General features: G+C 65.4%; 55 protein-coding genes (1 of these 55 cut by a window edge). 43 read left to right on the forward strand and 12 right to left on the reverse strand.

Features of this window, described 5'->3' with window-relative positions:
• Positions 1-164: 164 nt before the first annotated feature.
• On the reverse strand, positions 165-794 hold the full coding sequence (locus tag AC1DJB_RS15370) for an SACE_7040 family transcriptional regulator (protein ID WP_059387833.1): 630 nt from the start codon (positions 792-794) through the stop codon (positions 165-167).
• 150 nt (positions 795-944) lie between these two features.
• Here AC1DJB_RS15370 and AC1DJB_RS15375 point away from each other — a divergent pair, with 150 nt between their 5' ends.
• The 7 genes from AC1DJB_RS15375 to AC1DJB_RS15405 are packed head-to-tail and all read left to right on the forward strand — an operon-like array spanning position 945 to position 8,706.
• Positions 945-2,552, forward strand: coding sequence for a carboxyl transferase domain-containing protein (locus tag AC1DJB_RS15375; RefSeq protein ID WP_441433200.1), 1,608 nt, complete (start codon positions 945-947; stop codon positions 2,550-2,552).
• 4 nt (positions 2,553-2,556) lie between these two features.
• A complete protein-coding gene (locus AC1DJB_RS15380; RefSeq protein WP_476910562.1) occupies positions 2,557-4,650 on the forward strand; it encodes an acetyl/propionyl/methylcrotonyl-CoA carboxylase subunit alpha in 2,094 nt (697 codons plus the stop codon).
• Positions 4,651-4,652: 2 nt separating this feature from the next.
• Positions 4,653-5,816 carry an acyl-CoA dehydrogenase family protein gene (locus AC1DJB_RS15385; protein ID WP_441433202.1) on the forward strand — a complete coding sequence of 388 codons (1,164 nt, stop codon included), beginning with the start codon at positions 4,653-4,655 and terminating at the stop codon, positions 5,814-5,816.
• A gap of 19 nt (positions 5,817-5,835) precedes the next feature.
• A complete protein-coding gene (locus tag AC1DJB_RS15390; RefSeq protein WP_441433203.1) occupies positions 5,836-6,603 on the forward strand; it encodes a CoA transferase subunit A in 768 nt (255 codons plus the stop codon).
• Between the two features lie 2 nt (positions 6,604-6,605).
• Positions 6,606-7,358, forward strand: coding sequence for a CoA transferase subunit B (locus AC1DJB_RS15395; RefSeq protein ID WP_284989369.1), 753 nt, complete (start codon positions 6,606-6,608; stop codon positions 7,356-7,358).
• Positions 7,355-7,873, forward strand: a complete 519-nt coding sequence (locus AC1DJB_RS15400; RefSeq protein ID WP_059387831.1) for a MaoC family dehydratase — start codon at positions 7,355-7,357, stop codon at positions 7,871-7,873. The genes AC1DJB_RS15395 and AC1DJB_RS15400 overlap by 4 nt, the downstream gene beginning before the upstream one ends.
• Positions 7,870-8,706, forward strand: a complete 837-nt coding sequence (locus AC1DJB_RS15405; protein ID WP_307053518.1) for an HpcH/HpaI aldolase/citrate lyase family protein — start codon at positions 7,870-7,872, stop codon at positions 8,704-8,706. Before AC1DJB_RS15400 ends, AC1DJB_RS15405 begins: the two co-directional genes overlap by 4 nt.
• A 15-nt stretch (positions 8,707-8,721) precedes the next feature.
• On the opposite strand, the gene AC1DJB_RS15410 is transcribed toward AC1DJB_RS15405, so the two are convergent.
• Positions 8,722-10,188, reverse strand: coding sequence for a lipase maturation factor family protein (locus AC1DJB_RS15410; protein WP_441433204.1), 1,467 nt, complete (start codon positions 10,186-10,188; stop codon positions 8,722-8,724).
• Positions 10,189-10,226: 38 nt separating this feature from the next.
• On the opposite strand from AC1DJB_RS15410, the gene dxr reads away from it, so the two are divergent.
• Genes dxr through AC1DJB_RS15435 form a run of 5 tightly spaced genes read left to right on the forward strand, consistent with a single transcriptional unit; the run spans position 10,227 to position 15,163 of the window.
• Entirely contained in the window at positions 10,227-11,411 is a 1,185-nt protein-coding gene (gene dxr, locus AC1DJB_RS15415) for a 1-deoxy-D-xylulose-5-phosphate reductoisomerase (protein WP_332603275.1), read from the forward strand.
• Between the two features lie 17 nt (positions 11,412-11,428).
• Positions 11,429-12,760, forward strand: a complete 1,332-nt coding sequence (locus AC1DJB_RS15420) for a M50 family metallopeptidase (RefSeq protein ID WP_059387828.1) — start codon at positions 11,429-11,431, stop codon at positions 12,758-12,760.
• Between the two features lie 32 nt (positions 12,761-12,792).
• Complete coding sequence (locus AC1DJB_RS15425; RefSeq protein WP_284989364.1) at positions 12,793-13,086, forward strand: YciI family protein; 294 nt, start codon at positions 12,793-12,795, stop codon at positions 13,084-13,086.
• A 60-nt stretch (positions 13,087-13,146) separates the two neighbouring features.
• Positions 13,147-14,313, forward strand: a complete 1,167-nt coding sequence (ispG, locus tag AC1DJB_RS15430) for a flavodoxin-dependent (E)-4-hydroxy-3-methylbut-2-enyl-diphosphate synthase (protein WP_013600504.1) — start codon at positions 13,147-13,149, stop codon at positions 14,311-14,313.
• Entirely contained in the window at positions 14,276-15,163 is an 888-nt protein-coding gene (locus tag AC1DJB_RS15435; protein WP_284989397.1) for a GNAT family N-acetyltransferase, read from the forward strand. Before ispG ends, AC1DJB_RS15435 begins: the two co-directional genes overlap by 38 nt.
• Before the next feature lie 66 nt (positions 15,164-15,229).
• On the opposite strand, the gene AC1DJB_RS15440 is transcribed toward AC1DJB_RS15435, so the two are convergent.
• From AC1DJB_RS15440 to AC1DJB_RS15450, 3 genes are read right to left on the reverse strand one after another with little or no spacing between them, the layout of a single operon-like run.
• Complete coding sequence (locus AC1DJB_RS15440) at positions 15,230-15,853, reverse strand: TetR/AcrR family transcriptional regulator (protein WP_441433205.1); 624 nt, start codon at positions 15,851-15,853, stop codon at positions 15,230-15,232.
• Positions 15,850-16,593, reverse strand: coding sequence for an ABC transporter permease (locus tag AC1DJB_RS15445; protein ID WP_307053541.1), 744 nt, complete (start codon positions 16,591-16,593; stop codon positions 15,850-15,852). Before AC1DJB_RS15445 ends, AC1DJB_RS15440 begins: the two co-directional genes overlap by 4 nt.
• 11 nt (positions 16,594-16,604) lie before the next feature.
• A complete protein-coding gene (locus tag AC1DJB_RS15450; RefSeq protein ID WP_441433244.1) occupies positions 16,605-17,357 on the reverse strand; it encodes an ABC transporter ATP-binding protein in 753 nt (250 codons plus the stop codon).
• 601 nt (positions 17,358-17,958) lie between these two features.
• Between AC1DJB_RS15450 and AC1DJB_RS15455 the strand changes: the two genes are divergently transcribed.
• From AC1DJB_RS15455 to AC1DJB_RS15465, 3 genes are read left to right on the forward strand one after another with little or no spacing between them, the layout of a single operon-like run.
• On the forward strand, positions 17,959-19,770 hold the full coding sequence (locus AC1DJB_RS15455; RefSeq protein ID WP_441433206.1) for a proline--tRNA ligase: 1,812 nt from the start codon (positions 17,959-17,961) through the stop codon (positions 19,768-19,770).
• Entirely contained in the window at positions 19,767-20,564 is a 798-nt protein-coding gene (locus AC1DJB_RS15460; protein WP_441433207.1) for a sulfite exporter TauE/SafE family protein, read from the forward strand. Before AC1DJB_RS15455 ends, AC1DJB_RS15460 begins: the two co-directional genes overlap by 4 nt.
• Positions 20,565-20,620: 56 nt before the next feature.
• Positions 20,621-22,006 carry a pyridoxal phosphate-dependent decarboxylase family protein gene (locus AC1DJB_RS15465; RefSeq protein ID WP_476910563.1) on the forward strand — a complete coding sequence of 462 codons (1,386 nt, stop codon included), beginning with the start codon at positions 20,621-20,623 and terminating at the stop codon, positions 22,004-22,006.
• Positions 22,007-22,045: 39 nt separating this feature from the next.
• Here AC1DJB_RS15465 and AC1DJB_RS15470 read toward each other — a convergent pair whose 3' ends face one another.
• From AC1DJB_RS15470 to AC1DJB_RS15480, 3 genes are read right to left on the reverse strand one after another with little or no spacing between them, the layout of a single operon-like run.
• On the reverse strand, positions 22,046-23,068 hold the full coding sequence (locus tag AC1DJB_RS15470) for an aminoglycoside phosphotransferase family protein (RefSeq protein ID WP_284989359.1): 1,023 nt from the start codon (positions 23,066-23,068) through the stop codon (positions 22,046-22,048).
• Positions 23,069-23,103: 35 nt separating this feature from the next.
• Positions 23,104-23,832 (reverse strand): VIT1/CCC1 transporter family protein, encoded by a 729-nt coding sequence (locus AC1DJB_RS15475; protein WP_234753091.1) that lies wholly within the window; start codon positions 23,830-23,832, stop codon positions 23,104-23,106.
• Positions 23,833-23,883: 51 nt separating this feature from the next.
• Positions 23,884-24,888, reverse strand: a complete 1,005-nt coding sequence (locus AC1DJB_RS15480; RefSeq protein ID WP_441433209.1) for a DUF4439 domain-containing protein — start codon at positions 24,886-24,888, stop codon at positions 23,884-23,886.
• Between the two features lie 166 nt (positions 24,889-25,054).
• On the opposite strand from AC1DJB_RS15480, the gene rimP reads away from it, so the two are divergent.
• The 6 genes from rimP to AC1DJB_RS15510 all read left to right on the forward strand — a co-directional run bounded on the left by rimP (position 25,055) and on the right by AC1DJB_RS15510 (position 31,572).
• Complete coding sequence (gene rimP, locus AC1DJB_RS15485; RefSeq protein WP_059387824.1) at positions 25,055-25,678, forward strand: ribosome maturation factor RimP; 624 nt, start codon at positions 25,055-25,057, stop codon at positions 25,676-25,678.
• Positions 25,678-26,658, forward strand: a complete 981-nt coding sequence (gene nusA / locus AC1DJB_RS15490) for a transcription termination factor NusA (protein WP_059387823.1) — start codon at positions 25,678-25,680, stop codon at positions 26,656-26,658. Before rimP ends, nusA begins: the two co-directional genes overlap by 1 nt.
• Positions 26,659-26,881: 223 nt before the next feature.
• Entirely contained in the window at positions 26,882-27,223 is a 342-nt protein-coding gene (locus AC1DJB_RS15495; protein WP_059387822.1) for a YlxR family protein, read from the forward strand.
• Between the two features lie 152 nt (positions 27,224-27,375).
• A complete protein-coding gene (gene infB, locus AC1DJB_RS15500; protein WP_284989357.1) occupies positions 27,376-30,225 on the forward strand; it encodes a translation initiation factor IF-2 in 2,850 nt (949 codons plus the stop codon).
• A gap of 235 nt (positions 30,226-30,460) precedes the next feature.
• Positions 30,461-30,970, forward strand: coding sequence for a 30S ribosome-binding factor RbfA (rbfA, locus tag AC1DJB_RS15505; RefSeq protein ID WP_236816645.1), 510 nt, complete (start codon positions 30,461-30,463; stop codon positions 30,968-30,970).
• Between the two features lie 116 nt (positions 30,971-31,086).
• The gene (locus tag AC1DJB_RS15510) at positions 31,087-31,572 is read left to right on the forward strand and encodes a nucleoside deaminase (RefSeq protein WP_284989356.1); all 486 of its coding nucleotides are present in this window, start codon (positions 31,087-31,089) and stop codon (positions 31,570-31,572) included.
• A gap of 3 nt (positions 31,573-31,575) precedes the next feature.
• Here the strand turns inward: AC1DJB_RS15510 and AC1DJB_RS15515 are convergent, their stop codons facing one another.
• Positions 31,576-32,730, reverse strand: a complete 1,155-nt coding sequence (locus AC1DJB_RS15515; protein ID WP_441433211.1) for a pyridoxal phosphate-dependent aminotransferase — start codon at positions 32,728-32,730, stop codon at positions 31,576-31,578.
• 86 nt (positions 32,731-32,816) lie between these two features.
• On the opposite strand from AC1DJB_RS15515, the gene truB reads away from it, so the two are divergent.
• The 9 genes from truB to AC1DJB_RS15560 all read left to right on the forward strand — a co-directional run bounded on the left by truB (position 32,817) and on the right by AC1DJB_RS15560 (position 41,532).
• Complete coding sequence (gene truB / locus AC1DJB_RS15520; RefSeq protein ID WP_284989354.1) at positions 32,817-33,737, forward strand: tRNA pseudouridine(55) synthase TruB; 921 nt, start codon at positions 32,817-32,819, stop codon at positions 33,735-33,737.
• 2 nt (positions 33,738-33,739) lie between these two features.
• Complete coding sequence (locus AC1DJB_RS15525) at positions 33,740-34,093, forward strand: hypothetical protein (protein WP_284989353.1); 354 nt, start codon at positions 33,740-33,742, stop codon at positions 34,091-34,093.
• Positions 34,094-34,095: 2 nt separating this feature from the next.
• The gene (locus AC1DJB_RS15530; protein WP_441433213.1) at positions 34,096-34,545 is read left to right on the forward strand and encodes a hypothetical protein; all 450 of its coding nucleotides are present in this window, start codon (positions 34,096-34,098) and stop codon (positions 34,543-34,545) included.
• Between the two features lie 116 nt (positions 34,546-34,661).
• Entirely contained in the window at positions 34,662-35,645 is a 984-nt protein-coding gene (locus AC1DJB_RS15535; RefSeq protein ID WP_284989351.1) for a bifunctional riboflavin kinase/FAD synthetase, read from the forward strand.
• A gap of 9 nt (positions 35,646-35,654) precedes the next feature.
• Complete coding sequence (kynA, locus tag AC1DJB_RS15540) at positions 35,655-36,509, forward strand: tryptophan 2,3-dioxygenase (RefSeq protein WP_441433214.1); 855 nt, start codon at positions 35,655-35,657, stop codon at positions 36,507-36,509.
• A 199-nt stretch (positions 36,510-36,708) separates the two neighbouring features.
• A complete protein-coding gene (rpsO, locus tag AC1DJB_RS15545; RefSeq protein WP_028266602.1) occupies positions 36,709-36,978 on the forward strand; it encodes a 30S ribosomal protein S15 in 270 nt (89 codons plus the stop codon).
• A 254-nt stretch (positions 36,979-37,232) separates the two neighbouring features.
• A complete protein-coding gene (locus tag AC1DJB_RS15550) occupies positions 37,233-39,485 on the forward strand; it encodes a polyribonucleotide nucleotidyltransferase (RefSeq protein ID WP_284989349.1) in 2,253 nt (750 codons plus the stop codon).
• 154 nt (positions 39,486-39,639) lie between these two features.
• Positions 39,640-40,983, forward strand: coding sequence for a M16 family metallopeptidase (locus tag AC1DJB_RS15555; RefSeq protein ID WP_441433215.1), 1,344 nt, complete (start codon positions 39,640-39,642; stop codon positions 40,981-40,983).
• 87 nt (positions 40,984-41,070) lie between these two features.
• On the forward strand, positions 41,071-41,532 hold the full coding sequence (locus tag AC1DJB_RS15560) for a DUF1579 family protein (RefSeq protein ID WP_284989347.1): 462 nt from the start codon (positions 41,071-41,073) through the stop codon (positions 41,530-41,532).
• A 25-nt stretch (positions 41,533-41,557) separates the two neighbouring features.
• On the opposite strand, the gene AC1DJB_RS15565 is transcribed toward AC1DJB_RS15560, so the two are convergent.
• The 3 genes from AC1DJB_RS15565 to moaA all read right to left on the reverse strand — a co-directional run bounded on the left by AC1DJB_RS15565 (position 41,558) and on the right by moaA (position 43,333).
• Positions 41,558-41,851 (reverse strand): hypothetical protein, encoded by a 294-nt coding sequence (locus AC1DJB_RS15565; RefSeq protein ID WP_306962826.1) that lies wholly within the window; start codon positions 41,849-41,851, stop codon positions 41,558-41,560.
• 80 nt (positions 41,852-41,931) lie between these two features.
• Positions 41,932-42,198 (reverse strand): MoaD/ThiS family protein, encoded by a 267-nt coding sequence (locus tag AC1DJB_RS15570; RefSeq protein WP_284989345.1) that lies wholly within the window; start codon positions 42,196-42,198, stop codon positions 41,932-41,934.
• Between the two features lie 4 nt (positions 42,199-42,202).
• Positions 42,203-43,333: a GTP 3',8-cyclase MoaA gene (gene moaA, locus AC1DJB_RS15575; protein ID WP_476910564.1), complete on the reverse strand. Its 1,131-nt coding sequence runs from the start codon at positions 43,331-43,333 to the stop codon at positions 42,203-42,205.
• A 172-nt stretch (positions 43,334-43,505) separates the two neighbouring features.
• On the opposite strand from moaA, the gene AC1DJB_RS15580 reads away from it, so the two are divergent.
• From AC1DJB_RS15580 to AC1DJB_RS15640, 13 genes are all read left to right on the forward strand, one after another.
• A complete protein-coding gene (locus AC1DJB_RS15580) occupies positions 43,506-44,243 on the forward strand; it encodes a response regulator transcription factor (protein WP_284989343.1) in 738 nt (245 codons plus the stop codon).
• Positions 44,230-45,498: a sensor histidine kinase gene (locus AC1DJB_RS15585; protein ID WP_476910565.1), complete on the forward strand. Its 1,269-nt coding sequence runs from the start codon at positions 44,230-44,232 to the stop codon at positions 45,496-45,498. The genes AC1DJB_RS15580 and AC1DJB_RS15585 overlap by 14 nt, the downstream gene beginning before the upstream one ends.
• Positions 45,495-47,054, forward strand: a complete 1,560-nt coding sequence (locus AC1DJB_RS15590; RefSeq protein ID WP_476910566.1) for a molybdopterin-dependent oxidoreductase — start codon at positions 45,495-45,497, stop codon at positions 47,052-47,054. Before AC1DJB_RS15585 ends, AC1DJB_RS15590 begins: the two co-directional genes overlap by 4 nt.
• Before the next feature lie 46 nt (positions 47,055-47,100).
• The gene (locus AC1DJB_RS15595) at positions 47,101-48,321 is read left to right on the forward strand and encodes a molybdopterin molybdotransferase MoeA (protein WP_476910567.1); all 1,221 of its coding nucleotides are present in this window, start codon (positions 47,101-47,103) and stop codon (positions 48,319-48,321) included.
• On the forward strand, positions 48,309-48,857 hold the full coding sequence (gene moaC, locus AC1DJB_RS15600) for a cyclic pyranopterin monophosphate synthase MoaC (RefSeq protein WP_307053501.1): 549 nt from the start codon (positions 48,309-48,311) through the stop codon (positions 48,855-48,857). The genes AC1DJB_RS15595 and moaC overlap by 13 nt, the downstream gene beginning before the upstream one ends.
• On the forward strand, positions 48,854-49,354 hold the full coding sequence (locus tag AC1DJB_RS15605; protein ID WP_306962839.1) for a MogA/MoaB family molybdenum cofactor biosynthesis protein: 501 nt from the start codon (positions 48,854-48,856) through the stop codon (positions 49,352-49,354). Before moaC ends, AC1DJB_RS15605 begins: the two co-directional genes overlap by 4 nt.
• Positions 49,344-49,799, forward strand: coding sequence for a molybdenum cofactor biosynthesis protein MoaE (locus tag AC1DJB_RS15610; protein ID WP_236816685.1), 456 nt, complete (start codon positions 49,344-49,346; stop codon positions 49,797-49,799). Before AC1DJB_RS15605 ends, AC1DJB_RS15610 begins: the two co-directional genes overlap by 11 nt.
• 61 nt (positions 49,800-49,860) lie before the next feature.
• Positions 49,861-50,619, forward strand: a complete 759-nt coding sequence (gene dapB, locus AC1DJB_RS15615; protein WP_332603260.1) for a 4-hydroxy-tetrahydrodipicolinate reductase — start codon at positions 49,861-49,863, stop codon at positions 50,617-50,619.
• Positions 50,620-50,623: 4 nt separating this feature from the next.
• Positions 50,624-51,112 (forward strand): hypothetical protein, encoded by a 489-nt coding sequence (locus AC1DJB_RS15620; protein ID WP_306962844.1) that lies wholly within the window; start codon positions 50,624-50,626, stop codon positions 51,110-51,112.
• Positions 51,113-51,172: 60 nt separating this feature from the next.
• Positions 51,173-51,535 (forward strand): hypothetical protein, encoded by a 363-nt coding sequence (locus AC1DJB_RS15625; protein ID WP_306962846.1) that lies wholly within the window; start codon positions 51,173-51,175, stop codon positions 51,533-51,535.
• 86 nt (positions 51,536-51,621) lie between these two features.
• The gene (dapA, locus tag AC1DJB_RS15630) at positions 51,622-52,533 is read left to right on the forward strand and encodes a 4-hydroxy-tetrahydrodipicolinate synthase (RefSeq protein WP_059387812.1); all 912 of its coding nucleotides are present in this window, start codon (positions 51,622-51,624) and stop codon (positions 52,531-52,533) included.
• 27 nt (positions 52,534-52,560) lie between these two features.
• The gene (locus tag AC1DJB_RS15635; protein ID WP_059387811.1) at positions 52,561-54,252 is read left to right on the forward strand and encodes a ribonuclease J; all 1,692 of its coding nucleotides are present in this window, start codon (positions 52,561-52,563) and stop codon (positions 54,250-54,252) included.
• A 171-nt stretch (positions 54,253-54,423) separates the two neighbouring features.
• Positions 54,424-56,398, forward strand: the 5' portion of a protein-coding gene (locus AC1DJB_RS15640) for an FtsK/SpoIIIE family DNA translocase (RefSeq protein WP_476910568.1). 878 nt of this gene lie beyond the right edge of the window; 1,975 of the gene's 2,853 nt are visible here — the first part of the coding sequence; its start codon is at positions 54,424-54,426; the stop codon falls past the right edge of the window.

A 56,398-nucleotide genomic window follows, 5' to 3' on the forward strand; every position in this document is an offset into this window, starting at 1 on the left:
ATATCAGTCTGACACTGCAGTCGAACACAAGACCCGCCAGCACACCCACCACACCCGGACAGCACCCCAACGGAAAGCGGCCCCCGACACCAAAACCGGGAGCCGCTCACCACTGCCTCTTGACAACAGCTTCTACATATCAGTTGGGCCTTGCTAGCGGAAGGCTAGCGCACCGTCAGGGCGGCCAGGGCCATGCGTTCAAGGATGGGCCGGGCACTCTTGACGGCCATGCGTCGACCATGGTGCCGGACCGAGTGCGGCGTCGAGTTGATGAGGCCGAAGGCTGCGTGCGCGCGGACCCGGAGCTCGGCAGGATCCGTGTCCGGATGCAGTTCGCCGAGCACCCCCACCCACAGTTCCACATAGTTGCGCTGCAGTGTGCGGACTTCGGCCTGGTCGGCGTCGCTGAGGTTGCTGAAGTCGCGGTCCTGGACCCGGATGACATCGGGATTGCTGAGGGCGAAGTCCACGTGGAACTCCACCAGTCCGCGCAACGCAGCTTCAGCGTCGGCGGCTTCGGACACCACGGTGCGGCCGCCGTCGAGAAGATTCCGGCTCACACTCAACAGCAGCTCGGCGAGCACGGCTTGTTTTCCTGGGAAGTGCCGGTACACCGCAGGTCCGCTGACTCCTGCCGCGGCCCCCAGGTCCTCAAGGGACACGCGGTTGAAACCATCGGCGGCGAACAACCCGGCTGCGGCGGTCAGGAGGGCCTTGCGCCGTGTTTCCTTGGCTTGGCTCCGCTGGGTCGGTGCTGGGCCGTCCTGCTGGGAGCTCCGCTGGAAAGTGACCACAATTCCTCCTTTTGCACGCGTCCACTTCAGCGCCGGTACCGGGCGGGCCCCGTGTCGGGGTGATGGACAACACAGTTAATAGAGACTAACCTAAATTCCAGTTATGCGGTACTAACTGAGATGGCCATTGGCCGGGATGGGACACAGTCGATGGAGACACTCGCCAGCCAGCTGGATACCAGCAGCGATCAGTTCGCGGCCAACGCGGAAGCGCAGCTGTCCCTGGTTTACGAGCTGAAGAAGCGCCTAGCGGTGGCCGCCCTGGGTGGCCCGGAGAAGTCGCGCGAGCGGCACATCTCCCGGGGCAAGCTGTTGCCGCGCGAGCGCATCAACTACTTGCTGGACGAGGGAAGCCCGTTCCTGGAGATCGCCCCGCTGGCGGCCAACGGGATGTACAACGACGACTCCCCGGGTGCCGGAGTGATCGCGGGGATCGGCTTGGTCCATGGCCGCCAGGTGATGGTGGTGTCCAACGACGCCACGGTCAAGGGCGGAACGTATTACCCGATGACGGTGAAGAAGCATCTCCGGGCGCAGGAAATCGCGCTGGAGAACAGGCTGCCGTGCGTCTACCTCGTGGATTCCGGGGGAGCGTTCCTGCCCAAGCAGGACGAGGTGTTCCCGGACAAGGAGCACTTTGGCCGGATCTTCTTCAACCAGGCCAGGATGTCAGCGGCGAAGATCCCGCAGATCGCCTCGGTCATGGGGTCCTGCACGGCCGGTGGCGCTTACGTTCCCGCCATGAGCGACGAAACCGTCATTGTCCGCAACCAGGGCACCATTTTCCTTGGCGGCCCGCCGCTGGTGAAGGCCGCCATCGGTGAAATCGTCACCGCGGAGGAACTCGGCGGCGGCGACGTGCACTCGCGGATTTCCGGTGTGACGGACCACCTCGCCGAAAACGACGAGCACGCCCTGCAGATCGTCCGCGACATCGTCTCCACCCTGCCCAAGCCTGAGGCCCCTGCCTGGGACGTGGACACCGCCGTCGAGCCCGTGGTGGACCCGGGCGAGATCTATGGTGCCGTTCCAACGGACGTCAACGCCAAGTACGATGTCCGGGAAGTCATCGCCCGGCTCGTGGACGGCTCGAGGTTCCACGAGTTCAAGAAGAACTACGGCACCACCTTGGTGACGGGGTTCGCGAAGCTGCACGGCCACCCTGTGGGCATCGTGGCGAACAACGGTGTGTTGTTCAGCGAGTCCTCCCTCAAGGGCGCGCACTTTATCGAGTTGTGCCACCAGCGCGGCATCCCCTTGGTTTTCCTGCAGAACCTCTCCGGCTTCATGGTCGGCAAGGACGTCGAGCAGGGCGGCATCGCCAAGAACGGCGCCAAGATGGTCACCGCCGTCGCCACCGCCCGCGTGCCCAAGCTGACGGTGGTGATCGGCGGTTCCTTCGGTGCCGGAAACTACTCGATGTGCGGCCGCGCCTACTCGCCGCGCTTCCTCTGGATGTGGCCGGCGTCCCGGATCTCGGTGATGGGCGGGAACCAGGCCTCGAGCGTGCTGGCAACCGTCAAGCGTGACCAGTACGAGGCCCGCGGCGAGGAATGGTCCGCCGAGGACGAGGAAGCCTTCAAGGCCCCCATCAGGCAGCAATACGAGGACCAAGGCAGTCCCTACTACTCCACCGCCCGGCTCTGGGACGACGGCATCATCGACCCCGCTGACACCCGGCGCGTCCTGGGCATGGCCTTGGATACCGTCTCCCGCCAACCCCTGCCGGAAACCTCCTTCGGCCTCTTCCGGATGTGACCCCATGACCATCAACTCCTTCGAAACCGTCCTTGTCGCCAACCGCGGCGAGATCGCCTGCCGCGTCATCCGCACCCTCAAGGCCATGGGCATCCGTTCCGTTGCGGTCTATTCAGACGCCGACGCCGGGGCCCGCCACGTGCGCGAAGCAGACACGGCCGTCCGGATCGGCACAGCCGCGGCGGCGGACAGCTACCTGCGGATCGACGCCATCATCGAGGCCTGCCTGCAAAGCGGTGCCCAGGCGGTCCACCCGGGGTATGGATTCCTGGCCGAAAACGTTGAGTTTGCCAAGGCCCTGGACGCGGCAGGCATCGCGTTCATCGGCCCCGGCATTGACGCCATCGAGATCATGGGCGACAAGATCCGCTCCAAGAACCATGTCATGTCGTACGGCGTCCCCTGCGTCCCGGGTATCGCCGAACCGGGATTGAGCGACGAGGCGCTCATCGAGGCGGCGCCCGGCGTCGGCTTCCCCCTGCTCATCAAGCCCTCGGCTGGTGGCGGTGGCAAGGGCATGCACATCGTGGAGCGGCTCGAGGATATGGCGGCAACGCTGCTCACGGCCCGACGGGTGGCGGCGAGCGCCTTCGGCGACGACACCCTGTTCCTGGAACGTCTTATCCAGTCGCCCCGGCACATCGAAGTCCAGGTCCTCGCCGACAACCACGGCAACGTGATCCACCTCGGCGAGCGCGAATGTTCCCTGCAGCGCCGCCACCAGAAGGTCATCGAGGAAGCACCGTCCCCCCTGCTGGAGTCCCTCGCGAATGGGGCCGAGGTCCGGGCGCGGATCGGTGAGGCCGCCTGCCAGGCTGCCCGAAGCGTCAGGTACAGCGGTGCCGGTACGGTGGAGTTCCTCGTCTCGGACCAGGATCCGGAGCACTTCTTCTTCATGGAGATGAACACCCGCCTCCAGGTGGAGCACCCTGTCACGGAAATGGTGACAGGCGTCGACCTTGTCGAATGGCAAGTGCGCATCGCCGCAGGTGAGGTCCTCACGGTGGCGCAGTCCGACGTCGTGCTTGAGGGCCACGCGGTAGAGGCGCGAGTCTACGCGGAGGTACCCGAACGCGGGTTCATGCCATCCATCGGCGAGATCGTGATGCTCCGGGAACGGGCAAGCAACGATCCGCACGTCCGCGTCGATTCGGCCATGCTGACGGGCCTGTCCGTCAGCGGGGACTACGACCCCATGCTCGCCAAGGTCATTGCCTGGGGTCCGGACCGCAAAGCGGCGCTGGACACCCTTGACCACGCGCTGGGGGACTACACGCTGCTGGGCGTGCACACGAACGTCGAGTACTTGCGGCTCCTGGTCAACGACGACGATGTCCGCGCCGGCCGCCTCGACACCGGCTTGATCGAGCGCAAACTTGACGGGATGGAATTCCGCCAAGTGTCCGACGTCGAGTTGGTTGCCGCCGCGATGCTGGACCGTCAGGTCTTGGCTCCTGCCGGAACGGCAGGACCCTGGAACGCCGCCGACGGCTGGCGCGTCGGCGCGCCCGCACCGTGGAAGACCACAGTCGGACGTCCCGACGGCGGACTGGCCACCGTGGGGCTGACGGTGGACGCGCAGGGCTTCACCTCCCGCGTGGACAGCGGCGTCGAGCACTCTGCCGTCATGCGGCCGGGACCCTCGGGACATGCGGTGCTGGTGCTCGACGGCGTCGAGCACCCTTTCGCGCACGGCTCACCATCTTCGGAGCTTGGGACACGCGAACTCTGGCTGGGCAGCGACGGCTGGTCCTGCCGGCTGGAGATCCTGGACCGCGAAGCCCGGCTCCAACGAATCCTCGCGGGCATCCAGCGCGAAGAAGGCGCCGCGGATCCCGAAGTCCGGTCTCCCATGCCGGGAACCGTCGTCTCCGTTTCGGTGCACAACGGCGACCACGTGGAAGCGGGCGACGTCCTCCTCGCAGTAGAGGCCATGAAGATGGAACACCAGCTCGTGGCCTCTGTGTCCGGCACCGTGCACCTCAGCAGCAAGACCGGGGACCTCGTCAAGGCTGACCAAGTCCTCGCCACCATCCACGTGGCGGCGGAGCCCGCCCCAGAAGCCTCAGCAGAAAACCAGAAAGACGAGGAAGTCTAGCCATGGCAAGTTTTGAACTCACCGAGGAATACCAGGACCTGAGCGACTCCGTCCGGGAATTCGCCGACGAGGTAGTGGCGCCGGTGTCCACGAAGCACGACGAGGAACACAGCTTCCCGTACGAGGTAGTCAAGCAGATGGGTGAGATGGGTCTTTTCGGCCTGCCCTTCCCTGAAGAGTTCGGCGGAATGGGCGGGGACTACTTCGCCCTGGCGCTCGCGCTGGAACAGCTGGGCCGGGTGGACCAGTCCGTGGCCATCACCCTCGAGGCGGGTGTCTCGCTTGGCGCCATGCCCGTGTACCGCTTCGGCACCCAGGAGCAGAAGGAACAATGGCTGCCCCAGCTGACCTCGGCCGAAGCGCTCGCAGGCTTCGGTCTGACCGAGCCGGAAGCCGGCTCGGACGCCGGTGGCACCAAGACGAACGCGCACCTCGAGGACGGCCGCTGGGTCATCAACGGCAACAAGGAATTCATCACCAACTCCGGGACCGACATCACCCGGCTCGTCACCGTCACCGCCGTCACCGGGCAGCACGAACGCAAGGACGGGAGCATCAAGAAGGAAATCTCCACCATCCTGGTCCCCACGGACACACCCGGTTTCACCGCCGAAAAGGCCTACAACAAGGTGGGCTGGAACGCCTCCGACACCCACCCGCTGACACTGAACAACGTGCGGGTTCCCGAAGAGAACCTGCTCGGTGTCCGAGGACGGGGCTACGCCAACTTCCTGTCCATCCTGGACGAAGGCCGCATCGCCATCGCCGCGCTTGCCACCGGCGCGGCCCAGGGCTGCGTCGACTTGTCCGTGAAATATGCCAAGGAACGCGTGGCCTTCGGACAGAACATCGGCAAGTACCAGGCCATCCAGTTCAAGATTGCCCGCATGCAGGCACGGGCCCACACAGCCCGCCTGGCCTACTACGATGCGGCCGCGAGGATGCTGGCCGGCAAGCCGTTCAAGACCGAAGCGGCCATCGCTAAGATGGTCGCAGGCGAGGCAGCCATGGACAACGCACGGGACGCCACCCAGGTGTTCGGTGGCTATGGCTTCATCAACGAATTCACGGTGGCACGGCACTACCGCGACTCCAAGATCCTGGAAGTCGGGGAAGGCACTACCGAGGTCCAGTTGATGCTCATCGCCCGCGAGCTGGGCCTTTAACCGTCAGGGAAGGTAAACGATGATCGACAAAGTTGTTGCCAGCGCCGCGGAAGCGGTGAAGGACATCCACGACGGTGCCTCTCTCGCCGTCGGCGGGTTCGGCCTGTGCGGTATCCCGGTGGCGCTGATCGATGCGCTCCACCATCAAGGCACCAAGGACCTTGAAACAGTCAGCAACAACTGCGGCGTGGACGACTGGGGCCTGGGCATCCTGCTGAAGGACGGACGGATCCGCCGGACCATCAGTTCCTATGTTGGTGAGAACAAGGAGTTCGCGCGGCAGTACCTCGCCGGTGAACTGGAGGTGGTCCTCACCCCGCAAGGTACCCTCGCCGAGAAACTGCGCGCCGGCGGGGCCGGAATCCCCGCGTTCTTCACGGCGGCCGGCGTCGGGACGCAGGTTTCGGAAGGCGGTCTGCCGCAAAAGTACGACGCCGACGGCAACGTGGCGATCGCATCCTCACCTAAGGAAGTGCGCACCTTCAACGGGGCGGACTATGTCCTGGAGGAATCCCTGACACCCGATTTCGGACTGGTCCACGCCTGGAAGGGGGACCGTCACGGGAACCTCGTCTTCCACGCGACGGCTATGAACTTCAATCCACTGTGTGCCATGGCGGCCCGGATCACCATCGTCGAGGTCGAAGAGCTTGTGGAACCCGGCGAACTCGATCCGCAACATATCCACACCCCGGGCATCTTCGTCCAGCGGGTCGTTGTTGCACCGGACACGGAGAAACGCATCGAAAAGCGGACCGTCGCGTTGACCCGGCAGGCAGGAGCGTAGCCATGGAATCGAACATCACCCAGGATGTGCCGCCGCGTCCCGAGGCCGTCAGGCACGAGTACCGCCGCGCCGGCGCCGAGCACCACGAGGGCAAGGGCTGGACGCGGAACGAACTCGCCGCCCGCGTAGCCCGCGAACTCACCAACGGGCAATACGTCAACCTGGGGATCGGCATGCCCACCCTGATCCCCAACTACATCCCCGAGGGCGTCGAGGTGATCCTCCATTCCGAGAACGGGATACTGGGCGTCGGCCCCTACCCGGCCGAGGACGCGGTGGACCCGGACCTGATCAACGCCGGCAAGGAAACGGTCACAGTCAACGCGGGCGCCGCGTTCTTTGACTCGGCTACCTCGTTCGGCATGATCCGCGGGGGCCATGTGGATGTCGCCGTGCTGGGGGCCATGGAGGTCGCGGCCAACGGGGACCTGGCCAATTGGATGATCCCCGGCAAAATGGTCAAGGGCATGGGCGGCGCCATGGACCTGGTCTTCGGCGCCAAGCGGGTGATCGTGATGATGGAGCACGTGGACCGCAACGGCAAGCCCAAGATCGTCAAGGAATGCTCGTTGCCCGTCACGGGGAAAGGCTGCGTGGACCGGATCATCACCGACCTCGCCGTGATCGACGTCGTCTCCGAAGGCGGGGCCTCGAGGCTCGTGCTGCGCGAGCTGGCACCGAATGTCTCGGCCGAGGACGTGGCCGCGGCGACCGGCGTCGAGCTCTTCGAAGAGGACCAGGAGTTGACTGTATGACGGCGGACGCTGAACCCCGCGTAGTCGAGCAGCGGGGGATGTACTTCGACGAACTCGAGGAAGGCGTTGTGTACGCCCACCGGCCCGGGCGGACCGTCACCGAAACGGACAACGTCCTGTTCACCACGTTGACCATGAACACCCAGGCCCTCCACCTGGACGCGGCGTGGAGCGCCAAACAGCCCTTCGGGCAGAGGCTCATGAACTCGATGTTCACGCTGTCCACCATGGTGGGACAGTCCGTCACCCAGCTGACCCAGGGCACCATCATTGCCCAACTGGGCCTCACGGACGTCTCATTCCCGCACCCCCTCTACCACGGCGACACCCTCTACACGGAGACGGTCATCATCGGGAAACGGGAGTCGTCGTCGCGTCCCGGGCAAGGCGTGGTGACCATGAAACATACCGGCCGCAACCAGGACGGCACTGTGGTGGCACTGGCGACGCGGGCCTGCCTCATGTGGAGCCGGACAGCGCATCTGGAGGCGCAACAGGGGACAATCAATACATGACCTTCACCATGGGCCCCGCTTTGCTTTTCTGCCCCGCCGACCGGCCGGAACGGTTCCAAAAGGCCGCTGAGCGTTCCGACGCCGTCATCGTGGACCTCGAGGATGCTGTCGCGCCTGCAGATAAGAAGCGGGCCCGGGGCGCGATCCTCGCCCAGCTCGGCTCAGGCGGCGAGACCGCCGAACTCGACCCCAGCCGCACGATTGTGCGCGTCAATCCGGTGGGCACCCCGGATTTCGAGAAGGATCTGCACTGCCTGGCGCATACTCCTTACCGCACCATCATGCTGGCCAAGGCCGAGACCGCCGAACAGTTGAAAGCACTCGAGGGATACCACGTCATCGCCCTGTGCGAGACGGCCAAGGGAATCGTCAACGCGGCTGAGATCGCCCAGGCTCCCAACGTCGTCGGGCTCATGTGGGGCGCCGAGGATTTGATCGCCTCGATGGGCGGCACCTCCAGCCGCAAGGACGACGGCGGCTACCGCGCCGTCGCAACGCACTCCCGGTCCACCGTGCTGCTGGCGGCCAAAGCCGCAGGCAAGGAGGCCATCGACTCGGTCTACGTCGACATTCCCGATCTTGTGGGGCTGGCCGTGGAATCCGCCGACGCAGTGGCCAGCGGATTCGGTGCCAAGGCCTGCATCCACCCGAACCAGGTAGCCGTTGTCCGCGAAGCCTATGCGCCGTCGCCCGAAGCCGTCGCAGTGGCGCGGGAACTGCTTGACGCCGCGGCTGCGGCCGGAACCGGTGTGTTCCAGCACAAGGGCAAAATGGTGGACGGTCCCATCCTGAAACACGCCGAATCCACGCTGCGCAGGGCACGGCTTTCCTGAAGGGTCGCCCCGGGTCTATTGACCGCGCTGTCGTGGCTTCGGCAGCGACAACGGGGCGATGACCTCGTAGAGCTCAATCCGGATCCAGCGCTGACCCGTTTCCCGGAACTCGGCCCTCGTGGCGAAGCGGTACAGGAAGCTGCGGGCCCGCACCCAACGCGGCCGGTCGCCGTCGAACGGGTCCTGGCGCAACAAGCGCAAGGTGGGCGGATCGGCGTCGAGCAGCTTGCCCAGGAACGCGTAGAACCATTCCTCGTGCACAGTGCGCAAGGGCAGGAACCACATCAGCCAGTCGAGGCGCAAGTGGTAGGGCGCCCATTGCCGGGGGAGCCGGCGGACGTCGCCGGGCTTGCCCTTGAAGCCGTATTCGCGCCAATCTGCCTCGTCGACGGGAACGTCTGCCTGGGTGCCTTCCACCACGATTTCCACGCGGTGCCGCGTCACCGTGCCGAACGCCCCGTACGTGTTGACCAACTGCCATCGGTTGAAGCTCGCGTTCATGAGCTGCCCCCGCGAGAGCAGGTTGCGGATGGGCCAATAGCTGAGCACCAGAAGGAGCACCGTCACCGCGAGTACGACGGCGAGCCACCACACCGGGGCCTGCGGAACCGCCGCTGCCGGGTTGGTCCGTTGCGGGATGAAAGGCAGCACAGCGTGGGCAACCGGGTCGCTCACCGCAGCGAAGGCGAGCACGATCGCGGACCAATTGAGCCACGCGAAGTTTCCGCTCCCCACCAGCCAAAGCTGCGTGAAGACCACAATTCCTGCGGCGATGGTGGCCAGCGGCTGCGGGGCGAACAGGAAGAACGGCACCACCAGCTGGGCGAAGTGGTTGCCGAGCACCTCCATGCGGTGCATCGCTTTGGGCAGGAGATGCGCCTGGCGGCTCAACGGTCCGGGCATGGGCTGGGTTTCGTGGTGGTAGTACAGGGCGGTTAAATCACGCCACTCGCTTCCGCCATGGATCTTGATCATGCCGGCGCCGAATTCCAGCCTGAAGAGCAACCACACGAGCAGGACGAGGATGGTCCTGGGCGGGGGGACCTGGTCCGAACCGAGGAAGCCGACGGTGAAGCCCATTTCCAGCAGCAGCATCTCCCAACCGAAGCTGTAGAAGGTCTGGCCGACGTTGACGATCGACATGTAGAGCAACCACAAGGCCAGGAACGCGGCCAAGGGAAGCCACGGCGGGCCAAGCTGCGGCAGCCCGCCCACGAGTGTCAGGGACACGGCAAGTCCTGCGGCGCATACGGCGCGGAGCAACGTGTCCGAGTACTTCCAGCGGAACAGGCTGGGCCTGCGCAAGACCCTGTGGCCGTCCACATACCTCGGGACAGGCAGGAGCCCATGTTCGCCAAGGAGTGCGGGAAACTGGTTGAGGCTGGACAGGAACGCGATGAAATAGAGCGCGGCCGTGCCGCGCTGGAGCACCTGCCGGGCGAATTCATAGTCCGGCGCCTCGAACCACGAGACCCAGTCCACAAACCAACGCTACGCCTGGGGTGCGGGATACTTAAGCAATGCAGCCGCGCAAGATCATCCTCCTCGGGTCCACTGGTTCAATTGGCACTCAAGCGATTGACGTCGTCGACGCCGCCCCCCACCTGTTTGAGGTCGTGGCGCTGAGCGCGGGTGGCGGGAACCTGGAACTCATCGCGCAGCAGGCAGTCCACACCAAGGCACAGGCAGTCGGCATCGCCTACGGCGACGCCCACGAACTCCACAGACTCATCGGCGCTGCCGCCTCCGCCGCCGGACTCCGGAACTACGATCCGGCGATCATCACGGGGCCGGATGCGTCCACCAAGATTGCCGCGATCGAAGCGGACGTCGTACTCAACGGCATCACGGGGTCCATCGGGCTGGCGCCCACGTTGGCAGCACTCAAGTCCGGCGCCATCCTGGCCTTGGCGAACAAGGAATCCCTCATCGTGGGCGGTGCCCTGGTGAAGGCCGCTGCCGCCGTTGACCAGATCGTGCCCGTGGATTCCGAGCACTCGGCCATCGCCCAATGCCTCCGCGCAGGAACCGACAAAGAGGTTGGGAAACTCATCCTGACGGCGTCCGGCGGACCTTTCCGGGGCCGCAGCCGGGAGCAACTCCGCAACGTCACCCCGGCCGAGGCCCTTGCGCACCCCACATGGGACATGGGCCTCATGGTCACCACCAACTCGGCCAGCCTCGTCAACAAAGGCCTGGAGGTCATCGAAGCGCACCTGCTGTTCGACGTCCCGTTGGACAGGATCGACGTCGTGGTGCACCCGCAATCCGTGGTGCACTCGATGGTGGAGTTCGTGGACGGCTCCATCATTGCCCAGGCTTCTCCGCCGGACATGCGACTGCCCATCGCCCTCGGCCTCGGGTGGCCGGACCGCGTGCCCGGCGCCGCCAAGGCCTGCGACTGGACCAAGGCCACCAGTTGGACGTTCGAACCCCTCGACTCGGTGGCTTTCCCGGCCGTGGAACTGGCCAAGGACGCCGCGAAGCAGGGGAGCACGTTTCCAGCGGTCTTCAACGCGGCCAACGAGGAAGCGGTGGAAGCCTTCCACGCCGGGAGGATCCGCTTCACCGACATCGTGGACACGGTGGAGTCCGTCCTCAGCGAACATTCAGGATCCTTGGAGCTGACGGTGGACTCGGTGTTGGATGCTGAGAGGTGGGCACGCACGCGCACCCATGATCGTTTAGCCAACAGCACCCTTTAGGAAGCAGTACTTAAGGCATGAATCCCGTCATTCTGTTCATTCTCGGAGTCGTCTTCGTCGCGATCGGCGTGGCCGTCTCCATTGCGCTGCACGAGGTGGGGCACTTGCTTCCCGCCAAGCTCTTCAAGGTGCGCGTCACGAAGTACATGATCGGGTTCGGTCCTACCCTGTGGTCCACACGGAGAGGCGAGACCGAATACGGCGTCAAAGCGATCCCGCTGGGCGGCTACGTCGCCATGATCGGCATGTACCCGCCCAACAAGGAAGATGGCAGCGTCAGGCCGTCCAGCACCGGCATGTTCCAGACACTCGCCACCGAAGCCCGGTCCGCGGCGCACGAGGAAGTGGGCCCCGGCGACGAGAACAGGGTCTTCTACAGGCTGCCGGTCTGGAAAAAGGTCATCATTATGCTGGGTGGGCCGGCCATGAACCTGCTCATCGGCCTGGTGCTGACAGCGGTGCTGCTCATGGGCTTCGGAGTGTCCACCGCCACCACCACCATCGCCGAGGTGTCAAAGTGCCAAGTCAAGGCCGGCGAAACCGTCGATCCAAACTCGCCGAACTGCCAACTGACCCCGGCCGCGGTGGCCAAGCTCCAGCCGAACGACGTTGTCACCAGCTTTGACGGCAAGCCTGTGACGAGCTGGGCCGAGATGAGCGGCTGGATCCGGGCATCCGCCGGCAAGTCCGTGCAAATCACCGTGGACCGTGGCGGCAAGAGCGTCACCACGCAGGTTACCCCGGTGCTGTCCGCACGCCCCGTCATCGCCGACAACGGCCAGCAGGCCAAGGGCTCGGACGGCAAGCCGCTGTACGAGGAGGTCGGGTTCCTCGGCATCGGTGCGCAAACCGCCATGGTGCCCCAGCCGGCGTCGACCGTTCTTCCGATGGCCGGCGAGAACATCAAGCAGATCGCCGGAGTCATCCTCAACCTCCCCGCCAGGGTAGTCGGAGTAGCGCAAGCGGCTTTCGGCTCCGAACCGCGCGATCCCAATGGCCCCATCAGCGTCGTCGGCGTCGGCCGGGTGGCCGGTGAAGTGGCTGCCATGGATCAGGTTCCGCTGCAATCGCGCGTCAGCGCCCTCGTGGGGCTCCTCGCCGGACTGAACTTCGCCCTCGCCGTCTTCAACCTGGTTCCGCTCCTGCCGCTCGACGGCGGACACGTGGCGGGCGCGCTCTACGAGGGAGCCCGGCGTCGAATCGCCAAGCTGTTCGGCAAACCGGATCCCGGCGCTTTCGACATCGCCAAGCTCCTGCCGCTCACCTACGTCGTGGCGAGCGTCCTCATGGCCATGAGCGCGCTGCTGATCTACGCGGACATCGTCAAGCCCGTCAACCTCTTCGGCTGATCCGGATTGGGCTGGGGGGATAGGCTATCCATATGACTGTTTTCGCTGTTGAGTACGTTTACGACGCCGAGTCCGCCGAGGTGCGCGACGCGAACCGCCCCGCCCACCGCGCCTGGCTCGCCAGCCTCGCCGAGCAGGGAACCCTGCTGGCGAGCGGCCCTTACACCGACGGGGCGGGTGCGCTGCTCCTGCTCGAGGCCGCCGACGAGGCCGAGCTGAACGCCACGTTGAAGGAGGATCCGTTCGCCGCCGTCCGGGGGATTGCAGGCATCCGGACGTCGGAGTGGAACCCCGTCATCGGAATGCTCTCCGCCCACGCTTCCTAGCAGCATGACCGGCCGGGTTCCCGGCCCTACGATCCACCCATTTCAACCCAAGGAGTCCACGTGACCTCGGTCAGCCTGGGAATGCCGTCAGCCCCGCCCCCCGTTCTCGCGCCCCGCCGCAAGACCCGCCAGATCAAGGTGGGTTCGGTCGGCGTCGGCTCCGATTCACCCATCAGCGTGCAATCGATGACCACCACCCCCACCACGGACATCAACGCCACCCTGCAGCAGATCGCCGAGCTGACGGCGTCCGGCTGCGACATCGTGCGTGTCGCTTGCCCCTCCGCGGACGACGCCGAGGCACTGCCGATCATCGCCCGCAAGTCCCAGATTCCCGTGATCGCGGACATCCACTTCCAGCCGAAGTATGTCTTCGCCGCGATCGAGGCCGGTTGCGCTGCGGTGCGCGTCAATCCGGGCAACATCCGCAAGTTCGATGACCAAGTGAAGGAAATCGCGGCGGCAGCTCGCGATCACGGTACGTCCATCCGGATCGGCGTCAACGCCGGGTCCCTGGAGCCCGGCATCCTGAAGAAGTACGGCAAGGCCACCCCGGAGGCCCTCGTCGAGTCCGCTGTGTGGGAAGCGTCGTTGTTCGAGGAACACGGCTTCCACGATTTCAAGATCTCCGTCAAGCACAACGATCCCGTCATCATGGTGGCGGCCTACGAGATGCTTGCCGAAAAGGGCGACTGGCCCCTGCACCTCGGCGTGACAGAGGCCGGGCCCGCCTTCCAGGGCACCATCAAGTCCGCGACGGCCTTCGGAGCGCTCCTGTCCAGGGGTATCGGCGACACCATCCGCGTGTCCCTCTCCGCCCCGCCTGTCGAGGAAATCAAGGTCGGCAACCAGATCCTGCAGTCCCTCAACCTGCGCCCCCGCAAGCTCGAAATCGTCTCCTGCCCTTCATGCGGACGCGCCCAGGTGGACGTCTACACGCTGGCTGAGCAGGTCACGGCCGGGCTTGAGGGAATGGAGATTCCGTTGCGCGTCGCCGTCATGGGTTGCGTGGTGAACGGCCCGGGTGAGGCCCGTGAAGCCGATCTCGGTGTGGCCTCCGGAAACGGCAAGGGCCAGATCTTCGTGAAGGGCGAAGTCATTAAGACTGTCCCCGAGAGCCAGATTGTTGAGACACTGATCGAAGAGGCCATGCGTATCGCCGAAGAGATGGGGGAGGCCGATGGCGAAGATGCTGTCAAGGGTAGCCCCGTGGTTAGCGTCTCGTAGCGAGACAGCCGCCGATGGGATTTCCGTCCGGGTGCTCGGCGCTGCCGACACCCGGGCCCTTCGCGTGCTCGCGATGGAAGACCCTGTAGCGAACGTCTTCATTCTGGCGCATCTCGATTCGTCGGGGAGCGCCGCACCCACGTCCGGTGGGGCGAGCGTCTTTGGAGTGTTCGACGGCGATGCCCTGGTGGGTGCCTGCTGGGCCGGCGCCAATCTGGTTCCGGTGCAGCTGGACCCCGGGCTGGCTTCCCGCGTTGCGGCTGTTGCGCACCGGGCAGGACGCCGGTACGCCTCGATCTTCGGGCCGGCGGAGACCGTACTGGCGCTGCATTCCCGCTTGGAGCAGCTGGGCCATTTCGCCCACGAGGTACGTGCCGACCAGCCACTTCTGGCCATCTCGGGGCCACCCGCCATCGAAGCCAATCCGCAGCTCGGCTTCGGAAACATCGCGGATTTCGACCGTATCCTGCCCGCGTGCGCAGCCATGTTCGAAGAGGAAGTGGGGTATTCTCCCTTCCTCGGGAGCGAGGACTTCTACAGCCGCCGGGTGGCCGGACTGATCCGGCAAGGCCATTCCCTGGTGCACATCGACGCCGGCGGGAAAGTGAAGTTCAAAGCCGAACTCGGGGCGGTCACCGCGCAGGCCACCCAAGTGCAGGGCGTCTGGATGAACCCCGAGTTCCGCGGCCAAGGACTCAGTGCCGGGTACATGGCGGGAGTGGTTGTCCTGGCCCAGCAGTTCGCGCCGATCACCAGCCTTTACGTCAACGAGTACAACACCAGGGCGCGCGCCACGTACGAGCGGGTCGGGTTCAAACGCCTGGGAACCTTCGCCACGGTGCTGTACTGATCAACCCCGTTCTAGGCAACCCAACTAACTCGCAATAGATGTCGTTTTGAGGGCTCATAACGACGTCTAATGCGAGTTGGGAGGGGTGAGCGCGCCGGTGAGGTAGTGCTGGACGTTCGGGGCCACGAGCCGCACTACCTCGTCCTGGGAGGCCGAAGCCAGGGGTTCCAGCCGGACCACGTAGCGCATCAGCATGAGCCCCACCACCTGCGTGGCAACGAGGTTGCCACGCATCTTCGCCTCCTCCGGGGAACCGGGAAGACCCGCTGTGATCCTGGACAGGATGGTCCTCGCCACCATCTCCCGCAGCAAGGCGGTCTTGGCCTTGGAGCCGATCGTTCCCCTGACGAACGCGACAAGCCCGTGTTGTGCCGGGCTTTCCCACAGACGCAACACGGCGCGGACGATTGCTTCGGAGCGTTGCGCCGGGTCCAACGATTCGACGCCGGCCAGGACCTCGTCGGGATCAGCCGGGAGTTCGATGCTCTGGGCGAAGAGTTCGTCCTTGCCCTTGAAGAAGTGGTGGACCATGGCCGGGTCCATCTCTGCTTCGCGGGCCACTTGCCGCAGGCTCGTGCCGTCGAAGCCGTGTTCGGCGAAGAGCCGGCGCGCTGTAGCGAGGATCAGCTCGCGGGAGTCGCTCCCGCCGCTGCGGCGTCCCCGCCGCACGGGAGGCACGCCGCCGCTCATGAGGTCCGCCGTCGGAGGGTGAACGAAGCCAGGACCAAGACCCCCACAACGATCGCCGCCATGACCCCGGCATCCTGCCACATGGCCTGCGTCGCCTCGGTGTTGTCGGCGATCTGCTGGAGCGCATCGACCGAAAACGTCAACGGCAGCACATTGGAAATGCCCTCCAGGAGGCTGTTCATGTGGTCCCTGGCCACGAAGAGTCCGCACAAGAGGATCTGCGGTATCACCACCACCGGCATGAATTGCACCGCCTGGAATTCGGTCCTCGCAAAGGCCGAGCACAACAGGCCGAGCGCAACACCGAGTACTGCGTTGATGACGGCAATCATCACGACGTAACCGGGACCGCCCTTGATATCCAGATTGAAGATCCAGTAGGCCACAGCGGTTGCCACAAGGGACTGCAGGGCCGCCATGATGGAGAACGCCAACGCGTAGCCGAACAGGAGATCGGCTTTGTGGATGGGCGTCGTCAGGAGCCGTTCCAACGTCCCCGACGTCCTTTCGCGCAACATAGTGATCGACGTGACCAGGAACATCACCACAAACGGGAAAATGGCCAGCATCATGAGTCCCACGCGGTCAAACGTCCGGGGGAATCCGGGAGGCAGGGTTTCGTTCTCGAACAGATAGTAGACGCCCGTGAGCAGCAGGGCCGGAACCACCATGATGAGCGCGACGCTCCGGTGGTCGTGCCGCAGTTGTTCCAGGACCCGCCTGGTGGTGGCAAACATCATCCGTGGATTCATCACGCCACCTGGCTTTCATTGGCACTCCGGTGGCTCGAAGCGGCGCCCGCTTCCTGGATGATGTGCAGGAAGGCCTGTTCCAGGTCGTTGCTGTGTCCCCGCTCGCTCAGTTCCGCCGGACTGAGCTGCGCCAGCAGCAATCCATCGCGGAGCAGGAGCAACGAGGAACAGTGCGAGGCCTCCTCCATGACATGGCTGGACACCAGCAGGGTGGTGCCCGCTTTGGCCAAGGCGGCGAACCGTTCCCACAGTTCGGCACGCAGTACCGGGTCCAAGCCAACCGTTGGTTCGTCGAGGACCAGCAGCTTCGGATGCGAGACGAGCGCGCAGGCCAGCGAGACCCGGCTGAATTCCCCGCCGGATAGGTCTGCCGTCTTCCGCCGTGCCAGTGATTCGAGCCCGACGGCGGCAATCGCCTCCGCGGTGTCGGCCGCCGAGACGCCGTGCATGGCTCCGAAATACCTCACGTTCGCCTCGACGCTGAGGTCCGTGTAGACGCTCGGTGCCTGGGTGACGTATCCGACGTCGTGCCGCAATGACGGAGTACCTGCCGGACGGCCCAATACGTCCACCCTGCCGGCTGTCAGCCGCTGGACGCCGACGATGCAGCGCATGAGGGTTGTCTTGCCGCTCCCCGAGGGTCCAAGCAGGCCCGTGATCCGTCCGGGTTCCATGGCGAAGTCCACGCCACGGAGAATCTTCTTGCGGCCGCGCGTGACGTGCAGGCCCTCCACCGTGACCGCAGGGGACATGCCTGGTGCAGGACTTCCCGCTGGACTGTGGGACATCGCGGCCTCCGATTTATTCATCAGGTGATGAATAAAAGGTAAATCCATTACACAGGCGCGTCAACTGTGAGCCTCGGTGACAGATCCTGCAACGCGGGGTCACTTACGGCCCATGTCGGACCTCCGGATGGGCGCTAACTGACCCCGCGTTGTTCGTTGCCAGAATTGATTAGTCCAAGCCCTTGAAAAAAGTGTCCACCATCACATAAATTCAGAACCAGCCGTGTCGCTGGGGCGCGGACGGTTTCAGAGAGGAAACACAAAACCAAATGGCTGTAGGCGTTGATCTTTCGAAGGCATTCGACGAGTCCGACTAAGCCTCCAGGACAACGCCCGCGGCCGACCAGCCGCTGAGCCACGCCATGGCAGGATGACCAGCCGCCCAGCGGCCAGGGGCTTCCTCGCACCATGGCGTGGCTCATGTTCGTTCGGGGCGGCTTTGCTTTCCGAAGAACCCGGGGAAGGGATCCGGGGGGACGGCCCCGGCAGGTTCCCCGGCCGCAAGCCGGTAGATTGGTACACAGTAGTTTTTGCCAGCTCTTGCCATAGAAACGGATTCTGACCCGTGGTCCTTCGCCTCTCCCAGCTGTTCCTGCGCACCTTGCGTGAAGATCCCGTCGACGCCGAAGTCGCAAGCCACAGACTCCTGGTCCGTGCGGGCTATATCCGCCGTGCCGCACCGGGCATCTACACGTGGCTGCCTTTGGGATTGAGCGTCCTGCGCAAGGTCGAGCAGATCATCCGCGAGGAAATGGCCGCTATCGGCGCCCAGGAAGTCCACTTCCCGGCACTGCTGCCCCGCGAACCGTACGAGGCGACCAACCGCTGGACCGAATACGGCGAAGGGCTGTTCCGCCTCCAGGACCGCAAGGGTGCCGATTACCTCCTCGCCCCCACGCACGAGGAAATGTTCACCCTCCTGGTCAAGGACCTGTACTCCTCGTACAAGGACCTGCCGCTGAGCCTGTACCAGATCCAGAACAAGTACCGCGACGAAGCACGCCCCCGGGCAGGCCTCCTCCGCGGCCGCGAATTCATCATGAAGGATTCCTACTCGTTCGACGTCGACGACGCCGGCCTGGACGCGAGCTACGCGGCCCACCGTGCCGCGTACCTGAAAATCTTCGAGCGCCTTGGCCTTGAGGTCATCCCCGTTGCCGCCACGGCAGGCGCCATGGGTGGATCCAAGAGCGAGGAGTTCCTGCACCCCACCGAGATCGGCGAGGACACCTTCGTGCGCTCGGCGGGCGGCTACGCCGCCAACGTCGAAGCCGTGACCACCGTGGCCCCGGCCGAGATCGACTTCAGCAACGCGCCTCCCGCACGCGTCCTGGACACCCCGGACACGCCCACGATCGACACCCTCGTGACGGCTGCCAACCAGCTCGCCGCGCGCAGCGATTCCGACGGCGGCGCCTGGACTGCCGCCGACACCCTCAAGAACGTGGTCCTCGCCGTCACGCTGCCCACGGGCGAACGCCAGATCGTGGTCATCGGCGTTCCCGGTGACCGCGCAGTGGACCTCAAGCGCGTCGAAGCCAACATCGGTTCATTCCTGCCCATTGCCGGCGAAATCGGGCTCGAAGCGGCGAACGAGGACGACCTCAAGAAGATTCCGGAACTCGTCAAGGGCTACATCGGCCCCGGACTTGTCCTCGGCGAGGCCGTTCTCGGGCTCGAAGGAACGTCCAAGTTGCTCTTCCTTGTCGACCCCCGGGTTGTCTCGGGTACCAGCTGGGTTACCGGGGCGAACGAAGACGGAAAGCACGTGTTCGGTCTCGTAGCCGGGCGCGACTTCGCCTGGGATGGCGTCATCGAATGCACCGAGGTCCGCGCGGGAGACGAAGCCCCGGACGGCTCCGGCCCCTTGGAGACTGCCCGCGGCATCGAAATGGGACACATCTTCCAGCTCGGCCGCAAATATGCCGAGGCCCTCGACCTGAAGGTCCTTGACCAGAACGGCAAGCAGGTTGTGGTCACCATGGGCTCCTACGGTGTCGGCGTGACACGTGCCGTGGCCGCCCTGGCCGAGGCCAACAACGACGACCGGGGCTTGATCTGGCCGCGCTCCGTGGCCCCCGCGGACGTCCACGTGGTCGCCGTCGGACGCGGCGAGGAAATCTTCGCTGCGGCCGAGAAGCTCTCCGCCGAGCTCGAGGCCGCCGGCCTCGACGTGATTTACGACGACCGCCCCAAGGTTTCCCCCGGCGTGAAGTTCGGCGACGCCGAGCTCGTGGGCGTCCCCACCATCGTGGCGGTGGGCCGTGGCTTGGTGGACGGCGTTGTGGAGATCAAGGACCGTCGCACCGGCCAGGCAGAGAACGTGGCAGTCGAGAAGGCTGCCGACTACGTGGTCAACGCCGTACGCCAGAAGTGATCTCCGGCTTCGAGTCGGTCCAGCTCACCACGCTCGTCATGATCGTCGTGGCTGGATTCGCGGCCGGTTGGATCGATGCCGTGGTGGGCGGCGGGGGACTGATCCAGCTCCCCGCCTTGCTCCTGGTTCCGGGGATCACCCCGGTCCAGGCGCTGGCCACCAACAAGATGGGCTCCATTTTCGGGACGACAACCAGCGCTGTCACCTACTACCGCCGGGTTGGCCCTGACCTCAAGACGGCCATACCCATGGCGGTGATTGCCCTCGCGGGCAGTTTCGGCGGAGCCGTCCTGGCGGCCAACCTTCCCGCGAGCGTCTTCAAACCCATCATCGTGGTGGCCCTCATCGCCGTCGCGCTCTTCACTGCGCTGCGGCCCAATGCAGGCGAGCTGACCGCTCTGCGTCATGACGGCCACACGCACTACGTGGTGGCCTGCGCCATAGGCGGGGTGATCGGGTTCTACGACGGCCTGATAGGTCCTGGTACAGGCTCCTTCCTGGTGATCGCCCTCGTCTCCGCGATGGGCTATGCCTTCCTTGAGGCCAGCGCCAAGGCGAAGATCGTCAATATGGCCACGAACGCCGGTGCCCTGTTGTTCTTCCTGCCGCACGGATCACTGCTGTGGGGCGTCGGCGCCGTGCTGGGCTTGTCCAACATGGCCGGCGGCTACCTGGGCGCCCGGACAGCCGTGAAACAGGGCAGCGGGTTTGTGCGGATTGTGTTCCTGATCGTGGTCGGCGCGTTGATCGTCAAACTCGGGGTGGACGTCTGGAACGACTACTTCGCCACGTAGCGCCCCGGACGTCGCAAGCGATGGCCGCAGGGAAGCCCCGGGCGTAGCATGCACTCATGTGGGTCGATTCCGGCGACTATGAGCAGGCACTGGAACGTGCATGGGAGCATACGCGTGAGTGGTTGAGGGCCTTGCCCGGGCGGCCGGTACGGCCAAGCACCACGGCTGACGACGTCGCGGCAGTCTTCGGTGGACCGTTGCCGGCCAGCGGATTGGATCCGGCCGCGGTCATTGATTTCCTTGCCGAACATGCAGAGCCCGGGCTCATGGCCATGCAATCGGGGCGTTTCTTCGGTTGGGTCATCGGCGGCACGGTGCCGGCAGGCATGGCTGCGGACTGGATGGTTTCCGCATGGGACCAGAACTCCGGACTGCGTTTTGCCACACCCGCCACTGCCGGGATCGAAGAGACGGCAGGGCAATGGCTCCTTGAGCTGCTCGGCCTACCTGTTGGCTCCGACGTCGGATTCGCGACCGGCGCAAGCATGGCCAACTTCACGGCGCTCGCGGCGGCCCGATGGCGCCAGCTGGCCGCCGTCGGCTGGGATGTCAACGCCGGCGGACTCCAGGGCGCGCCGAAACTCCGTGTCCTCGTCGGGGCCGAGCGCCACGAGAGCCTGGACATGGCCTTGCGCTTCCTGGGCTTCGGGGCCCCGGAGGTTGTTGCGGCGGACCATCAAGGAAGGATTGACCCAGCCGCGCTTCGGACTGCGTTGGAGTCCGGTTCCGGTCCGGCAATCGTGTGCCTCCAGGCCGGGAACCTGCATTCCGGAGCCTTCGATCCTTTCCCCGAGGCGATTTCCGCTGCCAAGGATCATGGCGCGTGGGTCCATGTTGACGGGGCTTTCGGGCTGTGGGCAGCCGCTGTGCCGGGACTGCGGCATCTGGTGGAGGGCGTCGGATTGGCCGATTCGTGGGGAACCGATGCCCACAAGACCCTCAATGTGCCGTACGACGCCGGGATCGTGGTGGTACGTGACGTTGCTGCCCTGCGATCCGCCATCGGCATGCACGCCGAATACTTGATGCAGGATGACCACGGCCCCGGCGACCCCATGGAGAAGGTACCCGAGCTTTCCCGACGGGCCAGGGGAGTGCCGGTATGGGCGGCCTTGCGTTCCCTGGGTGGGGATGGCGTGCGGGAGCTTGTCGCCGGGCGCGCCGAGTGTGCCGCGGAACTGGCCAGGCGGCTTGCCGAGGTGCCCGGCGTCGAGGTCCTCAACGATGTGGTGTTCACGCAGTTGTCGCTGGCCTTCGGTTCCGACGAGAGGACGCGTGCCGTGACGGACTTCATCATGGCCGACGGGAGGGTCTGGATGTCCGGTTCACGCTGGCAGGGCAGGGATATCCTGCGAGTCTCGGTGACCAACTGGTCCACGGACTCGGCAGACCTGGATATCGCGGTGCAGGCCATCAAGGATGCTCTGGCGGCCACCGCCTAAGCGCGGCGGCTGAACGGCACGGCCTCCGGCGCCCTGAAGCTAGCTCGAGGCGGCCAGTCCAGGTTCGGGCAGGTCGTGTGCGGCGGGCAGGCCGTCCAGGGGACGTCCTGCGAGGGTGCTGGCCACCCACAAGGAGCGCGCAAGGTCGCCCTCATGCCGTGGCTTTCGGGCATACCACAGGGCGTTTTCGACCTCGCGAACCAGGCTCCATTCGCGGGCCGCTTCGCCGTCCAGGCCGGCCGCGCGGCTGAAATCCGCGCAACGCTCCAGGAGCGCAACCTCCGGGGCCGTCGTGGAGAGGTCGCGGATACGGTTCCACAAGATCGGGGCGACGGCGAACTCCGCCTCACCGATCTTTGGTTGCGGATCGATCGCCACGTATGCGCGCCTTCCGGCGGCCCGGGCGCCATTGAGGTGGGGGAGGATGTTCATGAAATGCAGGTCGCAATGCACCAGGACGTCCCTGCCCGCCCGCCGTCCGACAGCGCCCCGGGTCTGGCACACCTCCAATGCGGCTTCCAGGAGCCATCGGGGGAAGGGCTGGCCAAGGTGCTCCCAGTCCGCCGGCAACTCATCGCTCCAGCGCTCGGCACGTGCCGCTATATGCTCAAACTCTTTCCACTCGGGCCGCTCGTCGGGTTCGATGCTGAGTTCCTTCACGAGCGATCCCCACACGTCGCGGGCTTCGTCCATCGGGGCGCCCTGTAGCCAACTGACGGCGTCGAGCCGCTCCAGGAGCATCGCGCAGGACGCGGCATCGGCGTCGAGCATCCTGACGGCCCCGGTGCCGCCCCACAGGGCCAGCGCGTGCCGTTCAACGAGGGCCTCCTCGTGCGGGAACGCTATCTTGAGCACCGAACGGGCGCCGTTGTAGAGGACCGGAATGACGATGCCGCCGTGGCCATTCCAAGGTTGCCCGCCGGGTTCCAGGTCAACGGACAGCCGCCAGCGTTCCAAGCTGGCATTGATCAGTCCGGGCAACCCTGAGAGCCACGCCCGCCCCTCCGCTGTGCGGGAGTAGCGTGCCTGGAGGTCGCCAGGGATCGAAACGAAGGTAGACATCACTGTCAGCCTACCCAAGCCGGTCCGGGGATGGTTCAGACCACTCCGGAGGAGCCCAGGAGGCTTCCGATGAAGAACGTCGCAGCAAGCGCAAGGGCTCCGCCGATGACGACCCGCACGGCGGCGCGGGTCTTCGAGCTGCCGCCGATCCACGCCCCGATCGCTCCAGTGATGGCCAAGGCGAGCAGCACGGAAATGAAGGTCAGCGGTACACGCAGTCCCGGAGGCGGGAGCAGGATCGCGAGCATCGGCAGTACCGCGCCGAGGGTGAAGGCAATGGCGGACGCGAAGGCCGCATGCCAAGGGCTCACGATGTCGTCCTCGTCGATGTTCAATTCGGCGGAAAGGTGGGCCGCCAAGGCGTCATGCTCCGTCAACTCCGCGGCCACTTTCCGCGCTGTTTCAGGCCGCAGTCCCTTGGCCTCATAGATCGCAGTCAATTCCGCGAGCTCTTCTTCGGGTTCCTCGGCGAGCTCCCGGCGTTCCTTCTCGATGAGGGCCTTTTGGCTGTCACTTTGGCTGCTGACGGAGACGTACTCGCCGAGTGCCATGGACACCGCGCCGCCCACGAGTCCGGCGGCTCCGGCAGTGAGGATCGCGCCGGTGTTCGTGGTGGCGCCGGCGACACCCACCACGATGGCGGCGACGGAGACGATTCCGTCATTGGCGCCAAGGACGCCTGCCCGGAGCCAGTTGAGCCGGTGGGCGAGGTCGTTGGCGTGTGGTTCGTTCTCGTGCAGGGCTGCAGTTTCGATGGAAGCCATGGTACAAGCCAAGCACTTGGAATCTGCTGCCGCCAGCAAAGAAAGGCTTTCCTATGGACCCGGAGTGCCGCTCGGCAGCGGGGGCAGCGCCTTGCCGTCGACCGCAAGGCCGGCGAAGGGACCAACCGGGGTTCCCCAGGCCTGGCTGCGTTTGGCGGCGTCCACGAGCCCGTCGATCGCCCAATGGCGCGTCTCGCCCTCCGACAACGCGACGAGGTCGGCGTAGGCAGTCAGCGAGCTGGACTCCATGCTCCCGAGCGCCAGCCCGGGTTTGGCGGCGAAAGTCGCAGGCAGGCGATAGCCGGCTTCCCGCGGGGGCGTGGCGATGCAGTGCAGCCGGCCCTGGGCCTCCGCTCCGCGGAGCAGCTCCTGGTGGCGCGCCAACCACGTGCTTGCCGTCGCCGACGCCTTCGCGTCCAGCTTGGTCAGGGCCACTTGGTATGCATAGATCGCCTCCTGTTCCGAGCTGACGACGGCGGCAAGGGCTCCGGGCAGATCGGCCTGGGTGGGCGCCGTTCCGGGTGTCGGCGCCGTCGTCGAGGTGCCCGTTGAGGCAGGGCAGCTCGGCGGCGGTGCCGGGGCGGCACTCGCCCCGGGCGGGGTCGCTGGTAGCGGCAAGCCCCAGTTCGTGGCAAGCCGCGATGACTCAAGCAGCTGGGCGGTCCCGACGGCGGCAAGCAGCCGGGCCATGCCGCCGTCGGCATTCGCGGCGTCCGCCAAGCGACGGGAAGCGCTCGCGGAGAGCGCGGAGACGAAGCCAGCCCGCGTTGGGCGGTCCTGCGTGGCACGGAGGCTGGCGGAAGCCGTGGGAGTGCTCGACGCCGACGAGCCGGAAGGTTGCAGCAGCGCCTGCGCCTGGCTTGTCAGCAACATCACAGTGTCGGTGCTCTCCAGGAGCGATGCGCTGCCCAGGAGCGTCTCGGCCGAAGAGAGCGCTTCGGAACGGGCAGTTTCGGAAAACGGCACCGCCTGGGGCTTTCCAACGTCCCGCGGGACAAGCACGGCGCCGACTCCGAGGACAAGGACTGCGAGGAAAGCCAGCAGGAGGGTCCTCATCCAGCCATGGCTCCGTGGTTTCTCAACAGTCTCGTGGTTCACAACAGACTATGGTGTCACGCCCACAGGCAACTTGCGTCCCCGCGGAGGGACCCCGTGCACCACGCCGCCGCAAATGTCGTTAAGCTAGTAGTCACAACATCATCTATCGGGAGGCGGCTGGCCAGTGAGTCATTCGGAAGCCACGACTTCAACAGACCAGGCTGGAACGGATCCGACGAGTCCAGCACAACACGAGGTCCGCAACCCCGAGGAGAGCAGGCTGAAGGCCCTTCTGGAGCCTGCCGTCCTGGCGAGCCGGCTCTATCTTGAGGATGTTGCCATCCACGTTGCCGGTTCGCACCGGGTAGTCCACGTGGTCATCGACCTGCCCCAGGAGGAAACCGGCGGCGTCAGCCTGGACGTCATCGCGGAAATCTCCAGGGCGCTCTCGGACATCCTGGACAACGATCCCCGCACCGACGGCCGCCCCTACGACCTCGAGGTCTCCTCGCCCGGCGTCGGGCGCCCCCTCACGGAGCCCCGCCACTGGCACCGGGCCCGCGGACGCATGGTCAAGGTCAACGTGATCCAAGGAGAGAACCTGACGGGCCGCATCCAGTCCGTCGACGACGACGGCGTCACGCTGGTTCCCGAGCAAGAGGTCAAGAAGGGCATGAAGCCCAAGCAGGGCGAACCCGTGAAGATTCCTTTCGACAGGATCCGCCAAGGAAAAGTCGAGATAGAGTTCAGCCACCTCAACGAGGCCGTGCTGGAAGACGAGTACAACGGACCTTCCGAGGAGGCCTAATGGATATTGACATGAGTGCGCTGAGACTCCTGGAGCGTGAGCGTGAAATCCCGCTGGACCTCCTGATTCCCACCATTGAGCAGGCGCTCCTGGTGGCATACCACAAGACGCCGGGCGCCTTCGAGAAGGCCCGTGCGGAGCTGGACCGCAAGAGCGGGCACGTGACCATTTGGGCCACGGAAATCGACGACGACGGCGAAGCCATCGGCGAGTTCGAGGACACTCCTGCCGGATTCGGCCGCATTGCGGCGAGCACCGCGCGGCAAATCATCCTGCAGCGCCTGCGCGACGTCGAGGACGACAACGTCCTCGGCGAATTCAAGGGCCGTGAAGGCGAACTCGTCGCCGGCCTGATCCAGCAGGGCAACAACCCGCACATGATCCAGGTGAACCTCGGTTCCGTGGAAGCACTGTTGCCGCCGCCCGAGCAGGTGCCGGGGGAGAAGTACACCCACGGCAACCGGCTGCGTGCGTTTGTGGTGGACGTCCACCGCGGCGCCAAGGGACCCTCCATCACGCTGTCGCGTTCACACCCGGGCCTTGTCCGGAAGCTTTTCGAACTGGAGGTCCCGGAGATCGCGGACCGATCCGTCGAGATCGTGGCATTGGCACGCGAGGCCGGACACCGGACCAAGATGGCCGTCAAAGCCAACACCCCGGGCATCAACGCCAAGGGTGCCTGCATTGGTGAAATGGGTTCCCGCGTCCGCGCGGTCATGACCGAACTCAATGACGAAAAGATCGACATCGTCGACTTCAGCGACGATCCGGCGACCTTCATCGCCAACTCCCTTTCGCCGTCGCGCGTGAATTCCGTCACTATCACGGACGAAGCCACGCGTTCGGCCCGCGTGGTTGTTCCCGACTACCAGCTCTCCCTCGCCATCGGCAAGGAAGGCCAGAACGCCCGCCTCGCAGCCAAGCTGACCGGCTGGCGGATCGACATCGTCTCTGACGCCACTCCGGCCAAGGGCAACTAAACAGACCAAACGGTGCCCGGCCCCGGATCCCCGCACCTTGTGGATTCGGTGGCCGGGCACTCGGGGGCTTAGAATGGATGGAACCGGGCCTATGCCCGGTATCCGTGCGCTTTGGCGTGCTCGCGGCTTGTGGGGCAATAATCCCGGCAAGTCGAGGGTGGGCGCCGAGCCAAGCAGAACCGCAGAAGACAGGCAAAGACACTGAGGCAGGTTGATACACCCAGTGACTGAACTGCTTCACACCAGGCACCAGCCTGTGCGCACCTGCATCGGATGCCGGAAACAAGGCAAGCGGAGCGAGTTGATCCGGCTTGTCGCCGAAGGCGGCGGGTCACCCGTCGTCCTGGTGGATGAACGACGCCGGATGGCTGGCCGGGGTGCGTGGCTGCACCCCAGCACCACATGCCTGACGCTGGCAAGCAAACGGCGTGCTTTCGCTAGGGCCCTCGCGGGCGCAAGTGAAGTCACCGCCGTCGAACGCTACCTGGCGGCAGTCATACCCCCTGCGGACACCCACGTGAAAGCAGGAAAACCGTCCAAACCTGAAAGCGGGTCAGAAAACTGATGGAAACCCGATGAGTTCCCAGCGATGAGTGCGCAACGATGACAACTTTGTTGCGCTCTGCACAGGGCCTATCCGCCGCGTTAGCGGCAGGGGCCCGCAGTAAGAATTAGACGGTTCGTGCCTGGCTCGGTGCGGACCGAGACAGGAGAAATGTGGCCAAGGTCCGCGTACATGAGCTCGCCAAAGAGCTCGGTATTACTTCCAAAGATGCAGTGACAAAACTGCAGGAATTGGGCGAATTCGTTCGCTCCGCCTCTTCGACAATTGAGGCACCGGTCGTGAAGAAGCTTCGCGACGCCTATCCGGGCGCCGGCGCTGCGAAGGCCGCTGCCCCGGCAGCACCTCGCGTTGCAGCCCCCGCGGCACCCGCTGCCCCTGCTGCACCGGCAGCATCCCGCCCGGCTCCGGGCCCCGCTGCGCCCAAGGCTCCGGTTCCAGCCCCCAAGGCTGAAACCCCCGCCCCGGCGGCGCCTGCGGCTCCCGCAGCCGCAGCAAGCCCCGTTTCCGCCAAACCGGGCGCCCGTCCGGCACCCAAGGCCGAAGCCCCTGCCCCGGCACGTCCGGGCAGCCAGGCACCGCGGCCAGGCGGCCCCCGTCCGGGCAACAACCCGTTTGCGACCTCGCAGGGCATGCCCCGCGGCCGTGGCGACGGCGAGCGTCCTCCCCGTCCGGGCAACAACCCCTTCGCAACTTCGCAGGGCATGCCACGTTCCGGTGGCCGCACTGACGGCGAGCGTCCCGGCGGTCCGCGTCCCGCGGCCGGCGCAGGCGGTCCCCGCCCCGCAGCCGGTTCCGGTGGTCCGCGTCCGGGTGCTCCGCGCCCCGGTGCTCCCCGTCCGGGCGCTCCGCGTCCGGCAGGTGGCCCCGCAGGAAACCGTCCCAGCCCGGGCATGATGCCCAACCGCACCGAGCGTCCCGCTCCCGGTGGCGCAGGCCGTCCGGGCGGCGCTGGCCGTCCCGGTGGTGGCGGCCCCGGCCGTCCGGGTGGCGCTCCTGGTGCAGGCACCGGTGGCGGAGCTCCCGCCGGCGGTGGCTTCGGCAAGGGCGGCCGCGGACGCGGCGGTACCCAAGGTGCCTTCGGCAAGGGTGGCGCAGGACGCGGCAAGCAGCGCAAGTCGAAGCGTGCAAAGCGTCAGGAACTGGAGCAGATGAGTGCTCCGTCGCTGGGTGGCGTATCCGTACCCCGCGGCGACGGCAACACCGTAGTCCGGCTCCGTCGTGGCTCGTCCATCACGGACTTCGCCGACAAGATCGAGGCGAACCCCGCTGCACTGGTGACCGTGCTGTTCCACCTCGGTGAAATGGCAACGGCTACGCAGTCGCTGGACGAGGACACCTTCGGCCTGCTCGGCGCCGAACTCGGCTACAAGGTACAGGTTGTCTCTCCGGAAGACGAAGAGCGCGAGCTCCTCGACTCGTTCGACATCGATCTCGATGCCGAACTGGAAGCCGAAGGCGACGACGTCCTCGAACCGCGTCCGCCGGTTGTCACCGTCATGGGTCACGTTGACCACGGTAAGACCCGATTGCTCGACGCTATCCGGAAGACCAACGTGGTTGCCGGCGAACACGGCGGCATCACGCAGCACATCGGTGCCTACCAGATCAGCCACGTCCACGAAGGCACTCCGCGCGACATCACCTTCATTGACACCCCGGGTCACGAGGCGTTCACCGCCATGCGTGCACGTGGTGCCAAGGTCACCGACATCGCCATCCTGGTTGTCGCAGCCGACGACGGCGTCATGCCGCAGACGGTGGAAGCACTCAACCACGCACAAGCGGCCAACGTGCCGATCGTCGTCGCGGTCAACAAGATCGACAAGGAAGGTGCGAACCCGGACAAGGTCAAGGGCCAGCTCACCGAGTACGGCCTGGTTCCCGAAGAATACGGTGGCGACACCATGTTCGTTGAGGTTTCTGCCCGCCAGAACATCAACATTGACGAACTGATCGACGCCGTGCTGCTGACCGCAGACGCCGCTTTGGACCTGCGCGCCAACCCGGACAAGGACGCTCGAGGCATTGCCATCGAAGCGAACCTGGACAAGGGCCGCGGCTCCGTGGCCACCGTCCTGGTCCAGTCCGGTACCCTGGCCGTCGGTGACACGATCGTGGCCGGTACGGCCCACGGCCGCGTCCGTGCCATGTTCGACGAAGACGGCAACGCCCTCGACGTCGCGCTTCCGTCCCGTCCGGTCCAGGTCCTGGGCCTGTCCAACGTACCGCGTGCAGGCGACACCTTCCTGGTGACCTCCGACGAGCGTACGGCCCGCCAGATCGCTGAAAAGCGCGAGGCAGCCGACCGCAACGCGGCACTGGCCAAGCGCCGCAAGCGCATCAGCCTCGAGGACTTCGACAAGGCTGTGGCCGAAGGCAAGATCGACACCCTCAACCTCATCCTCAAGGGTGACGTTTCCGGTGCGGTCGAAGCCCTCGAAGACGCCCTGCTCAAGATCGATGTGGGCGACGAAGACGTTCAACTGCGCGTCATCCACCGCGGTGTGGGTGCCATCACGCAGAACGACGTCAACCTCGCCACGGTGGACAACGCCATCATCATCGGCTTCAACGTCAAGCCCGCCGAGCGCGTGGCTGAACTGGCCGATCGTGAAGGCGTGGACATGCGCTTCTACTCCGTCATCTACTCGGCAATCGATGACATCGAGCTGGCCCTCAAGGGCATGCTCAAGCCGGAGTACGAGGAAGTCCAGCTCGGTACCGCCGAGGTCCGCGAAGTCTTCCGTTCTTCCAAGTTCGGAAACATCGCCGGTTCGATCGTGCGCTCGGGCATCATCCGCCGTAACACGAAGGCCCGCGTCAGCCGCGATGGCAAGGTCATCGGCGACAACCTCACCGTTGAGACGCTCAAGCGCTTCAAGGACGACGCCACCGAGGTCCGCACGGACTTCGAATGTGGTATCGGTCTTGGCTCGTACAACGACATCAACGAAGGTGACATCATCGAGACCTTCGAGATGCGCGAAAAGCCGCGGGTCTAAGGTATTCGCTTTTGCGCGGGGTGCCTCCGAATTGTGGGGGCGCCCCGCCCCTACGCTGGGCGGCCCGGGATCTACGATCCTGAGCCGCCCAGCTCCGGTAGGCCCGATGCCACTCCCGGGCGCCCCCACAACTCTCCGGCATCGTCATAGACTCACCTCAGGTGGGTGGCAGCTTATGCAGACTCAACATTGCGAGACGCCACCGCGCCGTCGTACGCAAATTTTAGGAGTAGAAATGGCTGATCCGGCACGCGCTGCCAAGTTGGCGCAGCGGATTAAGGTTGTTGTTGCTGAGGCACTGGGCCGGCGGATCAAGGATCCTCGGGTTGAGGGCATCACTATTACGGATGCCCGCGTCACCAACGATCTTCAGCACGCCACCGTGTATTACACCGTCTTCGGCGACGAAGCCGCCCATTCTGATGCTGTTCGGGCGTTGGAGAAGGCCAAGGGTGTTTTGCGCCAGGAAGTGGGCCGCAACATCACCGTGCGGCTGACTCCTACCTTGGAATTCGTTGCCGACCTCATCCCGGTCAACGCCTCGAACCTTGAGGAGCTCTTGCGCACCGCCAAGCAACGCGACGCCGAGGTGGCCGCCCTGGCCGCCGGCGCCAAGCACGCCGGCGACGCAGACCCGTACAAGAGCGATGCCCCGCAGGATGCGGACATCGACGAAGACGATTTTGACGAAGAAGACATCGACCTCCGTGCCGATGAAGACATCGACGAAGACGGCGGCAAATAGTCCGGCGCTTCCCGGGTGGGGCCGGATCCGCAGTTCTCGCGACTGCCGGATCCGGTCCTGCGTGTTTAACCGTGAAAAGCCGGGCCAAAATGCTGGCCCGTCGCTAAGATCGGAGCATGGCGGCCCACGATGCAGCTCAGAGTCCCGAAGACTACCTTGAACACGCCGTGCGGCTCGCGGTCCAAAACGTGGCCGACGGCGGCGGCCCTTTCGGCGCCGTCGTGGTCACCCCGGACGGACGGCTCCACGACGGCGTCAACCGGGTCACCCGCGACAACGACCCCACGGCGCACGCCGAAGTAGTGGCCATCCGGCGGGCCGCGTCGGAACTGGGGAGCTTCAACCTCAGCGGCTCGGTGCTCTACTCAAGCTGCGAACCGTGCCCTTTGTGCCTCTCGGCGGCCCTATGGGGCCGGGTCAGCCGCGTCTACTTTGCCGCCGATCGGCACGGGGCAGCGGCCGCAGGCTTCGACGATGCCGTGTTCTACGAATATTTCGACGGCAACAGGCCCGACCTGCTGCCCGTCCAACACACTGACGTTCCTGCATCCGAGGCTCCCTTCGATGCCTGGCGCGGGCACAAGAACCGGACCAAATACTGAGGCTCACGTCCGCGCCGGGAGCCGCCCGACGCCGTCGAGCAGTTGCTGCTGGTCACCGCACAAAGCGATCCTGATCCATCCTTCGCCGATGGAACCGAACGCGGTTCCCGGTGCCACGGCCACTCCAGAGTCTGCCAAGAAGGTGCGCACCCAGGCACGCACGTCCCCGCCGCTCACATGCGAGACGTCCGCCCAGAGATAGAAAGCTCCCTGGGCGCCCAGGAAGGGAATGCCCTTCTGGGCAAGCACCGCCGAGGCGGCATCGCGGTTGGAACGGTAGTGCTCCCGCGCCGTGTCCACATAGTCCTGCGGGCCGGTCAGCGCCGCGACGGCAGCGTACTGGGACGGCGAAGCCACGCAGGAAACGATCGCTTCCATGACGTTGTTCATCTTCCGTTCGAGGCCCGGCGGGCAAATGAGTGCGCCGATCCGCAGTCCCGTCAGCCCGTACGTTTTGGACAAGGTCAGGGACGTGAAGACCCGGGCCTCCCCGGGAACGGCGCTGTCGAAGCGGGCGGGACTCGTGTGCGGAACGTCGAAGGTGAAGGCTTCGTAGCATTCATCCGAAATGATCCACAGATCGTGTTTGACGGCCAATTCCACGAGCTCGCGCGTCGTTTCCTCGCAGATCACTGCGCCCAGGGGATTGGACGGCGAATTCAGGACCAATACCTTGGTGCGCGGCGTGATCAGGGCCTCGATGTCCTCGATGCGGGGTTGGAACTCGTGCTCCGGGTAGAGCGGATACTGCACCGGGACGGCGTGCAACAAATGGCTTGTCATGGCAAAAGTCGGGTAGCCCGGATTGGGAATCAGGATCTCGTCGCCGGGGGAGAGGAGCAGGCTCATGGCGAAGTGCAGTCCCTGCTGGGCTCCGTCCACGACATATACGCGCTCCGCCCCGATATCCACGTGGTTGTGGGCACGGAAGCGGTCGGCGAAGGCTTCACGCAGCGCCGGGATTCCGGCATTGGGGGTGTAGTTGGTCTCGTCCCTGTCCAGGCACGCGATCCCCGCGTCCAGGATGTGCCGGGGCAGCGCGAAGCCCGGCTCGCCGATGCTGAGGACGATCGCCCCGGGGGTGCTCCAGGCCGCCTCGGTGATCTCGCGGATCTGGTTCACGGGCACTTCGCGGACGTGTGCGGCAAGCTCAGGCATGGGAGCCATCTTAGCCGCGGTCCCGGAGCGTCCAGGGAAGCCGCGGGCCGCAGGATGCATGCCCCGGCGCGGATATACTGGGAGGCGTGCTTTCTGGACTGGTAATCGTTGACAAGCCGCAAGGATGGACCAGCCACGATGTGGTTGGACGGATGCGGCGACTGGCCGGTACCCGGAAAGTGGGCCATGCGGGGACCCTGGATCCCATGGCCACGGGGGTGCTTGTGCTTGGCATCAACAAGGCCACGCGATTGCTGACCTACATCGTGGGCACCTCCAAGACGTACTCCGCCACCATCCGGCTCGGTGAATCAACCATCACGGACGATGCCGAGGGCGACATCACCGCAAGCCGCAGCGCCGCCGCAGTCACTGAGGACGCCATCCGTTCCGGCGTCGCGCAGCTGAGCGGCGAGATCCAGCAGGTCCCCAGCAGCGTCAGCGCCATCAAGGTCAACGGCGAACGGTCCTACGCGCGCGTGCGTTCGGGGCAAGAGGTCAAGCTCGCCGCCCGGCCCGTGACCATCCACCGTTTCGAGATCCACGCCATCCGGAGGGTCGACGACGGCAGGATAGTGGACATCGACGTGACCGTCGAATGCTCCTCAGGCACCTACATCCGCGCGCTGGCACGCGACCTGGGCGAGGCTCTCGGCGTCGGCGGCCATCTGACGGCGCTGCGCCGCACCCACGTGGGGCCGTACTCCCTGGAGCAAGCCCGCACCCTCGAACAGCTTGCCGAGGAACTGGAAGTCCTCGACATGTCCGCCGCCGCCCGGGCGCTCATGCCCAACCGGGAACTGAGCGACGCCGAAACCACCGAAATCTCCTTTGGCCGCAGGATCGCCGCGGGACCCGCTGCCGGCACGGCCGGCGCGGCCACCGCCGAGAACCCGGCTGCCGCGTTCTCTCCGTCAGGGGAGCTGGTGGCGCTGTTGGCCGATGCGGGGAGCTTCGCCAAGCCCGTCCTGGTGTTCGCCCCCGACAACGAAAAGCAGGCACAGTAACCATGGACGGATACTTTTACGCTGTCCTGATAGTGGGCCTGTTGTCCACCATCATTTGCGTCGCGGCCGGCATCATGAAGAAGGCCCCCAACGACGTCACCATACTGTCGGTTGCCGCTGTCGAACTCGTCCTGCTGGTCTATCTGGTGGGATCGATCATCCGCGTGGCGATGGGTGAAAAGATCGCGGGGGAGCCCTGGGAATTCTGGGGCTACATCATCACGGCGCTGATCCTCCCCGTCGTCGCGGTGTACTGGTCCATCCTGGAGCGGACCCGTTGGAGCAATTTCGTCATGGGCGCCGTGGGCGTCACCGCATTGGTCATGGCGGCCCGCATGAACCAGATCTGGTACTGACATTGGAAGAAGCACACGAAGTGACTGTTGAAACCACCGGGAAGAAGAACCGGGACACCCGCAACACCGGGCCCGGGAGGCTGCTGATTGCGGTCTACGCGGTGTTCGCGATCTCGGCCACGGCCCGTGCCGGCTACCAGATCCTGACCAAGTTCTCGGATGCTCCCTTGGCCCACATCCTCTCGGCTTTCGCCGCCGTGGTGTACATCGTGGCGACGGTCTCCCTCGCGAAGCCAGGCCGCACGTGGTTCAAGGTGTCCCTCGCGGCCGTCCTTGTTGAGATGATCGGCGTGGTGGTGGTTGGCGCCATCAGCCTTTTCGATCCGGTGGCTTTCCCGCACGACACTGTGTGGTCCTTGTTCGGACGTGGATACGGCTTTGTGCCGTTGATCCTGCCGGTCCTGGGACTACTGTGGCTCTACCGTCGGCGTCCGGCACCACTCACGCAGTAGAAATCGGAGCTCCGCCACGGGGCAAGGGCGCCGTGGGATAGCGGGTAACCTTAGAGAATTCCGGCGCCGGAGCAGGCACCGGGCATAGTGAATACCAGCAGTAAAAGGCGAGGTTGATGGTCCACATCTGGAACGATCCCACCGAGGTCCCCGAGGATTTCGGTCCCAGCGTCGTGACCATCGGCAACTTTGACGGCGTCCATCGCGGACACCAGCAAGTGCTGACGCAACTGTTGCGCACGGCAAAGCAGCACGGTGCGCGGTCCGTCGTCGTGACCTTCGATCCCCACCCGGCACTGGTCCATCGGCCCGACTCCGCGCCGGAGCTCCTCATGGGGCTGCAGGACAAGCTCGATGCCCTGGCCGGCACGGGCGTGGACGCCGTCCTCGTCATGAAATACAACCTCACGCTTGCCGCCATGACGCCCGAGGAATTCGTCGTCAAGGTCCTGCTGGACGGGCTTCACGCAGCACATGTCGTTGTGGGCCACGATCTTCGTTTCGGCGTGGGAAATTCCGGCGACGTCGGCACCATGCAGGAATTGGGCAAGGAACTCGGATTCGGCGTCCACGTGGTCAACGAGTTCGGCGCGGAAGGCTTTCCAGTACACGACGACGGCGGCACGGACCGCCGCTGTTCCTCCACCTGGGTGCGCGAGGCCCTTGCCGAAGGCGACGTCGAGACCGCGTCCGCCGTCCTCGGCCGCCCGCACAGGATGCGCGGCGAAGTGGTCCATGGCGCTGCGCGCGGACGCGCCCTGGGCTTTCCGACCGCAAACCTCGACCACGGCGCCACGGGCTACGTACCGGCGGACGGAATCTACGCCGGCTGGCTCGTGGACGAATCCGGAACCCGCTGGCCAGCCGCGATTTCAGTGGGTTCCAACCCCACGTTCGACGGCGTGAGCCGCCAGGTGGAAGCTCACGTGATCGACCGCCCCGAGGAGGCGGTGGAGGACTTCAACCTCTACGGCCAGACCGTCGTGGTGGAATTTACGGCGCGGCTGCGAGGCATGGTGGCCTACCGCGGACCCGAGGCCCTGGTGGAACAGATGCGGCTGGACGTCGTCCAAGCCCACCATCTCCTGCTGGATAAGTAGCCCCCTACCGTGAGCGTTGAGAAGAACACCCGGCCACTCGACGAAGGCATCGTCAAGGACTTCAGCTCACGCATGAGCTACGCCTCCTACCTGCAGCTGCCCGTGCTGCTCAGCGCCCAGCAACCTGTCAGCCAGCCTGAACACCATGACGAACTCCTGTTCATCATCCAGCACCAAACCACCGAGCTCTGGCTAAAGCTGGTCCTGCACGAACTCCGCAGCGCGGCCGCCTGGCTCCGCCAGGACGACCTCGGCTCCGCGCTCAAGGCCATCGCCCGGGTCAAGCACATCCAGAAGACGCTCACCGAGCAATGGTCGGTGCTCGCAACGCTCACCCCCACCGAGTACTCCCAGTTCCGTGGCTTCCTGGGCAATGCCTCCGGCTTCCAGTCGAGCCAATACCGCGCGGTCGAGTTCATCCTCGGCAACAAGAACGCCAAAATGCTGCCAGTGTTCGAATCGGATCCGGAGTCCCGGACCATGCTGGAGGAGCTCCTGAATGCCCCGAGCATCTACGACGAATTCCTGGCTTACCTGGACCGGCATGGCTACGACGTTCCGCGGTCCGTCCTGGATCGGGACGTCACCCAGGCCCACGAGTTCGCCCCCGAGCTCTTGCCTCTTTTCAAGCACATCTACGAACATGCCGTAGACAACTGGGCGGCGTACGAAGCGTGCGAGGAACTGGTGGACTTGGAAGACAACTTCCAATTGTGGCGCTTCCGGCACCTCCGCACGGTGCAGCGGACCATCGGCATGAAGACCGGAACCGGAGGCTCGAGCGGTGTCTCCTTCCTGAAGAAGGCCCTTGACTTGACGTTCTTCCCTGAGCTTTTCGCCGTCCGGACCGAGATCGGGCAGTGAGCGGCGGCCGTCGTTGAAGAGGCTTTGATGAGGGTCACACGGCAGCTTTCGACAAGATTGCCGGGCTGCCGGTAAACTGAGGGATGGATCCGGCTGCAGTCCGTGGCGGCTGGACCTGTTTTGTGTGCGGTCATCGGCGCATTACAACCCGGCAGCGAGGCGCTGAATCGGGACGCACGGCACAACTCTAGGAGTTCACGTGGCACTTGAAGCCGCTGTTAAGCAGTCCATCATCGAGGCATACGCAACGTCCAAGGGCGACACTGGTTCGCCGGAGGTCCAGATTGCAGTCCTGACTCAGCGGATCAAGGATCTGACTGAGCACATGAAGGAGCACAAGCACGACTTCCACACCCAGCGCGGTCTGCTGGCCATGGTTGGTCGTCGCAAGCGCATGCTGGGCTACCTCAAGAAGACTGACATTGCCCGCTACCGTGCGCTCATCGAGCGCCTCGGCCTGCGCCGCTAGTTTGACTTCGGGCGGCCCGATCCTCCGCGGAACGGGCCGCCTTTTCTCCATAACTAAATCCAACACTTAACAGGAGTTCAACCGCATCGCGCATTCGCGGTCCTCGGTAGTGATCCCCGGGAGCAGCCTTCTGTGATGAAGGCACAGCCCGTGGGTCTCGATCGATGACCGGGTGTCGTACAGGCCAGGAACAGACGCTGGCCTGGGTCGATGCGGGAGGACTTCCGCTAAACAAGAAACGGAGGTGACTCTCAATGGAGGGTCCCGAAATCCAGTTCTCAGAAGCCATCATCGACAACGGCCGCTTCGGCAAGCGTGTAATCCGCTTCGAAACCGGCCGCCTCGCCAAGCAGGCAGCCGGCGCCGCGATGGTCTACATCGACGAAGACACCGCACTGCTGTCCGCAACCACCGCAGGCAAGTCCCCGCGTGAAGGCTTCGACTTCTTCCCGCTGACCGTCGACGTCGAAGAGCGCATGTACGCCGCCGGCCGCATCCCGGGCTCGTTCTTCCGCCGTGAAGGCCGCCCGTCCACCGAAGCCATCCTGGCTTGCCGCCTCATGGACCGCCCGCTGCGTCCCGCGTTCGTCAAGGGCCTGCGCAACGAGGTACAGATCGTCGTGACCGTCCTGGCGATCAACCCGGACGAGCTCTACGACGTCGTGGCCATCAACGCCTCGTCCATGTCCACCCAGCTCTCCGGCCTCCCGTTCTCCGGCCCGATCGGCGGCGTCCGCGTTGCCCTCATCGCCGACGAACAGGGCACCGAATGGGTTGCCTTCCCGAAGCACTCCCAGCTCGAGAACGCCGTCTTCAACATGGTTGTTGCCGGCCGCATCGCCGGGGACGACGTCGCCATCATGATGGTTGAAGCCGAAGCCACGGACAACTCCTGGAACCTCATCAAGGAACAGGGCGCCACCGCTCCCACCGAAGAGGTCGTTTCCGAGGGCCTCGAGGCTGCCAAGCCGTTCATCAAGGCCCTGTGCGAGGCCCAGGCTGACCTGGCCGCCCGCGCTGCCAAGCCCACGGTTGAATTCCCGGTCTTCCTGGACTACCAGGACGACGTTTACGCCGCTGTTGAAGCCGCCGCTGCCGAGAAGCTTGCTGCTGTCTTCCAGATCGCCGACAAGCAGGACCGCGACAACGCCTCCGACGAACTCAAGGACGAAGTCCTTGGCGCCCTCGCCGGCGAGTTCGAGGGCCGCGAGAAGGAACTGTCCGCAGCCTTCCGCTCCTTGACTAAGCAGGTTGTCCGCCAGCGCATCCTCAAGGACCAGATCCGCATCGACGGCCGCGGCCTGACGGACATCCGCCAGCTGACCGCCGAGGTAGAGGTCCTGCCCCGCGTTCACGGTTCCGCCATCTTCGAGCGTGGAGAAACCCAGATCATGGGTGTCACCACGCTGAACATGCTCAAGATGGAACAGCAGATCGACTCGCTGTCTCCTGTCACGCGCAAGCGCTACATGCACAACTACAACTTCCCGCCGTACTCCACCGGTGAAACCGGCCGCGTCGGCTCCCCGAAGCGCCGCGAAATCGGCCACGGTGCACTCGCAGAGCGCGCCCTGGTTCCGGTTCTCCCGTCCCGCGAGGAATTCCCGTACGCCATCCGCCAGGTGTCCGAGGCCCTCGGCTCCAACGGTTCGACGTCGATGGGTTCCGTCTGTGCCTCCACGCTGTCCCTGCTCAACGCAGGCGTGCCGCTGAAGGCCGCCGTTGCCGGTATCGCCATGGGCCTGGTTTCCGACCAGGTTGACGGTCAGACCCGCTACGCTGCCCTGACCGACATCCTCGGCGCCGAAGACGCTTTCGGCGACATGGACTTCAAGGTTGCCGGTACTTCCGAGTTCGTCACGGCCATCCAGCTGGACACGAAGCTCGACGGCATCCCCGCATCGGTCCTGGCCGCAGCCCTGAAGCAGGCCCGCGAAGCCCGCCTGCACATCCTGGACGTCATCAACGCCGCCATCGACACCCCGGACGAGCTCTCCGAGTTCGCACCGCGCGTGATCGCCGTCAACATCCCCGTTGACAAGATCGGTGAGGTCATCGGTCCCAAGGGCAAGATGATCAACCAGATCCAGGAAGACACCGGCGCCGACATCTCCATCGAGGACGACGGCACCGTCTACATCGGCGCCACCAACGGTCCGTCTGCTGAAGCAGCCCGCGCCGCGATCAACGCCATTGCCAACCCGCAGATCCCGGAAATCGGTGAGCGTTACCTGGGCACGGTCGTCAAGACCACCACCTTCGGTGCGTTCGTTTCCCTGACCCCGGGCAAGGACGGCCTGCTGCACATCTCCGAGCTGCGCAAGCTGGCCAGCGGCAAGCGCGTGGACAACGTCGACGACGTCGTCTCCGTGGGCCAGAAGATCCAGGTCGAGATCACCAAGATCGACGACCGCGGCAAGCTCTCCCTCTCCCCGGTTGTGGCCGAGGAAGAAGGCGCCGTCTCCGAGGAAGCTCCCGCCGAAGAGGCTGAAGTTTCCGCCGAGTAGCCTGAACCGGCAAACACGCGGCAGGACCGGTGGACATGTCCACCGGTCCTGCCCGGTTTTAACAACGGATTCCCGTCCCGGGGGCGATGCGCCCGCTGGTACGATTGCAGCCAGATTTGGCACCCATGATTTCCCGCAGAACTGAAAGGTCTTGATGACTGTCGTACCCCTCCCATTGGCGCAGACCGTGCCCGGCGGCGAATTGATCCATGGCGCCGAAGGCGGCTCCGTTGTCCGGCGTTCAGTGCTTCCGGGAGGCGTCCGGGTGCTCACAGAGGCCATGCCCGGGCAGCGATCCGCAACCATCGGATTCTGGGTGGGTGTCGGTTCCCGGGACGAGGCGGACGGCCAGCACGGCTCCACCCACTTCCTTGAGCACCTCTTGTTCAAAGGCACCAAGAAGCGCACAGCCCTGGAGATCGCGTCCGCTTTCGACGAGGTCGGCGGTGAATCGAACGCGGCCACCGCGAAGGAAAGCACGTGCTACTTTGCGCGGGTGCTGGACACAGATCTTCCGATGGCTATCGACGTCATCGCGGACATGATCACCGGCGCCGTGCTGGATCCTGCGGAACTTGAGCAGGAACGCGACGTGATCCTTGAGGAAATCGCCATGGACAGCGATGACCCCACCGACGTCGCACATGAAAACTTCGTGGCCGCAGTGCTCGGTGTGCATCCGCTGGGCCGACCGATCGGGGGCACCCCTGCCGCCATCAAGGCTGTGTCCCGCGATTCGGTGTGGGCACACTACCAGCGCTACTACCGACCCGACGAAATCGTGATCACCGCTGCCGGCGGCCTGGACCACGACATCGTGTGCCGCCTCGTGCTCGATGCCTTGCGGACGGCCGGGTGGGAGCTGAAGGAGACCGCTGCCCCCGTTGAGCGCCGCTCCACCGAGCGGGCGGACATCACGGGTACCGCAGGACTGCATGTGATCAAGCGTCCCGTGGAGCAGGCCAACATCATCATGGGTTGCCCCTCGATCGTGGCCACCGACGATCGGCGCTTCGTGATGAGCGTCCTGAACGCTGTCCTTGGCGGTGGCATGTCTTCGCGCCTCTTCCAGGAGATCCGCGAAAAGCGGGGCCTCGTCTACTCCACCTATTCCTTCGCCTCCGCCTATGCTGACGCAGGCTACTTCGGCATGTACGCCGGCTGCACGCCGTCGAAGGTCAAGCAGGTCCTGGAACTCCTGGGCGCCGAGCTGGACAAGCTCGCTGCCGACGGAATCACGGACGAGGAACTGCGCAAGGCCGTCGGCCAATTGTGCGGCGGAATCGTCCTGGCCCTTGAAGACACCGGTTCGCGGATGTCCCGCCTCGGCCGCGCCGAGCTCGTCTCCGGCGAATTCCAGGACATCGACGAAACGCTGGACCGCATCAAGGCCGTCACCGCCGAGCAGGTCCAGGAACTCGCCCGGGTGCTCGCCGAAGCCCCCCGCACCGTAACCGTCGTCGGGCCCTTCGAGGAATCCGAGACGTTCGGCCTCTGAACCCGCGTCCGGGTGGGGAAGGCTGGACGCGCCTGCTCGATCGGGAACATGATGGTGACGTATCCATCGTCCCGCGCAGGAGTCGCCATGAACGAGCCATTGAAGAGTCATGCACACACTGCGCTGGAGGCATTCCTGGGTCATTGGCGGGGGAGCACCGAGCTTGCGGCCTCGCCCTGGGGACCCGCCCGGACCGCCGACGCCGAGGTGACATTCTCGCGCGCGGCGGGAGGCTACGCCTTGGTGCAGAGCTACCGGCACATCGAGCCTGACGGCACCCATTTCGAGGGCCACGGTGTCTTCACCGTTGACCCGGACCACGGAGAGACCCTCTGGTACTACGTGGACAGTATGGGCCGGCCACCGGAAGCTCCGGCCCGCGGGCATTGGGAGGACGGCACGCTCAGGCTTGAGCGGCGTAGTCCTCGCGGGACCGCGCGCCACACCTTCAAGGTGGACGGCGGCGTGCTGACCCACACGGCGGAACTGAGGCTCGGGGATGCCCCGACGTTCAGCCCGTTCATGGTCTCTGTGTGCAGGCGCGTCTAAGGCACACGTCCGGCAGGCACAGCGTTCAGAGGACCTTGGCCTCCAACGACTCAACGATCCGCGCATCCGGCATGCCGTCGAGCGAGGCCGGCCTTCCAGGTCCACTCCACACCCGTGTCCGCAAGGTGTCCAGCATTGATTCAGCGCGCTCCCGCTCGGCGAAATCAAGCTCAATCAGGACCCGCTGGGAATCGTCCACGGGCTTGGAGACCCTGTACGAAACAACGCCGGAGCCGGCGCGATCTGCCGGATCCGAGTCGAACGACCGCTTCCATGCGTCGAAGTCGTTCACGGCGTGTTCGATCAGGAGGGTGTACATGGCTGTTCCTTTGCTGTTGCGCGGATAGGCACAGCGTAGGCTCCTTGGACCCCGGGAGCCACCCTCCGGCCGTGGCCGGCTCAGCCCCCGGCAAACGGCGGGAGGACGTCGACGACGTCGTCCGCACCGAGGGCCGCCGAATGGTCGCGGACCGCTATCTCGTTGCGCAGGAAGCTGCTGCGCGAAATGATCCGGGCCAGGGGCGGCGTGCCGGCCGGTGGTTCCGGACGTTCGACGGCGAGCACGGCCGCGATCAGCCCGTCCAAGCTGGTTCCGTCCGGGAGATCGTGGTGTTCCTCTTCGACGCCTGCCGCGGCGCGCGCGGCAGCGAAGTATCTTACGAGCAAAGCCTCAGCCTCCGATGGCGCTCATGCTGCGGTCTGGTTGGACGAAGTCGGGTGCGCCGAGGCCGGTGTGGTCCATGCCGTGTGCTTTGGGTTTGATCCACATGGCGTCCTGCCAGCGTTGGGCGAGTTCCTCGTCGCTGGCTCCGGACCGAAGTAGTCCCAACAGGTCGAATTCTTCGCGGGAGAACAGGCAGCTCATGATCTTGCCTTCGGCGGTGATCCTTGTGCGCCGGCAATCGGAGCAGAACGGTTCGGTGACGGAGGCGATGATGCCGACGGTGCCCAGGAGCGGACCGGTGGCTTGGACGGATGCCGGGTCCCGCCGTCGTACTTCGAATCGTTCCGCCGGTGCGCCGTCGCGTTCGCGCGGGTCCGGGGCCAGGGCGAAGTCGCGGGAGAGCAGTTCGCGGATCTCGGCTGCGGTGATCATGTCGCGCCGGGTCCAGCCGTGGTCGGCGTCCAGCGGCATTTGTTCGATGAAGCGCAGTTCATAGCCGCGCTCCACTGCCCAGGCCAGGAGCTCGGGGGACTCGGCGTCGTTGATTCCGCGCATGAGGACGGCGTTGATCTTGACCGGTCCCAGGCCTGCGGCCCGGGCGGCGTCGACGCCGGCCAACACCTTGTCCAGGAAAGGCCGCCGGGTCAGCTTCGTGAAGGTTTCTTCGTGCAGGGAGTCGAGGGACACGTTGATGCGGGTGAGTCCGGCTTCCTTGAGCGCCGCCGCTTTCTTGTCGAGTCCGACGCCGTTGGTGGTCATGGAGATCGGCAGATCGGGGTGCGCCTGGCGGAGGGCGGTGATGATGTCCACCAGGTCGGCGCGGACCAGGGGCTCGCCTCCGGTGAGGCGCAGTTCGCGGACCCCGAGCTGTTCGACGCCGATCCGCACCAGCCGGACGATCTCGGCGGCGGTCATCACGGCTTGTTTGGACAACCATTCGAGGCCTTCGGCCGGCATGCAGTAGGTGCAGCGGAGATTGCATTTGTCGGTCAGGGACAAGCGCATGTCGGTGGCCCGGCGTCCGTGACGATCGAACAGGCCAGGGGGAGTTCCTGCAGGGCGCGGCGGGGGCGCAGAAACGCCGCTTCCCGTCCCGTCGCCCGCAGGGGGCAACGGCATGCCTAGCTGAACACTCATGGGTTCAGGCTACGCCAGGCAGGGCCCGAGCGTGATATCGGCCACCGGTCACGTTCGTCATCCGCTCCCGTGGAAGGCAACGCAAGAGGTGACTTCTTACGGAATGCATACGGTTGGCCCGTGGACGCCCGGAACACGTACCGCGGGCACCACGCGAATCTATGCTGAAGGTGTGAACACGCAGCCCGCCCCGCACGGTGCCGACGTCGGCAATCGGCGCATCCTGCTGGTCGAAGACGAACAGACCATCGCCGACGTCGTCCGGGACTACCTGGTCCAGGCAGGCTTCCAAGTCGATCTCGCGGGCGACGGCTTCACCGCGCTGAGCCTCGCGGCCGCCAGGCGGCCCGACCTTGTCATCCTGGACCGGATGCTGCCCGGACTTGACGGCGTGGAAGTGTGCCGCAGGCTCCGCCTGGCCATGAGCGTACCGATCATCATGGTGACCGCCCTCGGCACGGAAGACGACCGGATCCTGGGATTGGAAAGCGGAGCGGACGACTATGTCACCAAGCCCTTCTCGCCCCGCGAGTTGGTCCTCCGCGTGAAGTCCGTCCTGCGCCGGAGCATCCGGGAATTCAGCCCGGAACCGCCAGTCGAACTCGCCGGCTTCGAATTGGATCCTGCCTCGCGCACAGTGCTCCAGGATGGCAAACCCCTGATGCTTACGGTGCGTGAGTTCGACCTGCTGGCGTTCCTCCTCCGCCGGCCCAACCAGGTGTTCAGCCGCGAGGATCTCATCAAGGCAGTGTGGGGTTGGGACTTCGGGGATTTGTCCACTGTGACCGTCCACGTCCGTCGCTTGCGGGAAAAGATCGAAGACAACCCCACCACCCCGGTGCTGCTCAAAACGGTCTGGGGAGTCGGCTACCGCTTTGACGCGAAGGAAGGTGGACATGCAGCCGGCTGAAATGTTCACCATCCTGGGCTGGATGCTGCTGTGGGCGGTCCTCATCGGCGCCTTGACCCTTGCCTTGCTGCGTTTCCTGCGTGGCGCGTCGATCCTGGTCCAGATTTGCCTCGTGGTGGTGGCCACCGTTGCCGTCCTCGTGGCAGGGATGGTGAGCGCCTTCAATGCGATGTTCATTTCCGCCCTGGACCTCGAAGTCATGTGGTACATCCTCGGGGTAGCCTCGGCCGTGGCGATCGCGATTTCCCTGGTCCTCGGGGCCGGGGTGTCCCGCAATGCGATCCGGCTCGTCGCAGCAACGCGGCGCCTCGGCAGCGGAGAAGCCCTCGATGGCTCCTTCCTGCCACAATCGGGATCCCGGCGGGCCGGACCGGCAATGAACTCCGAGCTCGCCCAGCTAGCCCAGGAACTCGAAGCGAGCAGCGTCAAACTTGAGGAATCCCGGCGACGGGAAGCCGCCGTCGAAACCGCCCGCCGCGAACTGGTCTCCTGGATCTCGCACGACCTCCGGACCCCTTTGGCCAGCATGCGGGCCATGGCCGAAGCGCTGGAAGATGGCATGGCCTCCGACATCCCCGCGTACTACCGCAAGATCATCGCCCAGACGGACCAGATGGCGGTCATGGTCAACGACCTCCTGGAACTGTCCAAAATCCAGGCGGGAACGCTCCGCCTGAGCGCAGAATCCCTCGACCTCTACGACCTCGTGAGCGACGCCATCGCCGATCTCGCGCCCCTCGCCGCCCAACGCGGCATCCGGCTCGACGGCGGCGGCGACCGGGAGTGCATGGCCGTCGCGGACGGCCCCAGCCTGGGACGGGCCGTCCGGAACGTGCTGCTCAACGCGATCATCTACAGCCGGCCCGACGGCGGGGTCATGGTTCGCGTCGGACGCGACGGGAGCGACGCCGTCGTCGACGTCGTGGACAGCTGCGGAGGCATCGACGAGGAGGATCTCGCCCACGTTTTCGAGACCGGCTGGCAAAAGGACCGTTCCCGGGGAGCGGGGAAGCCTGTGGAAGGGGGTGCACCGCGATACAGCGGAGCAGGCGTGGGGCTCAGCATGGTGGCGGGCATCGTGAAGGCTCACGGCGGCACGGTCACGGTGGCGAACACCGGCGAGGGCTGCCGATTCACGCTCCGCCTTCCGTCGGGTGCACAGGCCGCCCCGGCCCACGCCGAGGTATTTCCGAAGCAGACAGTCCACGCGGACACCGTTCCGTCCGAGAGCCCCAAACAGGCAGGCACATTATGAGCAGGACCACTTCGAAGAAAGCCGGTACCAGGACGGCCGTCCGGTGGGCGGCGGCGTGCGGCGTGGTGGCCATCGGGTTCGGGGTGGCGGCCGGCGAGTTGCTGGCCGGGTTCCTGAGCCCGTCCGTTTCACCGGTCACCGCGTTGGGCGGTGTGGTCATCGACGCCGTGCCGGGTTGGGCCAAGGAACTGGCCGTCAACCTTTTCGGCACCGCCGACAAACTTGCCCTGATTGTCAGCATCGCCCTGGTGACCTTGGTCCTCGCCGCGGTAGCAGGACTTCTGGAGTATCGGCGAAAAGGAGCGGGGCTCGCGCTCGCCTTGCTCGCTGGAGCTGCGGGGCTGGCTGCAGTGCTGACCCGTGCCCAAGCCGCGCCGACAGCCGCAATCGCCCCTGTCGTGGCCACGATGGTCACCATGCTTTTCCTCCGGCTCCTGATCCAGCGGCTGGAAACCTGGCGACCCGTGCCCGTTGCAAGCGACATGCCCTTGGCGCGCCGAAGCTTTATGCAATTGCTGGGTGGAACCGCGATAGCAGCGGCGGCGGCGGGGATCGTCACGACCCTCGTGCGGAGGGCGGGAACGGTGGCATCCGATTTCCGCCGCGGGGTGGCGCTTCCTGCCCCGGTGACGCCCCCGCAAAAGGTTCCCGACGGCGCCGCCCTCACCTTGGCGGGCCTGCAGCCGCTCGTCACGCCGAACCCCGACTTCTACCGGATCGACACCGCTCTGATCCCGCCTGCCGTGAATCCGCCGGACTGGACCCTCAAGGTGACTGGCCTGGTGGAACGCGAAGTCACCTTGGATTTCGCCGCCCTGCTGACGAAGCCGATGATCGAGCGTCACGTGACCATCGCTTGCGTATCCAATGAAGTCGGCGGAGACCTGATCGGCAACGCCCTCTGGCTGGGCTGGCCGGTCCGCGAACTCCTCGCCATGGCCGGACCGAAGCCCGGTGCGGACATGGTGCTCTCCCGCAGCACTGACGGCTGGACCGCCGGAACCCCCCTCGAGGCGCTCACCGACAACCGGGACGCGATCCTCGCCGTCGGAATGAACGGCGAACCCCTGCCGCTGGAGCATGGCTTCCCCGTCCGGATGGTCGTCCCGGGCCTCTACGGCTATGTTTCGGCCACCAAATGGCTGACCGAACTGAAGGTGACGCGTTTCGCCGACGATCAGGGCTACTGGGTCCCTCGCGGTTGGAGCGACCACGGTCCCATCAAGACCCAGTCGCGCATCGACGTGCCCCGGGACGGCCGCTCAGTAAAGGCGGGAACGGTCCAGTTCGGCGGTGTCGCGTGGGCTCAACACCGCGGCGTTTCCCGGGTGGAGCTGCGCGTCGACCGCGGCAAGTGGCAGGAAGCCAAGCTCGCGCCGGGGATCTCGTCGGATACGTGGTACCAATGGCAGCTGGGCCTTGAGCTGGGCTCCGGGAACCATGAAGTCCAGGTCCGTGCCACCGATGCCACGGGTACGCCGCAGCCCGAAGCCCAAACTCCCGTCGCCCCGGACGGCGCCACGGGGTTCCACACCATCCATGTCACCGCCAACTGACATTAGGCTGTGAAAGTCTGAGCGAACCAATCCGGGAGGAACCCTCGTGGCACGATCCGTCGCAGCACACCGCCAAGCCGTCCAGGAGCTGCTGTCCGGCCTCGCGGACACGAAGGGCACCGAGGAGCTTCCGCTGATGGGGGCGCTCGGCCGGGTACTTGCCGCCGATGTCCTGGCCCCGCTCAGCCTGCCGCCGTTCGCCAACTCCCAGATGGACGGGTTCGCCGTCCGCTCAGCCGACCTTGCCCCCCACGCAGGGAGCGACGCCGGTGCGGAGCTGACGGTCGTGGACCCGGTCCCGGCCGGCGCGGCACCGGTCCGACTCATCCCGGGCACCGCAGCCCCGATCATGACGGGCGCCATGATGCCCGAGGGGGCCGACGCCGTCGTGCCTATCGAACAGGCCCTGCCTGATGTCTTTCCCGTCCCCGGCGTGCCAGCAACTGTCCGTCTTCCCACCACCGAGCCGGGAACGTTCGTCCGCGACGCCGGGAGCGACATCACCGCGGGAACCGTCGCCTTGCACGCAGGAACTGCCCTCGGGCCCGGGCAATTGGGGCTGCTCGCCGCCTTGGGGATGACCGCCGTCGAGGTCCGCACGCCGGTGCGCGTGCTCCTGGTGACCACGGGCGACGAAGTCGTGGAGCCCGGCACGTCCCTGCCGGCAGGCAAGATCTACGATTCCAACGGAACCCTGCTCGAAGCCGCCATGCTGCAGTCCGGCCTCCACGTCACACGGACGGGAATCAGCGGCGACGATCCCGCCGAGCTGTTGGCGCTCCTCCGCGGCCGGAGCGGGACCGTCGATCTCATCGTCAGCACCGGGGGCGTCAGCAAAGGAGCCTACGAAGTGGTCCGGCAGGCGATGATGGGCCACGCCGTCGAATTCGTGTCGGTGGCCATGCAACCCGGCGGCCCCCAAGGGATCGGAATGTTCGACGGCGTGCCCTTCCTGGGATTCCCGGGCAATCCCGTGAGCTGCCTCGTGTCCTTCGAAATGTTCCTTCGCCCGGCGCTCGCCGCCGTGGTCGGAAGCCCCGCCTTGCGGCCCAGCCTGCAGGCCCGCCTTACGGAGTCTTTGACTTCGCCCGCCGGAAAACACCAGGTCCGCCGCGGAACGCTGCTTCCGGGGGGAACAGTCCGGCTGGAGGGCGGTGCCGGCTCCCATCTCATCCATGCGCTGGCCAACTCGAACGCGCTGGTCCAGGTGCCTGCGGCCGTCACGGAACTCGACGCCGGGGCGGAAGTGGAAGTATGGATGTTGTGAACGACACTCCAGAACCCGCCGGCATGGTCGGCGGCGCCCTTACGCATTTGCGCCAAGATGGTACAGCCCAAATGGTCGACGTCTCCGGGAAGGCCGTGACCACACGGGAGGCGACCGCCACGGCCACCGTCCACAGCACCGCCGAGGTGCTTTCCTTGCTCGGCGCCGGTGAGCTTCCGAAAGGCGACGCCCTCGCGGTAGCGCGCGTTGCGGGCATCATGGCAGCCAAGAAGACGCCCGAACTCATCCCGCTGTGCCACCCGCTGCCGATTTCCAAGGTCACCGTGGACTTCGAACTTGGCCCGGACACGGTGGTTGTCCTGGCAACGGTGAAGACCAGGGGCGTCACGGGCGTGGAAATGGAAGCGTTGACTGCGGCATCGGTGGCCGCCTTGAGCGTCTACGACATGATCAAGGCAGTGGACAAGCACGCAGTCATCAGCGGCATCCAGGTGCTGGCCAAGAGCGGCGGAAAGAGCGGCGACTGGGCCGTTCCCGCCCCGTCCGGCGCGCCCGGCGAAGGAGAGCGCGCATGAACGCCTGCGAACCCGTCCGTGGGCCGCGGAAGGCCGGCGTGGTCATCGCCTCCAACCGTGCCGCGGCAGGAATCTATGAGGACAAGAGCGGCCCCGTGATCCTGGACTGGCTGGTCGAACACGGCTACGAGACCTTCCCCGTCATGGTAGTGCCGGATGGGGAGCCGGTCGGTGCCGCCATCCGGGCGCTGCTGACCCTGGAACCCGCCGTCGTCATTACGAGCGGCGGTACCGGTCTGAGCCCCGATGACCGCACTCCGGAAGTCACCTTGCCTTTGCTTGACCGAGAAATACCGGGGCTCATGGAAGGCATCCGGCGCGCCGGTGCCGCCAAGACCCCCATGGCGATGTTGAGCCGGGGCCATGCAGGTACAGCCGGCAAGACGTTCATCGTGAACCTGCCGGGCTCACCGAAGGGCGTAATGGACGGCCTTGCTGTCCTTGATCCTGTCATCGCCCACCTATGCGATCAGTTGGAGGGAAGCCATGACCACTGAAACCGACTTCGAAGTCATCAGCGCGATCCTCAGCGCGGAGCCGATTTCCGTCGACCAGGCCATAGCGGCGGTTGAATCGGACACGGCGGGAGCGGTAGTGAGCTTCAGCGGCGTGGTCCGGAACCACGACGGCGGCAAACCCGTCGACAGGCTCAGCTACAGCGCTCACCCCACGGCGCACCAGGTCATGGCCGACGTCGTCGCGAAGCTCGTGGCCGAGCACTCGGGGGAGGCAGCCCAGCCTGTACGGATCTGGGCAGCGCACAGGATCGGCCTGCTGGAGATTGGCGAACCTGCGCTCGTCTGCGCCGTTGCCGCTGCACACAGAGGGCAGGCTTTCGCAGTGTGCTCGGAGCTCGTGGACAGGATCAAAGCGCAAGTGCCCATCTGGAAGGAACAGTTCTTCAGCGACGGCACGGTCGAGTGGGTCGGGGCAGGGGAGTAGCTTCCCGGCGACCCCACGTTGGGGCGAAAAACCCGGCGCGCCGCCCGGTAGGGTTAAGGGCATGACCGAACAACTTGCTGTCGCCGTTCTGGGCGCCCAGGGCCGCATGGGTATCGAAGCCGTCAAGGCGGTGGAGGCAGCCGCCGACATGAAGCTCGTCGCGGCGCTCGGCCGCGGCGATTCCCTTGATACCCTGCTCGACGCCGGTGCGAAGTATGTCGTCGACCTGACCGTTCCGGACAGCACCGAAGCGAACGTCCGCTTCGCCGTCGAACACGGCATGCACGCTGTTGTCGGCACTACCGGCTGGGACGCTGCACGGCTCGCGGCCTTGCGCGGCCTGCTTGCGGCGAACCCGGAATCCGGCGTCCTGATCGCCCCCAACTTCGCCCTCGGCTCCGTCCTCGCCTCGGCTTTCGCCGCCAAGGCCTCCAAGTATTTCGAATCGGTGGAAATCATCGAACTGCACCACCCGAACAAGGTGGACGCGCCTTCGGGCACCGCCGTCCGCACCGCCCAGCTCATTGCCGCCGCCCGCGAAGAAGCCGGCGTCCCGGCCAGCCCGGATGCCACGAACACGGCCCTCGACGGTGCCCGCGGTTGCGACGTGGACGGTGTCCGCGTCCACAGCGTCCGTTTGCGTGGACTCGTGGCGCATCAGGAAGTGCTCCTCGGCGGCCCGGGAGAGCAACTGACCATCCGCCACGATTCCTTCGACCGGGCGTCCTTCATGCCCGGTGTGCTGCTGGGACTGCGCAATGTGGCGTCCCACCCCGGGCTGACCGTCGGCCTGGACGGCTATTTGGATCTGGGGCTGTAGGCGCATGGGCTCGCTCTGGAAAGCATTCAAGGAGAACCGCACCAAGATCTGGGTGGGTGCCGTCACCCTGTTGTTGGTTCTTTACCTCGTGGTTACCTTCGAGCGCTCGATCCTGCTGCTCAGTGACGCGAACCTGGTCGCCAAGGGAATCGGAGCCGCCTACCTGGTGCTTCCGATCATTGGAGCGTGGGCATTGATCCGCGAGCTTGTTTTCGGTGCGCGCACGGAAAAGATGGCGAAGGTGCTCGAAGCCGAAGGCGGGCTGCCGGTGGACAACCTGCCGCGCACGCCGGGAGGCCGCATCGTGCGTGCAGCCGCGGACGCCGAGTTTGAAAAGTACCGGGTGGAGGCCGAGGCCGCCCCCGAGGACTGGCGTTCCTGGTTCCGGCTCAGCTGCGCCTACGATGCCGCCGGCGACCGCAAGCGCGCGCGGGAATCCATGCGCGACGCCGTGCGACTCTTCCGCGCTGAGCCCACCGCAGCGGAGCGGTAGCGTCCGGCCCCTCGGAGAGAACACCTTGTATTCGAATATATGTTCGAATACCATGGCTGCATGAACGATCCTTCGAAGCGGCCGAATGGCTATCCCCAAGGCCTGGATGGGCCCATGAAGGCGATGAGCCCGGGCGTCGTCGATTTCCTCTTCCGGCAGCTTGTCGCAGGGGAACCCCCTGAAGATGTGCAGTGGCGCCGCGAGGGAACCGTTCTGGGCGAACAGCAACCGGGCGCCGAACTTGCCAGGCGGCTCGCGGAGACCGACGTTGAATCGCTGACCCCCGTTGAATTGTTCGACTATGTGCGGGCAGCACAGCGGCTGGGAGCGTGGGCGGACCGCTTGCGGGAGTCCGCGGTTGCCCGGTATTGCTCGCCGGAGAGGCCAGCGACGCCCGGGCGCCACAGCGACGCTTCGGCCTGAGGCCGTGCTCCCATTTCGTTGAATTTGACGACAATCACGCGGGCCCCATTCTCCTAACCCGCAGCTGACAGGGTAACGTTTTTCATATGTCTGACTCTCGTGCGAACGTTCCTGCTCTCGGTACCCTTCTGACCGCCATGGTCACCCCGTTCACCAAGGACGGCGAAGTTGACTACAAGCAGGCAGCGGAACTGGCAGTCAAGCTTGTTGACGACGGCTGCGATGGCCTGGTGGTCACCGGAACAACGGGGGAGACGTCCACGCTCACCGACGAGGAAAACCTCGGCATGTTCCGCGCCGTGAAGGAAGCCGTGGGCGGTCGCGCGGCAATCATCGCGGGCACGGGAACCAATGACACCGCGCACTCGGTGCACCTCTCCCAGGAAGCCGCGAAGCTCGGCGTCGACGGACTCCTGCTCGTCACCCCGTACTACAACAAGCCGAGCCAGGCTGGCGTCCGGGCCCACTTCGAGGCCATTGCGTCCGCCACCGAGCTTCCTGTCATGCTCTATGACATTCCCGGGCGTTCCTCCATCCAGATCGCGCCGGAGACCATGATCGGCCTTGCCTCCCACCCCAACATCGTTGCGGTCAAGGATGCCAAGGCCGATTTCGCCGCGGCCACACGCGTCATGGCGGAAACCGACCTTCTTTTCTACTCGGGGGACGACGGACTGACCCTCCAGTGGATGGCCATGGGTGCGGTGGGCCTGATTGGCGTCACCACCCACGTTGTCACCCGCCGCTTCCGTGAGCTGATCGACGCCATCAACTCGAACGACCTTGGCACGGCACGCAAGATCAACTTCGAACTCGAGCCCGTGATCCGCGCAACCATGACCCGGGTCCAAGGCGCCGTCGCCGCCAAACAAATTCTTAAATGGCAGGGAGTCCTGCCCAACTCGGTTGTCCGTTTGCCCCTCGTGGAGCCGGACGCCGCCGAGATCGCAATCATCCGCGAGGACTTGGCGGAAGCTGGAATGGACTTCACTGTCTAGAACGATTCCGCCGGAAAGTAGCGCATTATGACCCAAACCGCCCTTCCCGGACTTGTCACCCCGCCCAAACTTCCGCAGGGAACACTCCGGATTGTGCCCCTCGGCGGGCTGGGGGAGATCGGCCGCAACATGGCCGTTTTCGAAATCAACGGCAAGCTGCTGGTGGTTGACTGCGGCGTGCTCTTCCCTGAAGAGACACAGCCGGGTGTCGACCTGATCCTGCCCGATTTCTCGTACATCGAGGACAGGCTGGACGACGTAGTTGCCATCGTCCTGACGCACGGCCACGAAGACCACATCGGCGCTGTGCCGTATCTTCTGCGCCTGCGCGCGGATCTGCCGTTGGTCGGTTCCCAGCTGACGCTTGCCCTCGTCGAGGCCAAGCTCCAGGAACACCGGATCAAGCCGTACACGCTGACGGTCGCCGAAGGGCAGGTGGAGCAGTTCGGCCCCTTCGAATGCGAATTCGTTGCCGTCAACCACTCCATTCCGGATGCCTTGGCCGTCTTCATCCGCACTGCCGGCGGCAACGTCCTGCACACGGGCGACTTCAAGATGGACCAGTTGCCCCTCGATGGCCGCATCACGGACCTGCGCCACTTCGCCCGCCTGGGTGAAGAAGGGGTGGACCTGTTCATGGCCGACTCCACCAACGCGGATGTTCCCGGCTTCACCACGGCGGAAAAGGAGATCGGCCCCACCTTGGACCGTTTGTTCGGCCAGGCCAAGAAGCGGATCATCGTTGCCTCCTTCTCCTCGCACGTGCACCGGGTGCAGCAAGTACTCGACGCCGCCGCCAAGCATGGCCGCAATGTCGCCTTCGTGGGCCGGTCCATGGTGCGCAACATGGCTATCGCCGCGAAACTGGGCTACCTTGACGTCCCGCCGGGAATCCTCGTGGACATCAAGAACATCGACAACCTGCCGGACCACCGCGTGGTCCTCATGTCCACGGGCTCGCAGGGCGAACCCATGGCGGCACTGTCCCGGATGGCCAACGGTGACCACCGCGTGGTGGTGGGCCAGGGCGACACCGTTATTCTGGCCTCGAGCCTCATCCCCGGCAACGAGAACGCGGTCTACCGGATCATCAACGGGTTGCTCAAGCTCGGCGCCGACGTCGTGCACAAGGGCAACGCCAAAGTGCATGTCTCCGGACACGCCGCTGCGGGCGAACTGCTCTACTGCTACAACATCCTCAAACCCCTGAACGCTATGCCTGTGCACGGCGAAACCCGTCACCTCATCGCCAACGGCAACCTGGCGGAGGACTCCGGCGTGCCCTCGGACCGCGTCATCCTCAGCGACAACGGCACAGTCATCGACGTCAGGGACCACAAAGCCAATGTTGTTGGCCAGGTGGAAGTGGGCTTCGTCTATGTGGACGGCTCCAGCGTGGGTGAAATCACCGACGCCGACCTCAAGGACCGCAGGATCCTCGGCGACGAGGGCTTCATCTCGGTCATCACCGTGATCAACCGGACCACCGGCAAGATCGTCTCGGGCCCGGAAATCCACGCCCGCGGCGTGGCCGAAGACGATTCCGTGTTCGACGAAATCATCCCCAAGATCAATGCTGCCCTCGAAGACGCGGTGCTCCACCACGCGGACCACACCAACCACCAGCTCCAGCAAGTCGTGCGCCGCGTGATCGGCACGTGGGTCAACCGCAAGCTTCGCCGGCGCCCCATGATCATCCCGTTGGTTCTGGAAGCATAGCCCGGACGGAGAAGACTCCGAACGGCCCGGTTCAAGCGAACCGGGCCGTTCGTGTTTGAAGGCCAGCCCGCCGCGGAACCAGGTCCGCGGATTGTTCTACAGGGGCAACATGGCTCCTCCGTTCCCCTGAAATCCGCGGCTTTCCGGACGGCTTGGGGTAGCGTGGCCGATATGGCGACTCGTACTACCTCCGCGCCTAGAGGCAGCTCCAACAGCAAAACCAGCGGCTCGGGCAGCGGCCGGACCCCGGCCAAGACCGGCAGGAGCAGCACAGGCGCGGCCCGCGGCAAGCAGGCCGCCGTCGTCGAACCCCAACAGCCCTGGATCCTGCGTGCGCTGGCGGGCGTCTGGCTGGGAATCGGGCACGTGGTGGGTGCGGGGGTCCGCCGGATCGGCCATGACGTCAGTGACCTTGATCCCGCCGACCGCCGGGACGGCGCCGCGCTCTTCAACCTGGCTCTCGGTGTCTTCATAGCAACCTTCGCCTGGTGGGGCTTCAAAGGCTGGTTCCCGGACGTTGTCTACAGCATCGTGAACGGAACCTTCGGTTGGGTGTCCTTGCTCCTGCCGCTCATGCTTTTTGTCTGCGCCTTCCGGCTCTTCCGGCAGCCATGGGACAGCCGGGGCAACAACCGCGTGGGCATCGGTTTCCTGATCATGACATTCGCCGGAACCGGCTTGGCCCACATCATCGGGGGCCAGCCGACCGTCGCCGACGGCTTCGATGGCCTCCGGCGTGCGGGCGGGATGCTCGGTTTCCTCGCGGCATCGCCTCTTGCCGCCATCCACCCTGCCGTACCCGTCCTGGTCTACGGTGCCTTGGCGTTCGTCTCCCTCCTGATTGTCACGGCCACGCCCTTCGGCGCCATTCCCCGGCGTATCCGGGGCGCCTACGAGCACCTCATGGGCGTCGATCTCGTGGATGCCGGCGCGCAGCACGACGATTCCCACGACCGCAGCTACCTTTACGAAAACGAGGCGGCCGTTGAGCCAAAGAAGAAGCGCCGGAAGCGCTTCTTCGGCAAGGACCACGACGACGACCCCACACTCGAGGGCTATGTGGGCGACGAAGCCTTCGAGCACGCAATCGTCGACGACGATGCCCCTCCCGCGAAGGGCGGGCCCGCCGTGCCGCCGGGCGTGCGCAGGCCGACCCAGGCTGAAATCGCCGTCGAGAAGATCAAAGCCGCCCAGGGACTCGGAAGCGCGAAGGCGGTTGCGGACAACGCCACCGAAGCGATCCCCTTGGTCGCGCCGGCCGCCGCCGTTCCACCGGTCATCGTGCCTTCGGCACCGGTCAGTCCACCACCGCCCCCGACGCCGATCCCGCAGCGCACCGAACAACTTTCGCTCGCCGGGGACGTCACGTACACGCTGCCGTCCTCCGACAACCTGACTCCGGGCTCCATCCCGAAGGAACGCACGGAAGCGAACGACGCCGTCGTGGCCGCCTTGACGGACACGATGCAGCAGTTCAACGTGGACGCCACTGTCACCGGATTCAGCCGCGGACCCACCGTGACCCGCTACGAGATCGAACTTGCTCCCGGCACCAAAGTGGAGCGCGTCACTGCCTTGTCCAAGAACATCTCCTACGCCGTGGCATCGAGTGATGTCCGTATCCTCAGCCCTATTCCGGGCAAGTCGGCCATCGGCATCGAGATCCCCAACACGGACCGCGAGACCGTGTCCCTCGGCGATGTCCTGCGCAGCCAGAACGCCAGGCGGACAGACCACCCCATGGTGATGGGCGTCGGCAAGGACGTCGAGGGCGGCTACGTCGTCGCGAACCTCGCCAAAATGCCGCACTTGCTCGTGGCCGGTGCCACAGGTGCCGGTAAGTCGTCGTTCGTGAACTCCATGATCACGTCGATCCTGATGCGTGCCACACCCGATGAGGTCCGCATGGTCATGGTGGACCCCAAGCGCGTGGAACTGACCGCGTATGAGGGCGTTCCGCACCTCATCACGCCCATCATCACCAACCCCAAAAAGGCCGCCGAGGCACTTCAGTGGGTGGTGCGCGAAATGGACGCCCGCTACGACGACCTCGCCAACTACGGCTTCAAGCACATCGACGACTTCAACAAGGCGGTCCGCGCCGGCAAGGTTCTGCCGCCGGTCGACTCCAAGCGCGTCATCAAGC

The organism is Arthrobacter sp. 01T428 (assembly GCF_056398685.1).

Excerpts from the sequence above, each read along its gene's own strand:
- AC1DJB_RS15620 (WP_306962844.1), top strand. The coding sequence starts at position 50,624 with ATGGGCTCGCTCTGGAAAGCATTCAAGGAGAACCGCACCAAGATCTGG.
- AC1DJB_RS15375 (WP_441433200.1), top strand. The coding sequence starts at position 945 with ATGGAGACACTCGCCAGCCAGCTGGATACCAGCAGCGATCAGTTCGCG.
- AC1DJB_RS15585 (WP_476910565.1), top strand. The coding sequence starts at position 44,230 with ATGCAGCCGGCTGAAATGTTCACCATCCTGGGCTGGATGCTGCTGTGG.
- dxr (WP_332603275.1), top strand. The coding sequence starts at position 10,227 with ATGCAGCCGCGCAAGATCATCCTCCTCGGGTCCACTGGTTCAATTGGC.
- AC1DJB_RS15535 (WP_284989351.1), top strand. The coding sequence starts at position 34,662 with ATGGTCCACATCTGGAACGATCCCACCGAGGTCCCCGAGGATTTCGGT.
- AC1DJB_RS15405 (WP_307053518.1), top strand. The coding sequence starts at position 7,870 with ATGACCTTCACCATGGGCCCCGCTTTGCTTTTCTGCCCCGCCGACCGG.
- moaC (WP_307053501.1), top strand. The coding sequence starts at position 48,309 with ATGGATGTTGTGAACGACACTCCAGAACCCGCCGGCATGGTCGGCGGC.
- AC1DJB_RS15470 (WP_284989359.1), bottom strand. The coding sequence starts at position 23,068 with ATGTCTACCTTCGTTTCGATCCCTGGCGACCTCCAGGCACGCTACTCC.
- AC1DJB_RS15390 (WP_441433203.1), top strand. The coding sequence starts at position 5,836 with ATGATCGACAAAGTTGTTGCCAGCGCCGCGGAAGCGGTGAAGGACATC.
- AC1DJB_RS15590 (WP_476910566.1), top strand. The coding sequence starts at position 45,495 with ATGAGCAGGACCACTTCGAAGAAAGCCGGTACCAGGACGGCCGTCCGG.
- dapB (WP_332603260.1), top strand. The coding sequence starts at position 49,861 with ATGACCGAACAACTTGCTGTCGCCGTTCTGGGCGCCCAGGGCCGCATG.
- AC1DJB_RS15555 (WP_441433215.1), top strand. The coding sequence starts at position 39,640 with ATGACTGTCGTACCCCTCCCATTGGCGCAGACCGTGCCCGGCGGCGAA.
- AC1DJB_RS15480 (WP_441433209.1), bottom strand. The coding sequence starts at position 24,888 with ATGAGGACCCTCCTGCTGGCTTTCCTCGCAGTCCTTGTCCTCGGAGTC.
- AC1DJB_RS15635 (WP_059387811.1), top strand. The coding sequence starts at position 52,561 with ATGACCCAAACCGCCCTTCCCGGACTTGTCACCCCGCCCAAACTTCCG.
- AC1DJB_RS15385 (WP_441433202.1), top strand. The coding sequence starts at position 4,653 with ATGGCAAGTTTTGAACTCACCGAGGAATACCAGGACCTGAGCGACTCC.
- dapA (WP_059387812.1), top strand. The coding sequence starts at position 51,622 with ATGTCTGACTCTCGTGCGAACGTTCCTGCTCTCGGTACCCTTCTGACC.
- AC1DJB_RS15550 (WP_284989349.1), top strand. The coding sequence starts at position 37,233 with ATGGAGGGTCCCGAAATCCAGTTCTCAGAAGCCATCATCGACAACGGC.
- AC1DJB_RS15465 (WP_476910563.1), top strand. The coding sequence starts at position 20,621 with ATGTGGGTCGATTCCGGCGACTATGAGCAGGCACTGGAACGTGCATGG.
- AC1DJB_RS15395 (WP_284989369.1), top strand. The coding sequence starts at position 6,606 with ATGGAATCGAACATCACCCAGGATGTGCCGCCGCGTCCCGAGGCCGTC.
- AC1DJB_RS15440 (WP_441433205.1), bottom strand. The coding sequence starts at position 15,853 with ATGAGCGGCGGCGTGCCTCCCGTGCGGCGGGGACGCCGCAGCGGCGGG.
- AC1DJB_RS15510 (WP_284989356.1), top strand. The coding sequence starts at position 31,087 with ATGGCGGCCCACGATGCAGCTCAGAGTCCCGAAGACTACCTTGAACAC.
- AC1DJB_RS15525 (WP_284989353.1), top strand. The coding sequence starts at position 33,740 with ATGGACGGATACTTTTACGCTGTCCTGATAGTGGGCCTGTTGTCCACC.
- AC1DJB_RS15435 (WP_284989397.1), top strand. The coding sequence starts at position 14,276 with ATGCTGTCAAGGGTAGCCCCGTGGTTAGCGTCTCGTAGCGAGACAGCC.
- AC1DJB_RS15560 (WP_284989347.1), top strand. The coding sequence starts at position 41,071 with ATGAACGAGCCATTGAAGAGTCATGCACACACTGCGCTGGAGGCATTC.
- rbfA (WP_236816645.1), top strand. The coding sequence starts at position 30,461 with ATGGCTGATCCGGCACGCGCTGCCAAGTTGGCGCAGCGGATTAAGGTT.
- AC1DJB_RS15420 (WP_059387828.1), top strand. The coding sequence starts at position 11,429 with ATGAATCCCGTCATTCTGTTCATTCTCGGAGTCGTCTTCGTCGCGATC.
- AC1DJB_RS15425 (WP_284989364.1), top strand. The coding sequence starts at position 12,793 with ATGACTGTTTTCGCTGTTGAGTACGTTTACGACGCCGAGTCCGCCGAG.
- AC1DJB_RS15380 (WP_476910562.1), top strand. The coding sequence starts at position 2,557 with ATGACCATCAACTCCTTCGAAACCGTCCTTGTCGCCAACCGCGGCGAG.
- AC1DJB_RS15400 (WP_059387831.1), top strand. The coding sequence starts at position 7,355 with ATGACGGCGGACGCTGAACCCCGCGTAGTCGAGCAGCGGGGGATGTAC.
- AC1DJB_RS15450 (WP_441433244.1), bottom strand. The coding sequence starts at position 17,357 with ATGTCCCCTGCGGTCACGGTGGAGGGCCTGCACGTCACGCGCGGCCGC.
- AC1DJB_RS15475 (WP_234753091.1), bottom strand. The coding sequence starts at position 23,832 with ATGGCTTCCATCGAAACTGCAGCCCTGCACGAGAACGAACCACACGCC.
- AC1DJB_RS15515 (WP_441433211.1), bottom strand. The coding sequence starts at position 32,730 with ATGCCTGAGCTTGCCGCACACGTCCGCGAAGTGCCCGTGAACCAGATC.
- AC1DJB_RS15565 (WP_306962826.1), bottom strand. The coding sequence starts at position 41,851 with ATGTACACCCTCCTGATCGAACACGCCGTGAACGACTTCGACGCATGG.
- AC1DJB_RS15625 (WP_306962846.1), top strand. The coding sequence starts at position 51,173 with ATGAACGATCCTTCGAAGCGGCCGAATGGCTATCCCCAAGGCCTGGAT.
- AC1DJB_RS15445 (WP_307053541.1), bottom strand. The coding sequence starts at position 16,593 with ATGATGTTTGCCACCACCAGGCGGGTCCTGGAACAACTGCGGCACGAC.
- nusA (WP_059387823.1), top strand. The coding sequence starts at position 25,678 with ATGGATATTGACATGAGTGCGCTGAGACTCCTGGAGCGTGAGCGTGAA.
- moaA (WP_476910564.1), bottom strand. The coding sequence starts at position 43,333 with ATGAGTGTTCAGCTAGGCATGCCGTTGCCCCCTGCGGGCGACGGGACG.
- AC1DJB_RS15605 (WP_306962839.1), top strand. The coding sequence starts at position 48,854 with ATGAACGCCTGCGAACCCGTCCGTGGGCCGCGGAAGGCCGGCGTGGTC.
- AC1DJB_RS15610 (WP_236816685.1), top strand. The coding sequence starts at position 49,344 with ATGACCACTGAAACCGACTTCGAAGTCATCAGCGCGATCCTCAGCGCG.